30 protein-coding genes and 1 pseudogene are annotated in these 41,779 nt (G+C 46.4%); 16 read left to right on the top strand and 15 right to left on the bottom strand.

Features of this window, described 5'->3' with window-relative positions:
• Positions 1–108: 108 nt before the first annotated feature.
• A pseudogene (locus tag EDC63_RS19130) lies at positions 109–432 on the top strand (YecA family protein); the annotation flags it as partial.
• Between the two features lie 3 nt (positions 433–435).
• The gene (locus EDC63_RS16660) at positions 436–1,923 is read left to right on the top strand and encodes a hypothetical protein (protein ID WP_223272296.1); all 1,488 of its coding nucleotides are present in this window, start codon (positions 436–438) and stop codon (positions 1,921–1,923) included.
• Between the two features lie 322 nt (positions 1,924–2,245).
• Here the strand turns inward: EDC63_RS16660 and EDC63_RS16655 are convergent, their stop codons facing one another.
• Positions 2,246–2,557 carry a DUF3301 domain-containing protein gene (locus EDC63_RS16655; protein ID WP_124946955.1) on the bottom strand — a complete coding sequence of 104 codons (312 nt, stop codon included), beginning with the start codon at positions 2,555–2,557 and terminating at the stop codon, positions 2,246–2,248.
• 15 nt (positions 2,558–2,572) lie between these two features.
• Positions 2,573–3,580: a lytic murein transglycosylase B gene (gene mltB / locus EDC63_RS16650; protein ID WP_124946960.1), complete on the bottom strand. Its 1,008-nt coding sequence runs from the start codon at positions 3,578–3,580 to the stop codon at positions 2,573–2,575.
• Positions 3,581–3,824: 244 nt separating this feature from the next.
• On the opposite strand from mltB, the gene EDC63_RS16645 reads away from it, so the two are divergent.
• Positions 3,825–4,622: an MlaA family lipoprotein gene (locus EDC63_RS16645; protein ID WP_223272295.1), complete on the top strand. Its 798-nt coding sequence runs from the start codon at positions 3,825–3,827 to the stop codon at positions 4,620–4,622.
• A 116-nt stretch (positions 4,623–4,738) separates the two neighbouring features.
• Here the strand turns inward: EDC63_RS16645 and EDC63_RS16640 are convergent, their stop codons facing one another.
• From EDC63_RS16640 to typA, 7 genes are all read right to left on the bottom strand, one after another.
• Complete coding sequence (locus EDC63_RS16640) at positions 4,739–6,166, bottom strand: DEAD/DEAH box helicase (protein ID WP_124946954.1); 1,428 nt, start codon at positions 6,164–6,166, stop codon at positions 4,739–4,741.
• A gap of 230 nt (positions 6,167–6,396) precedes the next feature.
• A complete protein-coding gene (locus EDC63_RS16635; protein WP_124946953.1) occupies positions 6,397–6,882 on the bottom strand; it encodes a YchJ family protein in 486 nt (161 codons plus the stop codon).
• Positions 6,883–6,919: 37 nt separating this feature from the next.
• Positions 6,920–8,101: a pyridoxal phosphate-dependent aminotransferase gene (locus EDC63_RS16630; protein ID WP_124946952.1), complete on the bottom strand. Its 1,182-nt coding sequence runs from the start codon at positions 8,099–8,101 to the stop codon at positions 6,920–6,922.
• Complete coding sequence (locus tag EDC63_RS16625) at positions 8,082–8,435, bottom strand: thioredoxin family protein (RefSeq protein ID WP_124946951.1); 354 nt, start codon at positions 8,433–8,435, stop codon at positions 8,082–8,084. Before EDC63_RS16625 ends, EDC63_RS16630 begins: the two co-directional genes overlap by 20 nt.
• Before the next feature lie 97 nt (positions 8,436–8,532).
• On the bottom strand, positions 8,533–10,194 hold the full coding sequence (locus EDC63_RS16620; protein WP_124946950.1) for a putative bifunctional diguanylate cyclase/phosphodiesterase: 1,662 nt from the start codon (positions 10,192–10,194) through the stop codon (positions 8,533–8,535).
• A 202-nt stretch (positions 10,195–10,396) separates the two neighbouring features.
• Positions 10,397–11,806 (bottom strand): DNA recombination protein RmuC, encoded by a 1,410-nt coding sequence (locus EDC63_RS16615; RefSeq protein WP_124946949.1) that lies wholly within the window; start codon positions 11,804–11,806, stop codon positions 10,397–10,399.
• Between the two features lie 133 nt (positions 11,807–11,939).
• Positions 11,940–13,745, bottom strand: a complete 1,806-nt coding sequence (gene typA / locus EDC63_RS16610; RefSeq protein WP_124946948.1) for a translational GTPase TypA — start codon at positions 13,743–13,745, stop codon at positions 11,940–11,942.
• Positions 13,746–14,091: 346 nt separating this feature from the next.
• Here typA and EDC63_RS16605 point away from each other — a divergent pair, with 346 nt between their 5' ends.
• Positions 14,092–15,738, top strand: coding sequence for a DEAD/DEAH box helicase (locus tag EDC63_RS16605; RefSeq protein WP_124946947.1), 1,647 nt, complete (start codon positions 14,092–14,094; stop codon positions 15,736–15,738).
• Positions 15,739–15,958: 220 nt separating this feature from the next.
• On the opposite strand, the gene EDC63_RS16600 is transcribed toward EDC63_RS16605, so the two are convergent.
• The 5 genes from EDC63_RS16600 to EDC63_RS16580 form a co-directional block, all read right to left on the bottom strand.
• Positions 15,959–17,602: a T6SS phospholipase effector Tle1-like catalytic domain-containing protein gene (locus EDC63_RS16600; RefSeq protein WP_124946946.1), complete on the bottom strand. Its 1,644-nt coding sequence runs from the start codon at positions 17,600–17,602 to the stop codon at positions 15,959–15,961.
• A gap of 2 nt (positions 17,603–17,604) precedes the next feature.
• Positions 17,605–18,171 (bottom strand): DUF3304 domain-containing protein, encoded by a 567-nt coding sequence (locus EDC63_RS16595; protein WP_124946945.1) that lies wholly within the window; start codon positions 18,169–18,171, stop codon positions 17,605–17,607.
• Positions 18,164–19,030, bottom strand: a complete 867-nt coding sequence (locus EDC63_RS16590; RefSeq protein WP_124946944.1) for a DUF4123 domain-containing protein — start codon at positions 19,028–19,030, stop codon at positions 18,164–18,166. Before EDC63_RS16590 ends, EDC63_RS16595 begins: the two co-directional genes overlap by 8 nt.
• A 13-nt stretch (positions 19,031–19,043) precedes the next feature.
• Positions 19,044–22,109: a type VI secretion system Vgr family protein gene (locus EDC63_RS16585; protein WP_124946943.1), complete on the bottom strand. Its 3,066-nt coding sequence runs from the start codon at positions 22,107–22,109 to the stop codon at positions 19,044–19,046.
• A gap of 67 nt (positions 22,110–22,176) precedes the next feature.
• Entirely contained in the window at positions 22,177–23,151 is a 975-nt protein-coding gene (locus tag EDC63_RS16580) for a hypothetical protein (protein WP_124946942.1), read from the bottom strand.
• A 202-nt stretch (positions 23,152–23,353) separates the two neighbouring features.
• On the opposite strand from EDC63_RS16580, the gene EDC63_RS16575 reads away from it, so the two are divergent.
• The 6 genes from EDC63_RS16575 to EDC63_RS16550 are packed head-to-tail and all read left to right on the top strand — an operon-like array spanning position 23,354 to position 31,649.
• A complete protein-coding gene (locus EDC63_RS16575; protein WP_124946941.1) occupies positions 23,354–24,193 on the top strand; it encodes a M15 family metallopeptidase in 840 nt (279 codons plus the stop codon).
• 37 nt (positions 24,194–24,230) lie between these two features.
• The gene (locus EDC63_RS16570) at positions 24,231–24,494 is read left to right on the top strand and encodes a PAAR domain-containing protein (RefSeq protein ID WP_124946940.1); all 264 of its coding nucleotides are present in this window, start codon (positions 24,231–24,233) and stop codon (positions 24,492–24,494) included.
• A gap of 45 nt (positions 24,495–24,539) precedes the next feature.
• Positions 24,540–25,997, top strand: a complete 1,458-nt coding sequence (locus EDC63_RS16565; RefSeq protein ID WP_124946939.1) for a hypothetical protein — start codon at positions 24,540–24,542, stop codon at positions 25,995–25,997.
• A gap of 30 nt (positions 25,998–26,027) precedes the next feature.
• The gene (gene tssM, locus EDC63_RS16560; RefSeq protein WP_223248320.1) at positions 26,028–29,879 is read left to right on the top strand and encodes a type VI secretion system membrane subunit TssM; all 3,852 of its coding nucleotides are present in this window, start codon (positions 26,028–26,030) and stop codon (positions 29,877–29,879) included.
• The gene (gene tagF / locus EDC63_RS16555) at positions 29,876–30,862 is read left to right on the top strand and encodes a type VI secretion system-associated protein TagF (protein ID WP_223248319.1); all 987 of its coding nucleotides are present in this window, start codon (positions 29,876–29,878) and stop codon (positions 30,860–30,862) included. The genes tssM and tagF overlap by 4 nt, the downstream gene beginning before the upstream one ends.
• A gap of 4 nt (positions 30,863–30,866) precedes the next feature.
• Positions 30,867–31,649, top strand: a complete 783-nt coding sequence (locus EDC63_RS16550) for an OmpA family protein (protein WP_124946938.1) — start codon at positions 30,867–30,869, stop codon at positions 31,647–31,649.
• A 97-nt stretch (positions 31,650–31,746) separates the two neighbouring features.
• On the opposite strand, the gene tssA is transcribed toward EDC63_RS16550, so the two are convergent.
• Complete coding sequence (gene tssA, locus EDC63_RS16545) at positions 31,747–32,808, bottom strand: type VI secretion system protein TssA (RefSeq protein ID WP_124946937.1); 1,062 nt, start codon at positions 32,806–32,808, stop codon at positions 31,747–31,749.
• 351 nt (positions 32,809–33,159) lie between these two features.
• Between tssA and EDC63_RS16540 the strand changes: the two genes are divergently transcribed.
• From EDC63_RS16540 to EDC63_RS16515, 6 genes are all read left to right on the top strand, one after another.
• Positions 33,160–36,315, top strand: a complete 3,156-nt coding sequence (locus EDC63_RS16540; protein WP_132920963.1) for a type VI secretion system Vgr family protein — start codon at positions 33,160–33,162, stop codon at positions 36,313–36,315.
• A complete protein-coding gene (locus EDC63_RS16535) occupies positions 36,312–38,360 on the top strand; it encodes a peptidoglycan DD-metalloendopeptidase family protein (protein WP_124946936.1) in 2,049 nt (682 codons plus the stop codon). The genes EDC63_RS16540 and EDC63_RS16535 overlap by 4 nt, the downstream gene beginning before the upstream one ends.
• A gap of 19 nt (positions 38,361–38,379) precedes the next feature.
• A complete protein-coding gene (locus tag EDC63_RS16530) occupies positions 38,380–39,141 on the top strand; it encodes a hypothetical protein (RefSeq protein WP_124946935.1) in 762 nt (253 codons plus the stop codon).
• A gap of 145 nt (positions 39,142–39,286) precedes the next feature.
• A complete protein-coding gene (locus EDC63_RS16525) occupies positions 39,287–40,135 on the top strand; it encodes a DUF2345 domain-containing protein (protein WP_223248316.1) in 849 nt (282 codons plus the stop codon).
• Positions 40,136–40,434: 299 nt separating this feature from the next.
• A complete protein-coding gene (locus tag EDC63_RS16520; protein ID WP_124946933.1) occupies positions 40,435–40,785 on the top strand; it encodes a hypothetical protein in 351 nt (116 codons plus the stop codon).
• Positions 40,786–40,874: 89 nt separating this feature from the next.
• Positions 40,875–41,732 (top strand): lysozyme family protein, encoded by an 858-nt coding sequence (locus EDC63_RS16515; RefSeq protein WP_124946932.1) that lies wholly within the window; start codon positions 40,875–40,877, stop codon positions 41,730–41,732.
• Positions 41,733–41,779: the final 47 nt, after the last annotated feature.

The raw sequence follows: 41,779 nt of genomic DNA, 5'->3' as shown, positions 1-41,779 counted from the left end.
CTACTACAAGCCTTCGCAGGCAGTAGCTACGTCTCAGAACAGACCGATTTCGATAACCAATTAAATTTGTTCGATTTTTAACCGGACACTAGTGACGATAGAAATGAAATGACTTTCCAACATGATAATATCGCAAGTAACGACCTAGAATTATTGGTTAGCCGCTCGGTTTCAGTAATTCTAAAGTCTGAGGATGCCACGGATTTTATGCGTTGGTTTGATCAATATTCGGAAGATGTAGCGCCTATCTTTTTCAAACAGTTTCAATCGAGTCCTGATGGATTGCGCAGCTTCAAATCTTTCTTCGCTCGCTTCATTTGGAATCGTACCGCATTACCCAGCAATAACTTCCGGCCGCGTACACTGCCTAAACCAGAGCGTAATTCTACGTGCCCGTGCGGTTCCGGAAAAAAATATAAACACTGTTGTTTAGCGATGGAACCCAGCCAAGATGAATTCCCGAATATAAGTATGTTACCGTTTGTGCTGGATACACTGTCGGCCAAACAGCTTACCGCATTGCCTTTTGAATATTTGTCGGCAGAAGAGTTGGAGCACGTTGCAAGGCAGTGGATGCTGCAATCCCGTGTTCAAGATGCGGTAAAGTTACTGGAAGGTTTGTTTGCCAATTTTAATAAACTTGATGAGCGTGCCGAACCGGCTTTTGATTGTTTGCTTGATTGCTATGATATTTTGGGCAATCCGCTGAAAAAGAAAAAATTGCTGAAACGAGGTTCTTCGGCAAACAACAAGTATATTCGCGCAGCTGCTTTGCAGCGCCGTTGCTGTATTTTAGCTGACCGTAATGAGTATGCGGAAGCATGGTCGCTGTTCCAGGAATTACAACGTCTGATACCAAACGACCCATCACTTTCGCACCTAGAGATTACCTTGTTGGTTAATCAAGGCGAGAAACAGCGCGCTACGGAGCGAGCGCGTTTTTGGGTTGCCCGTTTGTCAAAGGTTAAAGATTTTGACCAAGGGCCTTTGATCGAATATCTACGGACAGTTTCGCAAGGCGACATTTCTAGCGCCATGACGGGCATCGCAAAAAATTTAAGCCCCGAAATCAATCTTCTGGTTTCACTCATTGAGCAATTACCTGAGCCAGCTTGTCACTACATGCTCAAACCCAAGAATGGCAGTGCTGGTCCGATGGAACCTGACAAAAAATTACTTAGTTTGGCCGCACAATGGGAGACTCAAGGTGAGTACTCGGAAACAATGGCTGATGATATTGAATGGTTAGGGCACAACCCACTGGCTTGGCAATGCTTCGATATTCTCGACGATTGGCTTGCCACGGTAGAGGGCGAGAGAGTTTCTCATGGCTTTGAGGAGGTGTTATTGTTGCCTGTGCTACGCCATGCCGAAGCATTGCTGCGCTTGACGCTCAAATGCTATCAAGCCGATGGGATGAAACTGGAATGGGCTTGGCATGAAAACCGTCCGGCAATGCGCTTGCTGGAAAGATTAGTTGGCATGTTGCGATTGACCAAGAACTTTCCTGAGGCTGTGCGCGTCGCTGAATGGATGGTGTTAACGCTGAATCCTAATGACAATCAAGGGTTGCGCTCTAATCTTATTCACGACTACTTGCGTTTGGGAAAAATCAACGAGGCGCTGGTCTTGTCTAGAATCTATCAAGATGATATTGCGGACATGAGTTACGGTACTGCTTTGGCTTTATTTATGGATAATCAGCTTCAGGCTGCGCAACGCTCTCTTGCCATTGCTCGAAAACGTTATCCTGAGGTATCTAAAATGTTGTTAGCCGTCAAACCTAAGCAACCGCGTTTGCGGAACGGCATGGTACAGGTGGGAGGGCGAGATGAGGCATGGTATTACTTTAAAGATAATTTCGATATTTGGAAGCAGAGCGGTGCGCTGGAATGGTTGAAGCAATCCTTTGCAAAAAAATAATAGTCGCGTTTCTGGCTAAGAGTGCTGCAAAATTCTTTACTGATTAAATATTTCCTCACTCTTGCAGGAGTATCACTTTTAATTACTGCAGTGGTAGCACGCGCGCAATTGCAATGACAATTTTCTGATTCGACACTCCGACAAAATCCAGAATTTTCCTCTTAAAACTGATTCCGATGATTTTGGTAAATGATGATCAGCCTGGTCCGTAAAGCGGAATCTCAATATTAAAAAACAGCGGCTACAAACCTGTCGGTCTTGAATGAGGGTAACGGGTTGGAGGCAGATGAAACAACACTGCTTAATTTACCAGAAACCGCTTTTACATCCTGTGCGGATCCATATAAAGCGAATCAACCCTTCTTCCCAGCAGTTCAACCCTGCCTTCCAGCCGATTATCGCCAGTATCACTAAATTCGAAATGATAAGTCCTGCGGGTAGTTAGCCTGCCTAACCTGTCGCGGGCAAATTTTATCGATGCGAAAGAAACCGTTTCATCAAGAAACTGCACATCGTCGTTTTTACACCCGCCTCTTGCTGCCAGGCTAGCTATTTCTCTTGCGCGCATTCCTTCCAGCCAAAGAAGGCCCACACACACCATAATGACAAAGAACAGCAACTCCCCCATACTCATACATTCACCTTGCTATTATTTGGTTGGCATTGAAGTAGCTTGCCCGCTCATATTAATTGATTGAGCATTCATTACAGCCTGAATTTCACGACTTAACAGGTAAACAGTCATGGCGTAAAATTTGCTACGATTATATTCGGTAATAGCCTTGAAATTATTCAACCCTATCCAATACTCAGGCTCTCCTTTTGTTTCCAGTCTGATCAGCATTGCCTGCTGACTGTCATCTACCAATTCAGAAGGCGTTACACCAAATTCGCGCATTTCATCAACCGTGTGTGTCAGATTAAAGCCCATGTTTACCAATTCAAGATAACGTTCCCCTGTCACATGAGCACGTAAGGCCACAGGTTGACCAGGTAACCAGCCATGGCCAATAAAATAGTTGGCTACACTGCCAATGGCATCTGCCATGCTGTGATTAATATCACGGTGCCCGTTCCCATCAAAATCCAGGGCATAGCTCAGGCAACTGCCGGGCATGAATTGACCTATGCCCATTGCCCCCGCATAAGAACCTTTAAGACTGAACGGCTCTATACCTTCATCCCGGGTGAGTATCAAGAATTTTTCCAGCTCACCCCTAAAAAATTCAGCCCGCCTGGGATAATCAAAAGCCAGCGTAGACAGAGCATCTATCACCCGATAGGAACCGGTATTTTTTCCATACTGGGTTTCCACGCCAATAATTGCGACGATAATCGACTCAGGCACACCATAAGTTTTGCTGGCAAGCGCCAGAATGCCAGCATTTGCACGCCAAAACTCAACACCACCATTAATTCTCAACGGATTAACAAACATGGCACGGTATTCCGTCCAGGGTTTTGACTCTGCAGGACGGACCATTGCTTTGATAATATTTGGTTTTAATTGAACATGACTGAAAACATCTATCAACTGGCTCTTGTCAAAACCATGTTTTTCCACCATTTCATCGATAAAGCTATTTAATTCAGGGCGTGATAAAAACGATTCATTTCCAGCGTTTGCAGCATGACAAATTGAAAAAGTAAAAAACATGCTCAATGGGAGAGCAAACATAACGATATTCTTACGAATATTCACAAATAACACATGATTTATCAAACTTAATATCCTGAATACAATCGAATTGCCATCAAAAATAAATAGCGCGCTTTGGCTCATTTTCCCGTTAATCTTGCGCTCATGCAATATATATACAAGCGTTTACTTAAACAATTGGCTACTCATGCTAAATTGATATTTCTTTTCCGCTTTCCGGAATGATTGATATAATCAAAAAATGAACAAAAGAATAAGTGAACAATCAACTATGCAATACTCCTACCCAAAACTAGTCATGTCATTACTGGCAGGTACCTTTCTACTCAGTGGGTGTGCTACAAATGGTGAGCGATATGATCCGCTTGAACCCATGAACAGGGGCATCTATCATTTTAACGATGCAGTTGATAAGGCGGTTTTGAAACCCGTTGCACATGGATACAAAGCCGTTGTTCCAGACCCGGTTCGTACAAGCGTAGGCAATTTTTTCTCCAATCTGGATGATGTAATTGTTATTGCAAACGACTTACTGCAGTTTAAATTCCACCAAGCTGCATCGGATACAACGCGTTTGGTATTCAACTCCACTTTTGGCGTATTGGGTCTATTTGATGTAGCAACCGGCTGGGATCTGCCTAAACACGATGAGGATTTCGGTCAGACCTTAGGATATTGGGGAATCGGTAACGGTCCTTACCTGGTGCTGCCAATACTGGGACCTAGCACTTTACGCGATACTATCGGACGTTCAGCTGATAGCCATGTTGACCCTATTTGGCAACATAATGATGTGCCACAGCGCAACTCTGCAGCGGGTATCAATCTTGTGGACACACGGGCCCGCCTGTTAAAAGTAGAAAAAGTGGTTGATGATGCTGCCTTGGACAAATACATTTTTATTCGCGAGGGTTATTTGCAGAAACGCCGCAGTTTAGTTTATGACGGCAATCCACCCCGCGAAAAACTGGAAGATTATGATGATGAACCAGTGAAATCTGAAAAGGCAATACCTGCAGATAAAGCAACCACGCCTTAGTTTAAATGGCAGCAGGCGATTAAATCAGTTTCGCTTCACCTCAATCATCAACATTCATAATAAAAAATGCCCATCCGGTAACCAGATGGGCATTTTTTTACAACTAGAATAAAGCGTTATTCTTGAGGTACTTTTGGAGGCAAAAACAGTGCAGCAATTTGTTTCTGCTTTGTATTGCGTTGTGGCGCAGTATAATCAGGAGCCGGCTGAGAAACAGGTCGTGCAACATATTGAGCCATCGGATCAATTGTGCGATCACCACTCAATGTTGAACGAGTTGATCGCTGTTCGCGAGGCTTACTCTCCACCTTATTTTCTCGAGGTGTGCGACTACGTCCATCTCGGCTGCGATTATCCCTACTACGACTGTCTTCAGCAACTACTGCTACTGCACCAGCCACACCCTTTTCGAATCCTGCAATAACTTCAGAATCGATTGAACGATTCAGCACACGTTCAATATCCGCCAAAAACTTATGCTCTTCCTCACAAACCAGGGAAATCGCATCACCGCTGCTTCCTCCACGGCCAGTACGTCCGATACGATGAACGTAATCTTCAGGCACATGGGGTAACTCATAATTGACAACATGGGGAAGCTGATCAATATCGAGGCCACGGGCTGCGATATCTGTTGCCACCATGACTTTGACTGTCCCTTGCTTGAAATCTTCAAGTGCCTTGGTACGCTGGCTCTGCGCTTTGTCCCCATGAATTGCAACTGCAGCAATACCATCTTTTTCCAATTGCGTGGTCAAGCGATCTGCACCGTGTTTAGTACGGGTAAAGACTAAAACCTGTTGCAAATCATGCGTTTTAATAAGATGGGAAAGTAATTCTCTCTTACGATCTTTTTCAACATGGTAAACAACCTGTTTAACCATTTCCGATGCCGTGTTACGTCGCGCGACTTCCACCATTGCCGGGTTTTGCAACAACTGTTCTGCCAGTTTTTTTATTTCATCTGAATAGGTCGCGGAAAACATCAGGTTTTGGCGTTGAGGCGACATTAATGTGATCACACGTTTAATATCCGGCATAAATCCCATGTCCAGCATGCGATCTGCTTCATCCAGCACAAACATCTCTACGCGGGATAAATTGACTGTACGTTGCTCAACATGGTCCAGCAAGCGGCCAGGTGTTGCTACCAGCACATCAACACCGCCCTGCAGTTCCTTGATCTGTGCGTTCATATTGACGCCACCAAACACCACAGCAGACTTCAAAGGTAGATATTTACCATAGTTTTGCACGCTCTCTGCTACTTGCGCTGCCAACTCACGTGTAGGCGTTAAAATCAGCGCGCGAATCGGATGCATGGCGGGAGAAGTACTGCTGCTTGCACGAGCGCTTAGCCGTTGCAGCAAAGGCAATGTAAAACTGGCTGTTTTGCCCGTTCCAGTTTGAGCTCCTGCGCGGATATCCCGCCCTTCAAGCACCAAAGGAATAGCTTGAGCCTGTACGGGCGTAGGTTCTGTATAACCCTGTTCTGCAATAGCGCGCAATAATTCGGCCGAAAGACCAAGCGTTTCAAATGACATGTATAGCTCCAGACCAGCCTGCCAAAATAATGTATTTGGACCGGTCCAGGCGGAATAATTTAGTTGAACAATTCGGGATCATGACCTGACCTGATGTCACACATCAGGGGAAATAAATACCACGACATGATTTGCGTGCAAAGACCGGATGCGTAGGAACAAATCATGTAAAGGGATTATACGGGATAACCGAATGATTTCAAAATAGTACAGAATAAATATAATTCAGGCTATTTTCCGCAACATTTTTTATATTTTTTCCTGCTGCCACAAGGACATAAGTCGTTACGGCCAACCTTGTCCAGGTGTGGCTGAATTGTTGATTGGTCAACACAATCACCATCCACATAGAACCAAAGGCCATTTTCTTTGATAAACCGGCTTTTTTCCTGCATGTGGCCTTCAATACCATTCGCGCAGTAATGAGCCACAAACTCCACGGTTCCCTCTGTGTCGTCCTTACCTCCTGCACTTGTTGCCTTCACCTCCAGCTTTAACCATTCCAGCTGCTCTGAAGGTTCATCTTCTTTTCCAGGCCGTGTATCAGGATGCCAGGTACGGGAGATATAATCCAGATCATTCAGAGTGAATGCTGTATAGCGTGAGCGCATGAGTGCTTCAGCCGTAGGGGCAGCCTCAGCCAATTTAATGTAGCGGCCACAACATTTTAGAAATGCATTATTAGAGCCACAGGAACACAATTCCAACTTTCTCACCTATTAGTAAAAACAATCAAAAATATAAACCTCAAGTCTATCTTCCAAGATTTAACTGCTTCAATCTGTTTACCCCGATTTTCAAATTATCTAATGAGGTAGTATAGGCAAACCGGACATGGCGACTTGGTAAATGGCTGCCAAAATCAAGGCCTGGTGTTATAGCAACGCCTGCATTTTCAAGCAGATCACGTGCAAAAGTGAAACTGTCATCTGTAAATTTGTTGCACCCTGCATATAGATAAAATGCGCCTTGAGGCGTAACTGGAATATCAAAACCCAATTCCCTTAGCGCTGGTAACAAATAATCACGACGGGCCTTAAATTGCTGCCGTCGGTCTTCCAGAATTTCTCTGGTTTCAGGGGTAAATGCTGCCAACGCTGCATATTGTGCCGGCGTGGATGGCGCTAGAAAAATATTCTGAGCCAGCTTATCAATTACCGGTTCATAATCATCTGGTGCTACCAGCCACCCCAGACGCCATCCGGTCATCCCAAAGTATTTGGAAAAACTGTTGATGACAAACAGCTCATCTGAAATAGCAAGGGCCGTTGCAGCCTCGCCTTCATAGACCAATCCATGATAAATCTCATCCACTATCAACTTGCCACCACGGCTTTTGACCAACTCGGCAATAGCACGCAATGTTTCAGGAGGAATCAGGGTGCCTGTGGGATTAGATGGGGAAGCCAGCATCACCGCAACTGTCTGTGGCGTCCAGTGTTGGTCAATGAGCTCCGGGGTCAACTGATAGCCCGTCGAAGCATCCACTGGCACACCTACTGCCTGACCTTCCGTAAAACGTACAAAATGGCGGTTACAGGGGTAACCTGGATCTGCCATTAACACCTGATCACCCGGATTAAGCAGCACTCCCATCGTGAGCAAAAGCGCACCTGACGAACCTGGCGTGATAATAATCCGCGAAGGGGATAAATCGAGGTTATATCGATCACGATAAAATCCGGCAATGGCTGATCGCAAGGCAGGCAAACCCAATGCGGGAGTGTAAAACATACTGCCTGTTGCAATCGCCTTTACACCCGCATTAATAATCGGCTGCGGTGTTAGAAAATCCGGCTCACCGATTTCCATGTGAACAATGGATTTTCCTTGCGCTTCAAGCTCCCTGGCTCGCGCCAGAATATCCATCACGTAAAACGGTTGAATATCGCCCATGCGGTGGGCAACACGTGAATTATTCAGGGCTATGCTCATCCACAAATTCCCGCACCCAGTGCTCGGGTTTTGCGCTACTGAAGCGCCCCACTATCTCGCCATTTACAAAATACAGCACGGTAGGAAACCCTCTTAAACCATATCGACCAGCCAGTTTCATATTGTCGCCTTCATCAACTTCTACAGTAGCTAACAAAAACTTGCCTTCATAGGCTTTTACAACCCTTTCCAATACTGGCGTCAATGCACGGCAAGGAGGGCACCAGTCCGCCCAGAAATCCACCATGACAGGTCGGACTTTAGAAGCTTCAATGACATCTTTTTCAAAATCATGCAAATGGGTTTCAATTATATGGGAATCATGTAGTTTCATAGAAAATCGCGTTCAATAAGTTGAATAAAAGATATAACAATCAGTAATTTTTTAGACGGAATATAACAGATGCCAAGCTATAATTTCTTCGCAATGGCTATTTCGTTGTTTGCCCACCATCAGTTTTAATCAGACCGGAATTTATAGACTTCGACAACCATTCCGAAAATTGCGCTTCAGCAAGCGGTTTAGTAAAGTGAAAGCCTTGCACCACATCACAACCCAGCCCCTTCAATTTGGCCATGATTTCCTTGCTCTCCACGCCCTCACCAATCACTTCCAGTCCCAGATTATGTCCCAGATCAATTGTGGCGTGCACAATCATGGCATTACTGCTATTTTTCTCCATATCCATCACAAAAGATTTATCAATTTTTATTTCTTTCACGGGCATTTTACTAAGATAAGCGAGTGAGGAATAACCTGTTCCAAAGTCATCAATTGAAAGTCGAATACCCATTCCAGCCAAACTTGTCAAAACCTGCATTGCGCGATCTTTATCTAGCATAATGGCACTTTCAGTAATTTCCAGAACCAGCCTTTCTGGTGCAACTTCATGAGAAGCCAAAAGCCCGGCAACAGTATCGGGCAAATCCAGATCCATCAATCCGTTAGCTGACACATTGACTGAAATATCCAGTTTCAATCCTTGCTCCTGCCATACAGCACACTGCTGTAAAGCATGGTTCAGCACCCACAATGTAAGCGGTTTGATTAGTCCTGTACGCTCAGCCAAAGGAATAAAATCATCAGGAGGCATTAATCCATGAACGCCATGGTTCCAGCGAACCAGAGCTTCTACACCACTCACCATTGCAGTTTTGACATTAATTTTTGGCTGGTAATGTAAAACCAGTTCATCCCTGTCAATTGCCTGACGCAGCTCGCCCATGAGCGTTAAACGATGTGGACTGTGCTGATCCAGTTTTTGGGAATAGACAACAAAACCACTGTGATTTTTCTTGGCAACATACATGGCTACATCTGCCCGTTGCAACAGGGTATCTGCATCCATTCCATGCTCGGGGAAAAAAGCCACGCCCACACTTGCCTGAATATCAAGCTTCAAACCTTCAATCATAAAAGGCGCATGCAATGCCTTTTCAATTTTACTTACCACCAGCGTTGCATCCTTTATATCCGCAATTTTTGGCAGCAAAACAGCAAATTCATCCCCACCTAAACGTGCTACTGAGTTTGGTTCCTGAATCACACCCTGCAATCGCTTTGCAACCTGTTTAAGGATACGGTCACCTATGTAGTGGCCCAGTGTGTCGTTCACATCTTTAAACCGATCCAGATCCATAATCAGAATTGCCAGATGGGTTTTATCTCTGGATGCAACATTGAGAGCCTGCTCCAGCCTGTCTCTCAATAACACTCTATTAGGCAAATCAGTCAAGGCATCATAGGTAGAGCTGCGCATGGCCTGATTAGCAAGTATGGTGGTTTGCGTCCGCAATTCATGGGTCTGATCAACCACCATGGCACTTGCCTCAAATGCCATGATAGAACTCACATATTGCCCCCAGAATGCAAACAAAAAGGGCATGGCATCAAGCATCCAGAGGGAAGGATTGGTTTGCTGCGCTGACATCATGCTGTCAATGGTCACACTGCCTACTTGAAGGAAACTCATAATCGCTGTTGCAACCAAAATGGCGGCAATAGAGATAACGGTACCAACAACAGCATATTTACTAACTTTGGATTTTAATAATCGAGCATTGCCAGACAATATTTGGCTTGTTCTTGCCATAACATTCCACCCTTAATTGGTACGCAAATTATTTTTTTAATCAAGCAGCGAGCCAAATTGCAATTTTATGAAATATACCTGCTTATTTCACTGATGAACAGACAGTAGACTCTTATTAAAAGCAAAAAGCTGATCAGAAAAGTTATTCAGATTGGTATTTGCTAGAATTTAACAATGAATAGAAAAAATCTTAAGCGCAAATCTAGCTCAATTCATCAGACCCTAAACTCTTTGCTCCAGATTCAGTCAGAACGGGCTGATCCAGTTCCACCGCCTCAATCTGGGCAAAACGCTTACTGATTTTTTGACTGGTAATCTGCACTCGCTCGGCATCTTCGTGTGCTTGTCGTATATGGGTTGCAAGCTTCAACATGCGCTCATCAAACAAATGAAAATCCTTCGACAATTTTGACAACGAATCTTTAATGATATGCACTTGCTTACGAGTTTCCACATCCTTCATGACTGCACGAGCTGTATTCAGCACGGCCATCATGGTTGTAGGAGAAACAATCCATACCCTCTTCTGCATGGCATAATCAACCACATCGGAATGGTAGGCATGGATTTCAGCAAATACAGCCTCAGCAGGAATAAACATCACCGCGCCATCCGACGTTTCATTTGGAATGATATATTTTTTACTGATATCATCCACATGCTTTTTTATATCCAGTTTGAACTGTTTTTGCGCCTCTTTTCGTTCAAGATCATTCAAACCGGAATCGAACATGCGATGGTAGTTTTCCAATGGAAATTTTGAGTCAACGGCAACCGTACCCGTTGGTTCAGGCAAAAACATGGCGCAATCCACCCTGCTGCCATTGCTGAATGTATATTGCATTGCATACGCATTAGCCGGGAGCACATTTCGCACCAGCGCTTCCAACTGCACTTCACCAAATGCACCACGCGAACGCTTATCGCCTAACAATTCTTGCAGACTGACAACGTTCGTCGTCAAGCCATCAATTTTCTTCTGGGCCTCATCAATGGTCGCCAAACGCTCCATCACACTCACAAATGTTTCGTTGGTTTTTTTGAATCCTTCATCCAGACGTTCAGACACCTTACCGCTGATTTGCTCCAGCCGTGTATCAATTATTTTTGTCAGGTTTTCAATGGTTGAAGTGAGTTGCTGCGTTGCAATACGCATAGTGCTCTGAATCAGTTCCTGATCAGCTCGCCCCTGCTCTGCCAAGGTTTGTAACGTTTTAGACAAAATATCCGAACGCAGCATATCCTGCTTGCCTTGCAAAGCAGCAGCCATTTCTGACAACTGCAATAGCACAGCTTCTCTAGTTTCAGCCAGACTCTCGGCTTGGGATAAGCGCAATATCTGCATTGCATCACGCGTTTGTTTTAGCTCATCTGACACTACACCACGTAAACGCTCAGAGTTATCTATCAGCGCATCAGCCATCCGATCACCCTGCCGACTCAACCCATCGTGCAAATTGGAAAGCATGGCGCGGTGCTTTTCTTCAAGAATTTGTGCAACTACATCAGGCATTTCATTTTGCAAACGGATCAGGTAAGCAAGTTTAAAACCAAGCCACAACAGGGCTAAAAGTATAAGAAGCGCAAGTATATATATCAGAATATCGAGCATAAATCCCCATGAATGACGAAAGCATTATAACGCCGGGGAGGAAGAACGTCAGCTAAAGTATCGAGAAGTAAAGCAGGGAAAGAAAGGACCGCGAAGTATTTCAACACACTTCGCGGCTGATGTTACATTAGGTTTAACGATTACGCTTACGTTCGTTTTCAGTTAAATAGCGCTTACGCAGACGAATGGAAATAGGTGTAATTTCAACCAGTTCATCATCATCAATAAATTCAACTGCAGATTCCAGTGTCAGCTTGACTGGCGTGGTCAGACGCACAGCTTCATCAGTCCCGGAGGAGCGTACGTTGGTCAGCTGCTTACCTTTAATCGGATTCACTACCAGATCATTATCACGCGTATGAATACCAATGATCATACCTTCATACAACTTATCACCTGGTGTCACAAACATCTTGCCACGATCTTCCAGTTTCCACAGCGCGTAAGCAACCGCTTCACCGTTATCCTGACTAATCAATACGCCATTGTGACGACCTGGGATATCAGCCTTAACAGGGCCATATTCATCGAAAACGTGCGCCATCACACCAGAGCCGCGTGTCATCGTCAGAAATTCACCTTGAAAACCAATCAAACCACGCGCAGGAATCTTGTATTCCAGACGTACACGGCCATTGCCATCGGGTTGCATGTCCTGCAAGTCACCACGACGGCGACCCAGTTCTTCCATCACAGCACCCTGATTCGCTTCTTCTACGTCAATCGTCAGATTTTCATAGGGTTCACATTTCACACCATCAATATCTCTCATCACAACGCGTGGCTTGCTTACAGCCAATTCAAAACCTTCACGACGCATGTTTTCAACAAGAATGGTCAGGTGCAATTCACCACGGCCTGATACCAAAAACACATCATTATCACCCGAATCTTCTACGCGCAACGCAACGTTGGTCAGCAATTCTTTTTGTAAACGGTCACGAATCTGACGACTGGTTACAAACTTGCCTTCAGTACCCGCTAAAGGTGAAGTATTCACCTGGAAATTCATGGTCAGAGTAGGTTCATCTACTGCAGGCATTGGCAATGCTTTCGGATTAGCCATGTCGGCAAGAGTCACACCGATACCGATATCTTCAATACCGTTGATCAATACGATGTCGCCTGCTATAGCCTCTTCCAACAACACGCGATCCAGGCCTCGAAAACCCAGTACCTGATTAACGCGACCCTTTTTACCTTTATCATCTAAACCATGCATCACCATTACATCTTGACCCGGACGTAAACAACCATGTGCGATTTTCGCCACACCGATACGGCCAACAAAGCTGGAATAATCCAACGCACTGATCTGCATTTGCAAAGGCTCGTCGGCACTGCCAGATGGTGCAGGTACATGTTTGAGTACGGTTTCAAACAATGGGCGCATGGTATCGCTTTCTTCAGCCATGTCGAGCTTTGCAAAACCATTCAATGCAGAAGCATATATAACGGGGAAATCCAGTTGCTCTTCAGTTGCACCCAACTTATCAAACAATTCAAATGTCTGGTTCACAACCCAGTCAGGCCGTGAGCCTGGACGATCAACCTTATTAATAACAACAATCGGCTTCAAGCCTAACGCCAGAGCTTTCTTGGTAACGAAACGAGTTTGAGGCATTGGACCTTCAACAGCATCCACAAGCAACAAAACACCATCAACCATAGAAAGAACTCGTTCTACTTCACCACCAAAGTCAGCGTGACCCGGTGTGTCTACGATATTAATATGAGTGCCTTCGAAGTTGACCGAAGTATTTTTGGCCAGAATGGTAATGCCGCGCTCTTTTTCAAGATCGTTGCTATCCATTACACGTTCGGAAATCAGTTGGTGTGATGCAAATGCACCAGACTGCTGCAATAATTTATCCACCATGGTTGTTTTACCGTGGTCAACGTGGGCAATAATGGCTATATTTCTTAAGGCGCGGGACATGTATTTAGCTCTGGCGATATATTTAAAGAGGGCACATTGTAGCATAAAGATTGCATTTTTTTAGCAAATCAGTATAATCTTATAAATTGATTAACGGGAAAAGCAATTCATTCCCCTTTTTCAACTAGAAAATCCTTCTCTATTATATAGATAAAGTTCAGGATTTTCAGTTTCATCGATCTCTGACCTTCTTCTATTTCAGTAGTTTTAATTTCTGAAATGACTGTATCACTGCCGGTTAGCGACGATGCTTTTGCGCTAGCAGTGCTATTGTTCACCTAGACAGGTTTTGAACCTGCCGTTCCCTGCTTGCGCGTTTTTTTATCCCTAATTATTAGGAAAAAACGTGTCTACATTTGAAGATCTAAATTTAAATCCAAATATTCTTAAAGCTATTGCAGAAGCTGGTTACACAACACCTACACCAATCCAGGAACAAGCGATTCCTGAAGCAATGGCCGGCCATGACTTACTGGCTTCCGCTCAAACCGGAACAGGTAAAACCGCTGCATTTATCATTCCCGCACTACAGTGCCTGACCGTTCCGTCAAAAATCCAGAGCCGTGGTCCGCGTATCCTGGTTCTGACGCCTACACGTGAACTGGCAACCCAGGTGACTGAAGCAGCTGCTAAATACAGCAAACACCTTAATCGCACCAAGGTAGTCAGCATTTTGGGCGGCATGCCTTACCCATTACAAAACAAATTACTGTCACAGCCAATCGACATTCTAGTCGCCACCCCTGGCCGCCTGATTGATCATATTGAACGTGGCCGTGTTGATTTCTCACGTCTTGAAATGTTGATTCTGGATGAAGCTGACCGCATGCTGGATATGGGCTTTCTAGAAGATGTAGAAAGAATCTCTGCAGCTACACCACCTACCCGTCAGACATTGATGTTCTCAGCGACATTTGAAGGTACTATCGCCAGACTAGCCAAGCAACTTCTGAAAGATCCAAAGCAGATTCAAGTGGCGAGTCAGCAAGCAAAACATGAAAATATCGAGCAACGTTTACACTACGCTGATGACATGTCTCACAAAAACCGCTTGCTACAACACATTTTGAATGATGTTGAACTTAAACAAGCGATTATTTTCACTGCCACAAAACGAGATGCAGACACACTGGCTGATGATTTATTCTCACAAGGCCACGAATCTGCAGCATTACATGGCGACATGAACCAAGGCGCTCGTAACCGCACCATCACACGTATGCGCCAAGGCCGCATACGTGTTTTGGTAGCTACCGATGTTGCAGCTCGCGGCCTGGACGTACCTGGAATTTCCCACGTAATCAACTTCGACCTGCCTAAATTTGCTGAAGACTATGTACACCGTATTGGTCGTACCGGTCGTGCTGGTGCAACAGGTATTGCTGTCTCTTTCGCTTCGCCAAGAGACGGTATCCAGTTGAAGAAAATCGAACGATTCACTGGCCAGCCTATTGAAGCGCATGTCATTCCAGGGCTTGAGCCTAAAGTACAGGCTCGCCGTAGCGGTGCGCCTAATGTCAGCCAAAAACGTGGTGGCAGAAGCTTTGGCAATAACTCCAATTCCGGTGGATGGAACAATTCCAGCCCAAGTCGCAGTGGCAGTGGTGGCGGTGGCCGTTCAAAGCCAACAGGTGAGCGCACTTTCAGCCAGGGCCAGGATCGCCGTCCAGATCGCCCAGGGTTTGACCGCACCGCCTCAGCTAACCCTAATGGCAACACCAATGGCAATACTTTTGGTAGCAGCTACAATAATGACAAACGTTCTGAGCGCGATGGCTATGCTTCACGCAACTCAGAGCCACGTCGCAGTAGCGGCAACAGCGCTAACGCTAGCACCGCTAATGGAAACCGCAGCTATCCAAATTCCAATGGAAACGGCAACCGCAGTAACAGCAGCAGCCGTAGCAATGGCCCATCCAACGATAATCGCGGCAACAGCGCATCAAGCGACAATCGTGGCAACAAGAAAAGCTCTCCTTTCCTGTTAGGCTAATATTGTAGCAACCTAATAAAAGCGTTGCTAAAACGCTTTTGAAGTTAAAAAAGCCCCCAGAATTTGGGGGCTTTTTACTTTTACAGGTCAAAGATAAACTGCATCTTAAATTCAAAGAAGACGCATTAATTGTTTGCATTAAAATCAGTAAATATTTCGATCCGCCATTAAATTAACGCTCAGCTAAATAATAGCAACCACCTCACAATCCACCATACATTCAGTCATCACCTTTGAAGACCGATCGGAATTTCATGATGCCCATGCCATTTGCACGGTATTCGTTCACCACGCCGCCAAAGTAAGGGATTTCTTTCATACCAATAAACCCGGCCATCGAGTCATGGATGTAATTTTCGCACAAATACTCTATCGCTGGGGTCAGTTTGTTAATGTTTATGGACTTGGCGACCTTGTAGAGTTGTTGCGTCTTGATGTCGTCAGAAGCGAGCGTTTGCTTGCCAGCCTTGGACAATTTTTCTGCAATCTCCGCCTTTTGGCGCGGATCAAAGTCAGGGGCATTAGGATCACCAAGTCCCAGGCTTTTGAGCCGTTCATAAATAGTCTTCTGAGTCGTTTCCAGATACCCTCGGTCCTTGCTGTTGGCACGCCTGTAAAATATTCGTTCCTTGAGCGCGTGGCGATACTTGAAGCGATAGCTCAAATAAAGCGCCATATGCCTTTCATGCAATTCTTCTACCGGCCCTGCGCCGGTGTTTGCATCTTTGAGGTAGGCGTTAAATGCTTTGATGGTTTGTTCGGAGGCGGTTAAATCCCTTTGGTAAATATCTAATAATTTTTTCCAGGCAATCAAAGGTACACCCGCTTTTTGGGCTTCGTTGTACATGGCCATTCCAGGAATAATGCTCAGCGAGTCATTTGGCTTGGGTATCAGTCCCAGTGCATTGGGTGCGTAACCGCCGCCCAGGTCGGAATGGGAACCCGGATACATCACTTCCTTGGCATTGCCAGGATAGATGTTTTTCACCCGAACCGAATCCAGTGGAAAAGTCGCTCTTACCTCGTGCCCTGCCACAAAATGTGCACATTTCTCAATCGCGGGATGAATTTGCAAGGCATTGTCTGCCCAGGATTGATGACCTACAACGAGGCCTCCGCCCCACAAGTTTGCTGTGCCAACCGAGGCCACTGTGTCGAATATGCCCAGAAACGCGATGCGGATCGGGATACCGGCAAAGGACCACCCCCCGCCCTCTTCCTTGCATACTTCCATCAGCCAGTTACAAAACACCCTGGCTTCTGCCGCACCGCGCGAGAAGCCAAATACCGAGAGATTGATCTGTTCGACAAGAGGTTTTTTATCTGCCAATTTCAGTTTCAGTTCGGTTTGCCAGTCATTCAATTGTTTGCGTCGCGTGAAATCGTAGCCATATGAATTTGACAGTCTGGGAAAATCAGCCTCGAAAAACAAGGGATAACCCGTTACGTAACGATATGGCGCATTTAATAGTTGCATCAGGCCCCACAGAATTCGACCCGCCCCACCCTCAGCAGCAGGGGACCCCAAGCTTGCAGCACTCTTTTCCCCAATCTCCGGAAAAGGGGTGCCAACGCCGGGAATGTAATAGGAGATATGACCTTGCTTAGGCGCATTCGGATAAGCGTGGAAAAGTTTGACAACATTGCTGTGTTTGCGCTGTTTGGGCGGCAAATCTTCATAATCTGCTTTCTTGTTGTTGCCCGTACCATCAAAAAAAATACCAACATGCACCTGCCCCGAGCACGTTGGTTTGTTATCGACTGGTAGCATGCAATTCAGCGCCTTGGCACGTTCTATGGTTTCCTTGGCAGAGAGTTTTCGATAGCCATCGGCCGGGAAAGGTTTAGGTGAAATGGTTGCCATGCTTATTTTCCTTTACACGTATTGACAACGCCATCCCAGCAGCGATTGGGATCAGGGTCGGGGTATGGATAGCCTGGATACCCAGCACTTGCATTGGTCACCAGCACTTTCACCTCATCATTGGGAAAGAAATTGATCATGAAGCCCCCCACCTCCTTGTACTCCGGGATGTCGACTACTTTTTGTTTCCAGATCCCCTCAACAAAATCTTGGCTTCCATCTTTTACAACAATTTTACCTTGGCTGTCACGTACCCAATGCCCGTCCATCTGCCACTTGATCGTGGCTTTGAGACCGGGTTTCCAGTGCCGTGGGATCACCACGCAACACATATTTGGAGCGCCTCCGGCATGAGGATAAACCCCAAGAATTCCACCCTCGCCATTGACCACAATGGACGCGATAGCTTCATCGATATAGCTCACCGCCCCATACGAAACTGCCGCAGTGGGTTCCTTAAAACAGCCTGACAATGGCAGGCACAGAGCTAGCGCCAGAGACAAATAAATACGTCGATACGTTTCAAAGTGTTTCATATTTTTGGCCAGCATTTCCTTAGTCCTACTCAACGAAAACTTCCAGTTTTATAATCAACTTACCCGATTCCCAAGCACCCTGCTCCAGCATTTGTTTCAGTTCCGGATCAGCCAGTGCCTTGCCATCCGTGACACAGCTTAATATAGCCAGTGCCACATAATCAGGAAACGCCGTGACACTAAAATCCTTAGCAAAGGCACACATTTCAACAATCCGTTGAAAAAATTCTGCACGATTAGTAACGGGAAGCAGATCCGGCATCTGCTCCGCCAGAACATCAATAATTGCATCAGGCTGCCCTTGATCAATCAAACTAGACAACTCTTCTGCACTTAATGTAATTTTATCCAGCAATTCACTTTCATGAGAGACAAAGGGGAGTTGTTCCAATTCACCAACTCGATTAATCACAACCCAAGCATCAAGTCTATGAGTGAGACCACTCCATGATTTAGGGCGCAACGATTTTGCAAGCGCTGGTAAAACTCGTGTGTCCGCAAAACGCAAAACAAATGATTGCTCATCCTCGGTTTTGACTTTGAGAAAATGGCGCCACGCTTCACTAACTTCATGCGCTGTAGATGGAGTGGCGATAAAACTCAGCATAGGACGCCCTTTACAATGTAAATAAAGCGCCGAAATTTCTTTTCTCAATTGTGCTAAATTATTACTCGAAAGTGGCAATAAAACAGGACTAACTTCCAGAAACTGGCCCATTTCATCGCAATCATACAACTTGACTGATTCTGAGAGCCAACGAAGTTGCTTACCCTCATAGTCAAATGCCATATCGACGAGAGCCATCCATTGAGAAGACGGCCGTTCTGCAATCTTAATGAGCAACGTTTCAATGAGCACATTAGCGGTCTTGAAATCATTAGCAAAATACATATAATTCCATAAATTATACGCTCGCCAAAGCAGAGCCAGACTTAAGTGACTTGATCAAACATGGAATACAAATGGCATTAGGGAACTGTGGCATAACTGGCAAAGCAAATCCAATACTCGTCGCCCCCGTAAAACTCTTCTGAGAAGCATGCACTGTCAGATTACCCGGACACTGGGTAGTAATGTTACCCCCCTCTATCGTGATATTCGCCCCGCCTGCTGTAGACAAGCTGATGCTTTTGGCTGCTGCCCAGTCAATATGCGCATTGGCGCTCATGATGTTGATCATGTCTTTGGCCTGGATTTTGATTTCATCGCTTTGTGCCTGGATGTCGATGGCTTGTTGCGCGGCGATGAGTTGCAGGCCCAGGTTGCTGTCACCCGGTTTGACGGCACCTGCCAGTAGCCCGATGGCCTGACCGGTTTGTACGCGCAGCTGATTGCCGGTGATGAACTGGCTGTCTTGCCCACTCATGAGGCTGACGGTTTCGCCATTGGCCAGTTGCAGGTTTTGTCCGGCGACAGCACCTAAGCCTGCTTTGGCGGAGAGGGCGATGATGGGGTCGGTGGTATGGGGTAGTTTGTCATTGGTGGTGCGGGTGTTTTTGCTTTGGGCATCGCTGCCGGCCTGGTCCAGGGTTTCTTGATTCAGCATGCCGGATGCGGCGGTGAACAGGGCGCTGATGGGGGCGGCTTTGTCATCCAGACTGCTGGTGTTGCCTTTGCTGCTGCCTTGATGGCTGGCGTAGGCAACCGTTTGATGGGTGGTGGCGATGTTGTTGAAGCTTTGGCCCAGCTGGGTGGCTTGTTTCAAATGGGCCATGCCCGGGGCGTTGTCGCCTGCGGGGGTGCGGTTGCCGGCATTGTGGCTGATGCTGTAGCTGGTGAGCAGAATGCCTGATCCGGCACGGAGGGCACCATAGGCGTCAGTGCGCAGTTCAGCGCCCTGCCCCCGGAAGCTGCCGCGATGATTGTCAGCGGTATGGATCAGGTGACCGAGGTTAAGTTCACTGGCGGCCTGGGTAGTTTTGAGCTGGATGCGGCCCTGGTTGTCGGTGTCGTCAAACACTAACTGGTTGTAGCCGGTGCCGCCATATTCCTTGCTGCGGATACCCCACTGGGCTGCTGCATTGCGGTGGCCGGCGCTATCGCTGGAGGCGCCGTGCCATACCGGGCTATTGCCCCCGGCCAGGTTGCCTTGTGCTGAGGCGCTGTGGTCGTGAGCGGGGTCGAAAACGGTGAGGATGGCTTGCCGGTCGGCTTGGCCACCCGGGGTGGGAATGGTGCCGCCTTCACCCTGGCCGTTATACAGGGCACCAATGAGGATGGGCCGGTCGATGTCGCCTTCAATGAACTGGATCAGGACTTCCTGGCCGATGCGGGGCAGGAACTGGCTGCCCATGCCGCCGCCTGCACTGCGCTGGGCGACCCGCACCCAGCAGCCTGCGTTGGCGTGACTTTCGTCATGGCCGTGCTGGTCTTGCCAATGGAAGCGGATGCGCACCCGGCCCAGTTTGTCGCAATAGATTTCATCGGCCCCTTTGGGGGTAGTTTCGCCGTTGGGGCCGACGACGATGGCACTTTGGCTGCCGGGCGCTGTGGCGCGGGGATTGTGATAATAGCCGGTACCGTCTTCTAATACCGGACGCCAGGGAATGTCGGCGCGGATGGCTTCGAAGCGGTTGGCGTAGCCGAGGGTTTTAGCCTGGGTGATGACTTCGGCCAGGTTATGTTTGTCAGCTTGTACCTGCAAGCGCTGGCTGGCGGCTTCTCTGGCTGCGGTGGCAGGGTTGTAAGCGGATTTTGGCTCGGTAGCGTGTCGGGCATAAGACGTCTGGGCAAGACTGTGCAGGCAATCTTCCAGCATTTCAGGCAGCGGGCCGAACAATTCTGCCAGGCCTTCCTGCACTGGTTTGGGCAGGTTGTTGATGCCGACGCTGGTGACGCTCAAGACGGCATATTTAGGCGCAATGTCACCCAGTTCTTGAAGCGGGCCTTGTGTCAGTTCGAAAATAGTACCGGGGCGCAGCGTGCGTACAGTGGAACGGGCATACCAAAGCTTGTTGCGGACTTCGTGGGCTTGCATGTGCAACTGGCTATAGCGTTGGGCTTCTGCGCTATTGGCATAAGTATACAGACCGGGGCTATCGTAACTTTCCAGCACCGGGGCATGCTTGCCACCGTATTGGTGGTTAGTGGGGGCACTGGCGGCAATGGCTTGTTTGGCTTTGTAGTCGTAAGTGAGTACGGTAGTCAGGCTGGCATGCAGGGTGCGCTTGGCACCGAATGCCTGAATGGTGTCCTGGGCTTCACGGGCATGAGCGCCGTGAAAGCGGATGCCTTGACCACCTAGTGCATGGCTATGGGTGTAGTCTGCCGGGAAAGCGGTGGCCTGAGTGGTGTCAGCGAAGAAGACCATGCGGTGACCAGATGGGGCTTTAGCATGCTCTTCCAGACGCCAGCTTAGACCTTCTTCAGCCAGTATACGGCTGATGAAGGCCAGATCGGTTTCCCGGTATTGTACGCAGTAACTTCGGGGTCTGACATCACTCATGAAAGGCGTAACATCATCGCTCCAGGTCCAGCTGGCGTGAGCGCTGTATTGGGCGAAGACAGTTTCAATGATGTCAATGACGGTTTTATCTTGCCAGACTCGGCTGGTGCGGGTCTGGCTGAGAAGCCATAGCCAAGGCACAAGACGAATGCGATAACGGGCCAGCCCGCCTTCGCTACCCAGCATGGCCGCCTGGTTAATTAAACCGGTAAACGGGGTGCGGGTGCCGTCGCTCAGGCTGACCTGAAGACTGGCTTGCTGGCCAATCAGGCTTTTGAGCGGGATATGGGCGTTGGTGGAGAGGACGATAATGTCGCGAGTGGCGATGGTGTGCAAACCTTCTATTGCGCTAAAGGCTTCTACCAGCAAGCCGCCGGAGCCTAGCTCTAGTGTAACGGCCTGATCATCTTTAAAGGAAATATCATAAAGCCTTGTTTCACTTGAAAACTTAGACAGCATGGCAAGCAGTTGCTGAGGTAACTGAGTGCTTAAATTGGCATTTGTAATAGCAGAATAATCGGACATCTTCGAAGGCGCGTTTATTTAAATTCAATAGGTAAAATCATGGGGAATCAATTTTTTTGTCCGCAAGCTATGGCTGGGTTTTGCAAGCTGACTCTACACTCCACAAGCCCGAACAGATACGCCAGCGACATAACTCCCCTTCAATAAAGCCAAGCTGCCTGCAGCGTTGCAGCAAAGCTTCAGTACTATCGCCGGGCTTGCGTTCCACGATATCGGTGTTACGGGATGCTGTTTTGGTATTTTCCTTAGGTGACACCTGAGATTTCTTTGAACTGGTCTTTTGCTTACCAGATAATTTTTTATCTGTGGCAAGATCGGCCCCCGTTGAGTGCGCTACGATCGCTTCAAGTAAATTAACGTCACTATCAGAGCTTGCGGCAGTTTCGCCATTTTTCTGCTTTTCTTTACTATTGCTTTGCTTGGATGCCTGCTTAGATTCACGTTTAGTGCTTGCTTTAGCTAACTCTACGGAGTTTGCAGGTTTCAATTTGTGGGTTGTGTCACTGGATTTTATTAGTGATTTTTTAGCCGAATATGAATGCGGTGTCGCATCTGCTTCTAATGCGTCAGAAAGCACCCCCTTGGAAATGGGCCTGGATTCGGGATCCGTATGATCACGCAACACCTTATCCTCTGCAGGCTTGAGATTTTCAGTGTTCACAACTTCATTTATGATAGCGGCGGCTTCTGATTTTTTACCCAGATCATTATTTACTTTTTCAACAGGTTGCATTGCTGCTGAAGCAAGAACGATAGTAGCCGGCTTTGATGCCTGTTCAGCCTTAACAACGCCAGCTTGTTCATGAATAGGCCCTTTGCCATCTTGATAGATCAGCCATGCACCCACTCCGCCGATACCCAGGAACCCGATAAGCAATATTCCTCTCAGCAATGAATTACGGGAACCATTAGGCTCCACCTGTCCATTTGCACTAGCATCAAGGGTAGACAATATTCTACCGTTAGTTGCTTCTGCAGCACCGGCAGTTGATAGAAGACTGGGGTGCGAGGAGCTACGCTTTACTTCTTCAGACGAAACCAAACGACAAACTCCTAAAACAGTAGTGTTATGACATAAAATAAGGCATTTTAATTGATGACATTAAAATTGACTTTTTAGTTTCTAAGCTTTCAAGTTATAATGTGCATTGTATCTGGCCGTAAACATTTTAACATTTATGTCGATTAACTAACAATATATGTCGATAAATTAATTTAGTATTATTTTGTCCTAAGGTTTTTTTGTGTTTTTTTTAGCTGTTGCACTTTATTTTTTTCTGGCTTGTTTCATTACTTGGCAAGTGCTCTTCCCTTCTGGGCGAGAATTAATTCTACGCACCCTTTCCGGCATTGCACCCCGAGTACATAATCAATTAAACAAGTTGGGTAATGCCCAGTCGCAAACTGTCAAATCTCTGGCATTCAACACCACCATTTCTTCTAATAAGGCACGTGAATTTACAAAACAACATCGCCAGCTTTTATTAACGGGCATCATAATGATCAGCCTGCCCCCCATACTTGCATGGGTATTTAGCGGCAAAACCATGCTGGGCGGGTTTGAGGATTCAAACCGTTACGAAAACACACAAATTGCTGAACTCCTTAAGGGTGAACAACTTGTTCCTCCCCAGGCCCTGCCTCCTGAAATATTCACTACAGCTGAGGTTACCCAAATCCGGCCTTTATTAATTGGAGCCAGTCGTAATTGGCAATTACTCAACAATAACTTTGCCCAGCAACTCTTGCTTGTTTTTAAAATCATGAAAGAGAAACATGGTTACGACATGGCTATTCTGGAAGGTTATCGAAGCCCTGAAAGGCAAAACATGCTTGCCAGTCAAGGGCCAAGTGTCACAAACGCCAAGGCATTTCAAAGCTATCACCAGTTTGGTCTGGCAGCAGATTGCGCATTTTTACGTGATGGCAAACTGGTTATCTCAGAAAAAGACCCATGGGCAATGAAAGGTTACAGACTCTATGGTGAAGTTGCTGAATCGTTGGGATTGCACTGGGGTGGTCGCTGGAAAATGATGGATTTTGGCCATACGGAGTTTCGTATAGCTGGTGTCATACAGAAATAATTTTTTTAGCTGAATTAAAGCGTATTAGGGGAAATTTATGGGCAGAGCGTTAATTGTATTAGGGGATAAAACATCCCATGGCGGCACTGTCATTGAAGCATCAGGCCAGTCCGACAGTGGCAATATTCGTATCGCCCGCGTGGGTGACAAAGTGACTTGCCCTAAAAAAGGGCACGGCACATGCCCCATAGTGAGTGGAGACCCAACACTAATTATTGATGGCCAACCTGCAGCGCGTCACGGTGACACGACCGCCTGTGGCGCCACCCTTATTGCCAGTCAGTCTTTCACGACATCCTGAAATGCGTCAAATTATATTAATTAACTTTAGGACGGCGTACATCTGATGCAGCAATGGGTCAGACAGTCACTGTTTGTAAGCATCGTATTTGTCACTGTCTGGGTGATGATGGTGATTTACTGGCAGACAAGCAACAGTTTACCCAGTACATCCGAAATAGTGCTTTATCTTTTCGGCGTGCCTTTTGGTTTATTGCTTTCCGTATGGCTGATCCGCCAAGGCATGAGTTTTTTTTCTGCCAAACCCGCTGTGAATAATTCTGACGCACAGATTTCTCAAACTAATGTCGTATCGGAACAGGAAAAATTCGCCAAACAAGAGCGGGAATGGACATTACATATCATTAGCAGTGCAATCGCTTCACCTCATGGTCAGTCAACCGACGAATTAGCTGCCAATCTCACTTCCGATGATGCCAAAATCAATCTGGATGAAGAGCTAATAGACAGTAACGGGTTCCCAATATTTTCCGGACGCATCCAGGATCTGGACGAAGATCTTTATCGTACCGCGCTGGACAGCTGGTTGATTTCACGCAATCTGCCTGAAGTGGCTTGGAGCACTGAACAATTACGCGCCGTGACTTTAGGCAGCAATATAACCATTGAACTGGCCCAACAGGCTGTTACGTACCCCGCTCTCCAAGAATACATTTCCACGCCGCCAGAAAAGCGCAAGCTTGTTTTGTTACCCCCACTTCATTTGCTCACTGCTTTGCCTACGCACTGGGAAGCAGAAAAGCACAAAATTGCGACTGAATGGTTCACCCATTTAATTGAAGAACAAGGCTGGCCATTAGAAAAAATCGTGAGCACTCCCACAAATACAATCAATAACCGTGACCCGCTGAGTATTATTGACAGGTTCAGTGTCCAGATTCACCGCCAGGATATTCCATGCCTGGCGATGCTCGTTACCTGCGAGTCCTATTTGGGCGAAGCTATTATTTCAACGTGGGAAAATACCGGAAATTTACTCACAGGAAACAACCATAATGGACAGACACCCGGGGAAGGTGCCGCAGGCTTACTCATTAGCGATGCGGAACAGGCAAAAAATTTCGACCTGGAAAGTCAGGCTATTATTCATCGTGTATCTAGCGGTAAACGCGAGAAATCAGCTGACAGCAGTGGTCGAATCAGCTCAGACTTTTTAACTAAATTGGTCAATGATGCACTGACCGTTGCCAAAATTGACGCAGAAAAAGTGACGTTTATCGCATCGGATACCGATCATCGTGCCAGCAGAAACGCTGAATTACTGGAAATGGCGTATGTAACTTTCCCTGAGCTGGATTTATTAACACAATGCCTCAAGGGCCCTGCAAAATGTGGATCAGCCGGTAACGCATCGAGCGTGACAGCTCTCGCCTTGGCCCATCATGCCGCTTCATATGATTCAACGCATGCCCTATATGTCAGCAATCAGGACCCTTTCACGCGAACAGCTGTGATTCTGAGCCCGATTGAAGTTGTACCCGAACAAGAAATAACCACTACTTAACTCATTCACTATTTAACTTGAAGCAATATTATGATGCGACAAATTTGGCAATTCCTCACTGATTCACGATCCCTTGCTGTAATTGGCTTTGCGGCGCTGGCTGCCTTTTTATTTTTAGGCGCAGATGCTCTTCAAATTGCCGGCATCTGGGCTGGTGCATTAATCGCATTGGTATTCCTAATTTGGCTGTCAGCCTGGCTGATACGTAAGTGGCGAGCCCGACAGGCCTCGAATCAGATTGGCAGCATGCTTGAGCAACAGGCTGAAAAAGCCTCTGCTAGTGCTGCAACCGTTAAACGTGACGAAGTAAACGCCATTCAAAAGCGTATGCTGGAAGCCATTTCCACTATTAAAACCTCAAAACTGGGGCAGTTGTCAGGGTCAGCCGCACTTTATGAATTACCCTGGTACATGATCATTGGAAACCCAGCCGCAGGGAAAAGTACTGCTATTGCTAATTCTGGACTGCAGTTCCCATTTGCTGATAAGAACGGCAAAATTGTCCAGGGCATTGGCGGAACAAGGAACTGTGATTGGTTTTTCACCACTGACGGTATTTTGCTTGATACTGCCGGACGGTATTCAGTTCACGAAGAAGATCGCGATGAATGGTTCAATTTTCTGGATTTATTGAAAAAGTACCGAAAGCGCGCGCCTATCAACGGTATCATTATTACAGTCAGCATTGCCGAGATAACTGGGAACCGTCCGGAATTCGGTATTAATCTGGCTAAAAATTTGCGCCAGCGTGTTCAAGAACTAACAGAACGGCTGGAAGTATTTGCCCCGGTTTATGTCATGTTCACCAAAGCAGATCTGATCACCGGTTTTAGCGAATTCTTTTTTGATAGTGACTTGGGAGAACGCGACCGGGTCTGGGGTGCAACACTCCCTTACAGCCTGAAAAACACCAATCAGGATGTTTTGTCATTTTTTGATGAGCGTTTTGATGAATTGTATGACGGATTAAAGGAAATGAGCCTGGCCAACATGTCCATGAATCGGGGCGACACAATGCCACCGGGCATATTGACTTTCCCGCTGGAGTTTTCTTCTATCAAAGGACCGCTACGTTCATTCATCGCGACACTCTTTGAAGAAAATCCATTCCAGTTCAAACCTGTTTTCCGTGGATTTTATTTCACCAGCGCCTTGCAGGAAGGCACTCCAATCAGTACATCGTCAGAACGTATCGCTGAGCGATTCAGCCTTAATTTCAGGCAACAGAAACACCCGGAAATTCACTCCAAACATGGTTTCTTCTTGCTTAACCTGTTTCGGAAAGTGATTTTTGCCGATAAGGAACTAGTGACGCAATATGCCAGCCGCAATAAAACGCGTGCCAGATATGTCACATTTTTTGCAGCAATGGCTTTACTTGGTTTATCGCTTGGAGGATGGAGCTGGTCCTACATGGGTAACCGCCAATTAACTGCAAATATCCAGGCTGATCTGGACAAAATTGTCAAAATTCAAGATAAAAATACCAGCTTAAAATCCAGATTCGAAGCACTTGAAATTCTTCAGGATAGAATTGAGCAACTCGATAAATATAGCGAAAGCAGGCCAATGTCTGTGGGATTAGGGCTATATCAAGGTGATTTGCTTTCGCGCAAACTGCGTGAGGAATACTTTGCAGGCATTAGAGAAATCATGCTTAAGCCTGTAGCCGGGAACCTCGAAGCATTTTTAGCTGAAATGAACAACAATGCAGGCAAACTTGAACAAGCAACTCATGCGCCACAAGCATCCGGCTCCACAACCAGCAATATGAGTGCCGATGCAGCTCAGGGTAACAATCCATTATCTGCAATTGCCAATAATACGCCCCAGCCATACAAGGATGCTTCACCAGCCAATGTAGAAGACGCCTATAACGCATTAAAAACTTATTTGATGCTAAGTGATAAATCTCATGCTGAACCCAGCCATCTCAATGACCAGCTCACACGATTCTGGCGCGGATGGCTTGAGAGCAATCGTGGTGCAATGCCACGTGAGCAAATGATTCGTAGCGCAGAACGCATGATCAGTTTTTATCTATCGCAACTAAGCGACCCTTCATGGCCCACAATCGAAGAAAAGCTGTCGCTGGTTGATCAGTCTCGTGACAACTTGCGACATGTTGTACGCGGTATGGCTGCACGAGACCGTGTTTACGCAGATATTAAAGCACGCGCCTCGACTCGATTCCCAGCTTTGACAGTAGCACGTATCGTCGGCGACCAGGACAAAGCACTGGTTGTTGGCAGCTATGCTGTCCCAGGCACATTTACAAAAGATGCATGGGGAAAATTCGTTGAAAATGCATTTAAAGAAGCTGCAAACAAAGAATTGCAAAGTGCTGACTGGGTATTGAAAACCGCTTCAAAAGACGACCTAACACTAGAAGGCAGCCCTGAACAGATCCAGAAGGCGCTGATTAATCAATACAAAACCGAATATGCCAACGAATGGCAAAAGTTTATCAAAGGCATCACCATTTCCGACCTGAATGGATTTGATCAGGCCGTTACTGCAATGAACCGCATGGGCGACCCGCAAACATCCCCTATCAGCAAATTGGTCAATACGGTTTATCAGGAAACATCCTGGGATAATCCATCATTACTCAATGAAGGGTTACAGCGCACTCAGCGAGGCGTAATTGGCTGGTTCAAAGAAAAAATTCTTCGCCAGACACCGTCCCAGCTAAACGTCAATATCAATTCAGACAACATACCAACCTCCGGTATCCCAATGGGGCCAATCGGCAGAGAGTTTTCAGGTGTTGCAAAACTGATTGTTACAAAAGACAAAGACGCCTCATTAATGAAAGGTTACATGGCAACATTATCTAAGCTACGTACCCGCTTCAATCAGATAAAAAATCAGGGAGATACTGGACCAGGAGCCAAGCAATTAATGCAACAAACTCTGGATGGCGGCAGTTCCGAACTTGCCGAAGCCCTGAAATACGTGGATGAGCAGATGCTTACAGGTATGACCGATTCACAAAAACAGGCAATCAGACCTATTTTGGTGCGGCCGCTGATTCAAGCATTCGCGGTCATTATCAAACCAACTGAAACAGAAATGAACAAAATATGGGTAGCTCAGGTTTACGAACCTTTTCAGAATACACTGGCAAATAAATACCCCTTCGCTCCAGATTCCAAAATTGAAGCTACCAATGCTGAAATCGGTCAGATTTTCGGTTCTGAAGGCTCGATAGCGAAGTTTGTTAATACATCGATGGGACCGCTAGTAGTAAGGCGAGGCGATGTACTGACACCAAAAACATGGGCTAACATGGGTATAACGCTTTCGCCTGCCGTAATGAGTAATTTTTCCAATTGGGTTGCACCTTTAAGTGCAGGGGGAATAGCCACCTCATCTACCGGGGGCGCTGCCGAAGCGCAAACCATATTTCAGATTCATCCATTGGCATCACCTGGGATATTGGAATACACCATAGAAATTGATGGGCAGCAATTGCGTTACCGCAACACGCAAGCACAATGGAGCAACTTCGTGTGGCCCAACCCTCAAGGTACGCCAGGAGCACGCATCACGGCAGTTACTTTTGATGGCCGCACAGTCGAAATTGCAAATCAGCCTGGCCACTTTGGGCTGGAAAAACTGATCAGCTCTGCTGCACGCAAACGAAAAGACAATGGCGTCTTTGAAATGAGCTGGGCCAATGGCAACGTTTCTGTTTCAATTGATCTGAAAATCATCAGCAGCCCACAGGTTTCAGGCGCTGCCAACAATAGCTCTACTCCACACAATCAGGGGTTCCGAAATATGAAGTTACCTGAAACCATTACGGGTGGCGCCCCTGTTTCTGCTGAAAATACCGGGACAGCAGATTCTCAAAAGTTGGCAGGAGCAGCGCAATGAGTAACATGTCAACTCAAACAAGAATCGGCTATTTTGGCAAAATACCTGCCCGCGGTGACTTCATCAAGGCAACGGACAATATGCCGTTGATTCACGTGCTGGATGACTGGCTTGCTCAAGCAATGGAACTGCTTTCTCACGACCCACGCTGGAAAATCACTTATGATGCCGTCCAGCCATTTCATTTCGCTTTTATCGGCCCGCGCAGTAACCGTGCCATTGCAGGACATCTGGTTGCAAGCAATGATCAGGCCAATCGACGTTTCCCGTTTCTTACCATGAGCACGATGGAAATCGAAGATTCATCCAGATTCGTCGCCAGTAGCCCCATGATGTTATCCCGTCTGTGGAATCGGCTCGAAACACAGACTGTAAATGTCTTGTCAGCAGATGACCCCACTCCAATGCTCCAAAACCTGTCGACAACTCCTGTCAATCTTGAATTAGATGCTACGGCCTATGAAGCAGCCTTTACCGATTTTCTGGAATTTCAGACCATGGGTGTATTAGGTGAAATGCTTGCTCACTCGGGTTTTAAAGGCTCGCCACGTCAATTAATGTTAGCACTTGGACTCTTATTACAACCAGTCATGGCCAGCAGTTCAAGCAGGCTGGATAAAAGCCTTATTTTGCCTTTGCCCGTAGATCCGATGTATCGCTATCTGGTAGCCGCATTCTGGATGCATTTAATCACGCCCTTTTTAATGCGTGCAGACTTTGAACTATCCCTGTTTTTCGCTCAAATTGAAGCAAAACCTTCCATGATAATGGGTTTCAGCGGCGCTTCCGCCCGCACTTTGCATGCCATCATGGACCCTCTATTTGGACTGGAGCACCATATTTCATTTGACAATACGGAGTGGGTAGAAGAACAAATAAACACAGATTACGGCATGAAAAAATTATCTGCCTATCTGGCTCAACCTAACCTTTCCTTGAAATCGGCTCACGATTCATTCCATGAAACATTTATCGGAACTTAATATCATGCGTTACATATGGATTGCCCTGCTACCCCTGCTTGCCACCAATCAGGTCGGGGCACAGAACTATACTCCCGAAACCGCATCGCCCAATCCCGGTCAAGTTGTAGTCAATGGTACTGTGCCTGATGAAGCAAGCAAAATTGGCGTACTGACACGCTTACGAGAACTGTATGGAGCAGATAAGGTAGTTGATCAAATTGCTGTTGGCTCAGTAGTCGCGCCAGCAAACTGGAACGCATACGTGCAAAAACTGATCAACCCAAACTTGAAACTGATCAGCCGGGGACAATTCAAGATAGACGGTAACGTTGTCAGCGTACGTGGTGAAGTTGCAAATGAATCACAACGTCAGCAAATAGCCAGTGAAATTGCCACCAGCCTTAACTCAACCTATACCGTTAACAATGGCCTGCGCGTTTCATCTTCTCAGCAAGGTATTCTGGATCAAGCACTTTCTAATCGCACTATTGAATTTGATTCCGGCAAAGCCACCCTCACCTCATCGGGAAAAAGCATTCTGGATGAAATGTTGACTGCCTTACTTAAATTAAAAGGACAAAAATTTGAAATTATTGGCCACACTGACAATCAGGGACTTCGATCCAGCAATTTAGCACTCAGCAAAGCGCGTGCTGATGAAGTTAAATCCTACTTTTCAGATAAGGGAATAAATTCAGAGTTGATGACCACATTTGGCCAGGGTTCAGAGAGACCAATTGCCAGCAATGATACTGTAGATGGGCGGGCACGCAATCGCCGCATCGAATTTAGAATTGCTCAGTAAGACCAATACTCATCAACCACCCACAGCCTAAAGTTGGTGAGTTAGTGGCGAGCTATCTGTTCGGATTTTACTATCCTGCCCCACCTACGCTTCTGCATTACTCTTCTGGGTCAGCCGCCTTCTGTTCCATACCCAATAGCTCCTCCACATGAGCTAATGATACGGCATCTTTAATCACTGTTTTCAACCATGTATGCAAAGGAATATCTCCCCAGTTAGCGGCTTTATCAGCCAGATAACCTACCGGACTGTGAGGTTCAGTACGTCTGAAAAACTCTGCCACCTGTCTTAATTGGTTTAGCGCCTGAGCGCGAGTCTGAATTTCTCCACTCACAGCTGAGATCGATGGCGCTACACTTGCAGCATCAACCTGAGTGGGTGCTGCAACTGATACACGTTGCGTAACAACACCTGCATCCTGAGCAAACCGAGTCACTGTGTGAATCACTGCGCTCAATGCATCTTTTACCGCAGAAAATCCAGGGCCATCAATCCCCAATCTGGCATCAACCGACTTTTCAAGCTGAACTACTGCATCCAGACAGTATTGTGAATCAACCAATATTTTTTCGTAAAATCCTCGGGTGCTTTTGCGACGGGCCGATTCTATATCAACCAGCTTAAGCCCGGTATCAGAACCACCCACTTCAGAAGCCGATTTATCAGTATTTGCTGCGCGTATTCTTGCAGCTTCAAAATCAATTGTTGAATATGCTGTCTTCTTACCTTCAGTGAGTGGCATTTCACGAACCAGCTGGGCAGCACGGACAAGCAACCAGCTCAAATTCCCTATGCGCTGTTCTTGATCATTACCCTCTGCCAATGGATAGAGCCCATTCCAGTATTGATCGCAAAGTCCTGCAATGAGTAAACAACCATCCCCCAAACCACGAAAATGCATAATTTTGGCGCTAGCTTCAGTCAGCCACACCGCCAAGCGCAGATCTTTGCTTTTTAATTCAATCAGTGAAGTGCACTGTTGAACGACAAATGGCCAGTCTGCTTCTTTCAGCTTGGTTACCCACTCCCCTTGATCCAGCGAAGGGTCATCAAATCGGCGGGCTTCAGAAATGGCATCTATCTCACTTGAAAATGACAAATCCTCACCACAAGGTTTGGAAACACTTATCGGGTTAAGCAATTGACTCACACTAAACATAATATCTCACAAAATACCTGATCCAACTGGCTGAAAATTAACAAGAGGGTAATACTAAGCAGTCATCAAATAAATGCGTTCATATCAGTTTTTCTACAAAAAATTAATCAACCTGATATCAAACCAACTCTTGAGCACCCGCAATTTTAGCCCTATTTACTGAAAAATTAGATTATACCCAAAAAATGCCAAGCAAATTATTATAAATGCCATTAAAATATATGCCATTATTTTAAATAAGTAACTAGTAACATTTTTTTCAAATAAACGTTCATATGCAAAAAATATATTTTCACTCAGCAGAACTGACACGTATGTTGATCACGATCGCATTATTATTGAAGAACCTCCATGACTGACGCATTACAAGCGGCTGCAAATTTACTCTCCACCTTGCTTTCCCGCTGGACTCAAACAGATCGACTGCTGCACTTGCATACTGTATTGGATACGACCCACGGCCCGAACGTACTGCTTGCCGAACAACTTCGCTGTGTTGAAGGCATCGGCATTCTGGATGATGATGTGACCAATCTGGAAGAAGCTTCAACTTCACATGGCTTCAAATTTGAACTGACAGCACTTAGTCAGGATTCCCACCTTGAATTAAAAGCGCTCATCGGACAACCTGTGCTGCTAGAAATGCTCACCTCAGCCAGCAGAACCAACCTGCGTCCGTTTCATGGCTATATTACCCGGGTTGAGTGTGTTGGTTCAAATGGCGGTGTTGCGCGTTACAAACTGATCATCGAACCATGGATTGCATTCCTCAGCTTCAGGCGCGACAGCACCACCTATCAGGATATGACTGTTTTCGACATTATCGAATCCGTCTTTAAAGATTACGAAGGCCAAGGTAAACTGATACCTGCGTGGCGTCTGGACATAGCTGATCGCACGCTGTATCCCAAACGTTCACTGACCACCCAGTATCAGGAATCCGATCTGGCTTTCATAGAACGATTAATGAACGAAGAAGGCTTGTTTTACTGGTTTGAACACGAAGGCAACGCGCAAAGTACCAGCCTGGGTGCACACACCATGGTCATTGCTGACCATAACGAAGCATTCAAGCCTAATGCACAATCTGTTATCAACTTCACCCAGCCCGGTGCAGTCATGAAAAGTGACAGCATTGACCGCTGGCGTAGCGAGCGGCGCTGGCAGACCAATGCAATTGAACTGGTGAGCTGGGATTACCGCAGCGTTGACACCCGCCCTGTCGCAGCTCACAGCAGTACTGAGAACAGTACCGACAGCATGCCACTGGTCAGCCAGGATGCCCCAGGCGTATACAGTTACGAAAACCGCGAACAAGGCCAGCGCATTGCTAACAACCAATTGCAAGCTCTGGAAGCCCACAACAAGCTATTTACAGGCGCAGGTACCGTCCGCACCCTTTCTCCCGGCACTACCTTCTCCCTGCAGGGTCATGCAGAACTTGATCAGGAAATTGATAGCGCAGCACGAACCTTTGTCATCTTGCGCATCGTTCACCTGGCCCACAATAACCTCAGCGCAGAACTCCAATCCCAGATCGAACTGGCATTGGGTCTGAGCGAGCTAAACAAAGTTAATCAAGATGTTACAGCGCTTGATAACTTACACGCAACCGGCAATGCCATGGGCGAACGCCCCCTGTACCGCAACCGCATGGATGTGATCCACAGCAGCATTCCTTATCGCAGCCTGTATAGCGATGACCAAGGCCGCATGCTGCATCCCAAGCCTACTGTCTTCGGCCAGCAAACTGCCATAGTTGTAGGCAGCGGCGGTCCAATCCACACTGATCGCGATCATCGCATTAAAGTGCAGTTTCACTGGCAGCGCGGTCAGAACAGCCACAGTCGCTTAAGCCATCCTAGCACTGACGGCCATACTGGTGCACCAGCCAATGAGCAGGCAGGTACCTGGGTACGTGTTGCCACTCCTTTAGCGCCTATAGCAGGAACAAATTGGGGCAGCCATGCCCTTCCCCGCGTGGGGCAGGAAGTATTGGTGGATTTCGTGGAAGGCGATATCGACCGCCCAGTCGTCATCGGCAGTCTTTACAATGGCAAGGGGCAAGCAGACGCCCAATCTAATCAATTCAGCCAGGGCACAGGCGTGGCTACCGGCAATGCTTCTGCCTGGTTCCCCGGTGAACAGGCAGGCCATGCCCACCCTGCTGCCCTTTCCGGCATTAAAACCCAATCCATGAACGCCAGTCAGTCTGGTGGAGGGGCTTATAACCAGCTGGTATTCGATGACAGCCCAGGCCAAAGCAGAACCGTACTGCAAAATCATGCCAGCCCGCATCAGGGCACCGCAGAATTGAACCTGGGTCATTTGCGCCACCAGTCGGATAACCAGCGGCTGAATCCTGCGGGTTTTGGTGCAGAACTCAAAACCCGGCACAGTGCCGCTCTGCGTGCTGGACAAGGCTTATTGCTAAGTACCCATGCCCGCCCTAACGCCAGCAGTACCCAACTGGATTCCAGAGAAGCTCTGGCGCAGATCGAACAAAGCCAGCAGTTGCAAGCTAACTTGGCTGACACAGCGCAAAAGCACAACGCCAAGCTACTGGGTGAACCTGCGCCGGACAAACTACCCGCTATTGCGCAAATGCTCAACAGCATAGAAGTCGTCACTAGCACCACCGCTGGTGCTAGTGACGGCACCAGCGGTGGTGCCGGGCAGGTGACCGCTTACAGCGAACCTCATATGCAATTCTCCAGCCCTTCAGGCATTGCTGCCAGCACACCTGCCAATGCAATATTTGCAGCAGGTAACACCAGCAGTATTACAGCGGGGCAGGATATTAACTTTGCCGCCCAGGGCAATACCCACCACGCGGTGAAAGGCGGCATCAGCCTGTTTACTTATGGCAAAGCGACCAACACCAGCAAGCCGAATCAGGAAACCGGCATCAAGTTACATGCCGCCAGCGGTAAAGTAACCAGCCAGAGCCAGTCAGATGAAACCAGACTGACGGCGGATAAAAGCATTACCGTAGCCAGTATGACCCAGAGTGTGACTGTGGCTGCCCCTAAACATGTGTTGCTGACGGCGGGTGGGGCTTATATCAAGATTGAAGGCGGGAATATTGAGATTCATGGGCCAGGGACGATAGCGTTTAATGCAGGAATGAAGACGTTGACGGGGGGAAAGAGTAGCAGCCCTTCTTTGCCTGAATTGCCTAAAGGTCAAAATTTCCAGTACGCTAAGCAACTCATGATTACTTCTTTGGAGGGTATCACATTGGAAGGCGCTTCTATTAGACTGTTCAAACCCGAAGATAAATCCGTGATGCTGAATGGAACTGTCGGCCCTGATGCAGCATCACCTGTTGTTGAGCGAACTGGGGCACAACAATATACTGCCATAGCTGGGTATACCGAATGGAGTTTTTCCTTTACCGATTTGGATCTATCTGACGAGTACAGCCAGAATATGAATGGGTTTCCAGGTGAAAGTGCAGAAGATGGCCGCGACGAAGAACAGGATCTTGGGGGAGCATTAATATGATTCAACAGCCTATTTACACTGTAAAATCTGGCGATACCCTTTGGGGAATAAGTCATAAAACGGGTGTGGATATCAATCATTTGGCCAAGATAAACAACTTGCATGGAAAGGCGCTGCACACATTGCGCATCGGGCAGACTATCACCCTACCAGCCACCACTGCGCTGCACGATACAACCTTGGACATTAACATCCTAGATCTTACTTTCAAACCCATCAAGAACGCACACCTAAAGCTTGAATATGATGGAGACCTCCATGAAGTTACTGCCAACTCTAATGGTGTTGTGTCCAACATCCACATCAACGATCATGCCCAAGGGTTAAAAGTCCAATTTCGAGGTATTGATGGCAAGTACATTTTGATTGCCGAACACAAAACGCTTCCACTGGGGCGCAAACTGTTGACACTAACTTCGCGCGAGGTAGTGCTTAAGGGGGCTTATTACGCAAAACCAGGCGCACAGAGACAAACTAAAACATCGATCAAACACGAAATAGTGCGCGCCAATAACGGCGTACATATCAAACCCAAAGGTGCTACACCCAAGCCCGATGCTGCGCTTGGTGCAGCACCCACCAGTGTAAACAAAGAAACCCGCGTGGAAGGCGGCATCCCAGTGCAGGTTGCGGCTACGATATTCACCGAAGGCAATCTATTACTCTCACCTGGTAACGAAAAGTATCGCAAACTTATCCTTGCCAGTGCGCAACGATATGGTTTTACGCCACATACGCTAGCAGCGCTGATCGATGCGGAAGCCAGCAAATCGAAAGACACATGGGAAGCAGACTCTTTTAACAAAAGCACGAACGCAGCCGGACTAACCCAGTTTCTGAGGAGCACATGGCTGGAGATGATGGCAGAACCGCGTTCACTGATGAACCAACGGCTCAAGCAGGAACAAAAATTTGACAAAATCATAGGTGAACTGGATTCGTCTGGTGAGTATTGCCTCTATTCCGTAAAGGGAAGTGGCAAGAACCAGATCAAGGAGGAATTAAGCAGCACTCTAATTGCCAATCTACTTAAATGGCGATTCACACCGGAATACGCCATTGATACAGCGGCACTCTATGGCAAAATCAACCTTGAAAAACTCGCCAAGCGTGGCTTGAATGTCGCCTCACTCGCCCCTGAAGATTTGGCCAAGGTCATGTATCTGGCCCACCATGAAGGGGCTGGTGGGGCGGTGGCTGTGATTAAAGGGACACTTGACGATAAAAGAGCTAAAAAAAATCTACCAAAACAAGTTGGTAATATACAAGCAGCTTCACTGTTTGCGCGTTTTAAAGATAACCACGTAGAGGCTTATTCTTATTGGCTTTACACCTACACTGATTCCAAGATTAACGTCGCACATTTCATGGTCAAATCTGCAGGAGTGGCTCCCAAAAACGCTGCCAAGATCGCTGAAACGCTCGGTGCCCCTATCATTCCAAAACCCGCAGAAAAAGTTGCAGCAAAAGCACCTGCACTTCTAACCAAAGCCGGGGCCTCAGAAGGGTGGCACGATCCTCTTGACAGTTGCACCCTTCGGACTGCAAAACTCGCCAGTGTTAAGAGCGCGACATTTGGCATGGTGCGTAACGGTGGTAAAAAGGCACATCAAGGTATCGATCTGAAAGCCGACCCCGGAACTCCAATATATGCTGTTGCAAATGGAAAAGTGGTGGCATTTAGTCATGATGTATCGCCAGGTAAAGGATATGGCAGGACAATCACTCTGGCTGTAGACATTCAGGACCTACAAAAAAAACAACGTGATTTGGTTTTAGCAAAAAAGGCCGATGCTGAAGTTGTATATTTTTTCTATGCGCACCTTAAAAACATTGATGCAAATATAAACGTGAATAAAAACGCAGAAATTGCAATTGCCAAGGGAACAATAATAGGGACAACTGGCGACACAGGTAATGCAAACGGTATGGATACCATTAGCAACGGTGCTCATCTGCATTTTGAAGTTAGACTAGAAGAACACCCCAGAACTAAACTTCTTGACCGGCTTGATCCAAAACCATTCATTAACCAGTGTAATTAAATAGATAACCAAAATAAAAATGTTAAAAAAATATTCGTTTTTGATATTAAGCGCTTTTCTTTGCTTCATTTTTATTGCAAACGCAAAGGATGTGACCTCAAACACCAAAAAGAAACTTCCAATTGAGTGCACCGATCATGATAATTTCGATATGACTGATTGCGAAAAAGCACGTCAACTCGAACAATGGGTAAGAGATCAAGAAAAAGTACCTGATGATAAGCGTTTTTTATCCGCAATGATGGGTGAAGACTTACTAATTGAGAAATTTTCAGGATTTCGTATAGGCCTTCATAAAATCCAAATTGCGGTAATTAAAGATATGGTAACTAGTGTAAAAATTGGTGTTCCAAATGTTACGGGTATGTATGCAATGGGCGCTGCCAACGGGTGCGATATCATTAGCTCAATCGATATTTTGAACAACACAGAATATTTCACTTTTTTTAGATGGGAATGTCAATCAACCAAAAAGAATGGTGCTAGAGAAAAAAGATATGATTACTATAATTACGATAAACATTACCGACGGTTGGACAATGTAATATCTTCAAGTTACCAAAAAATATACCCCTCACTAACTTATACTAAAGGTACATATAAATTCCAATGGCTTAACTATAAGCAAAGTGATGGAACGCCAAACCCAATTTTTTATAATTTCAAAATATCAGGTAACCGCCCGGCTGATTTAAAATGTGGCCGCACATGGAATGACGAGTGCGACATAACTATGATTGCCCCAATACCTCAAAATCAGTACAAGATACTTGATGAGTGATTAACAACAACTAGATTCCCGTGAAGCTCTGGCGCAGATTGAACAAAGCCAGCAGTTACAAGCGAATCTGGCTGAGACAGCGCAAAAGCACAACGCCAAGCTACTGGGTGAAACTGCACCGGATAAACTACCCGCTATTGCGCAAATGCTCAACAGCATAGAGGTCGTTAAAAGCACGGCAACCGTTGCCAGTGAAGGCACCAGCGGTGGTGCCGGGCAGGTGACCGCTTACAGCGAACCTCATATGCAAATCTCCAGCCCGGCAGGCGTAGCTGCCAGCACACCTGCCAATGCAATCTTTGCCGCAGGCAACACCAGCAGTTTTACAGCGGGGCAGGATATTAACTTTGCTGCCCAAGGCAATACCCACCATGCGGTGAAAGGCGGCATCAGCCTGTTTACTTACGGCAAAGCAACCAACGCCAGCAAGCCGAATCAGGAAACCGGTATCAAGCTACATGCCGCCAGTGGTAAAGTAACCAGCCAGAGCCAGTCAGATGAAACCAGATTGACGGCGGATAAAAGCATTACCGTAGCCAGCATTACCCAGAGTGTGACTGTAGCCGCCCCTAAGCATGTGTTGCTGACGGCGGGTGGGGCTTATATCAAGATTGAAGGCGGGAATATTGAGATTCATGGGCCAGGGACGATGGCGTTTAATGCAGGAATGAAGACGTTGACGGGGGGGAAGAGTGAATCACTTACACTACCCACGTTTACAAACAGCACCCTTAGCTTGAACACCTTTGAAAGGCATACCTATGCTGCTCAGTATCAGGTTTTTGAAGGTGAAAATCTAGTTCCCAATCAGCCTTATGTCTTAACGCTTCCAAATGGTACCAAACACTATTCAACGACTAATACTGAAGGTAAAACACTTAAGGTCGGAACGTCAGAATCTAAAGATTTAAAACTGACATTATTGGAAAAAGACGATTGGATACAAGAAAATATTAATGTATGGCATCAAGAAATGGACAAACATTGGGGCTAATGTGATCAAATTCCTGTCGGTTAATGATGCCATTTCCGGTTGTTAGTCAGCGCCAGCCATTGAATTCAAAAAGCCATATGCAAAAGTTCGCTGGTGGCTTTACTCAGAATTTTTTACAACATTATTTTTACTACACTATGAAAATCAAAAAACATTCATTCTCAACTTTAGGACTCATTGTTATATCGCTGGTTAATGTCGCTTGTTCTGCTCGAGATTTCGAACCCTAGACCGAACAAATGACTTGCGGGGAAGCACAGTACAAACTGGTGTCAATGTGCAAAAAATCTAACGACTCCATGACGTTGAACGAATGCAGATCTCAAACCTTGGAGATCACACACAACAATATAGTGCGTAAAGTAAAATTACCTGAACTAAGTAAGTTTAGTGCACGACTCTACCAAAAAGTCGGCGGGAATATAAATGAATTATATGTTACTCAATGGGGGTGCGGTCACAGCGACAAGATCAATGTAGCTATACTTTATTACTCAATTGGGGGAGGGTCAGCTCCTTATGCAGATTCTTCTGCGATGTATGCTGCTACGGGCGTACTTATCGAAGATGAAAAATTTGAAAAATACCGTAATGCAACTAGGGACGGCCTCGGCCACTTGAAATCTGTACGTTCAATTATGCCTGATTGAAGGGTAAATATATGCCAACTATTTACGAATTTTTGTGAGCCAAAAAAGGTCGCGCTTATAGGGAAGAGCAAATTAAAAGTTTCTCTTTTTTGAATCTTAAACCCATTATAGAAAAACCAGCTGGCGCTTTGGCAGGCCTCTCACGAATTCATGGGGATGCCGCGCCCTTGGTACAAGATAAAATTATCGATATATTGGTTGAAATTGGCGCACGCTACAAACTATCATATCGCGATATTGCCCACCTGCTACTTATTTGCAAAATTGAGTCAGGATTCAATCCCGATGCTGCCGCAGGTACATCCTCAGCAGGTGGATTGGGACAATATACAAAAGTTACAGTCAAAGAAGCAGCCAAATCCAATGTTTCAAAACTACGCTTAGGCTTTAATCTGGATTTATCAGGCGACTATATTTTTGATGCTGAGCATGGAGCATATGGTGTAGTTCTATCATTCATGATCGCCAAAGAGCATGCCATTGAATTCTTTGCTAAAGATTATGAAAAACATCTCTACCTTTTTCATCATGAGGGTTGGTATTTCAAGCCAACTAAAGAACATATGGAAAAAACTCGTCCTCAAGATGTACTGAAAATTATAGATAAAAACATAATTCCACACCTTGATGCATTAGAAAACCTTCTATCCAAGAAAACGGAAGTATCGTTCAAGCTTCTTACCAAAGACGAAAAACCTTACCCAGATCAACCTTATGTAGCCATTTTTCCATCGTCAAGCCCGTCAAAGCACAAACCTGGAATTGTGCAAGGAAATACAAAAAAAGATGCCGAATTCATTTTTGGAAAAACGGATAGTGAGGGAAAAACACAAGTTCTCAAAACGAATGGACTGGCGGAAATACTGTTTATTATTTTAAACAAAGATTATAAAAAGTTACCTGATTATAAAGCATCCTCAGCCAGTCTTATTCGACACAGGGGATGAGGCCGTGTAACGGCCGAGGCCCTAAGCAATCTGGTGAGGATAGTGGA

This window comes from Sulfurirhabdus autotrophica, assembly GCF_004346685.1.
GTDB lineage: Bacteria > Pseudomonadota > Gammaproteobacteria > Burkholderiales > SMCO01 > Sulfurirhabdus > Sulfurirhabdus autotrophica.
Note: the sequence above shows the minus strand (reverse complement) of the source record. Positions and strands in the feature narration are given on the sequence as shown.

Bases quoted from the DNA above. Each gene is read 5' to 3' on its own strand.
- EDC63_RS16535 (WP_124946936.1), top strand. From the start codon at position 36,312: ATGATTCAACAGCCTATTTACACTGTAAAATCTGGCGATACCCTTTGG.
- tagF (WP_223248319.1), top strand. From the start codon at position 29,876: ATGAGTAACATGTCAACTCAAACAAGAATCGGCTATTTTGGCAAAATA.
- EDC63_RS16645 (WP_223272295.1), top strand. From the start codon at position 3,825: ATGAACAAAAGAATAAGTGAACAATCAACTATGCAATACTCCTACCCA.
- EDC63_RS16525 (WP_223248316.1), top strand. From the start codon at position 39,287: ATGCTCAACAGCATAGAGGTCGTTAAAAGCACGGCAACCGTTGCCAGT.
- EDC63_RS16625 (WP_124946951.1), bottom strand. From the start codon at position 8,435: ATGAAACTACATGATTCCCATATAATTGAAACCCATTTGCATGATTTT.
- EDC63_RS16600 (WP_124946946.1), bottom strand. From the start codon at position 17,602: ATGGCAACCATTTCACCTAAACCTTTCCCGGCCGATGGCTATCGAAAA.
- EDC63_RS16550 (WP_124946938.1), top strand. From the start codon at position 30,867: ATGCGTTACATATGGATTGCCCTGCTACCCCTGCTTGCCACCAATCAG.
- EDC63_RS16615 (WP_124946949.1), bottom strand. From the start codon at position 11,806: ATGCTCGATATTCTGATATATATACTTGCGCTTCTTATACTTTTAGCC.
- tssM (WP_223248320.1), top strand. From the start codon at position 26,028: ATGATGCGACAAATTTGGCAATTCCTCACTGATTCACGATCCCTTGCT.
- EDC63_RS16570 (WP_124946940.1), top strand. From the start codon at position 24,231: ATGGGCAGAGCGTTAATTGTATTAGGGGATAAAACATCCCATGGCGGC.
- EDC63_RS16620 (WP_124946950.1), bottom strand. From the start codon at position 10,194: ATGGCAAGAACAAGCCAAATATTGTCTGGCAATGCTCGATTATTAAAA.
- EDC63_RS16590 (WP_124946944.1), bottom strand. From the start codon at position 19,030: ATGTATTTTGCTAATGATTTCAAGACCGCTAATGTGCTCATTGAAACG.
- EDC63_RS16540 (WP_132920963.1), top strand. From the start codon at position 33,160: ATGACTGACGCATTACAAGCGGCTGCAAATTTACTCTCCACCTTGCTT.
- EDC63_RS16660 (WP_223272296.1), top strand. From the start codon at position 436: ATGGAACCCAGCCAAGATGAATTCCCGAATATAAGTATGTTACCGTTT.
- mltB (WP_124946960.1), bottom strand. From the start codon at position 3,580: ATGTTTTTTACTTTTTCAATTTGTCATGCTGCAAACGCTGGAAATGAA.
- EDC63_RS16640 (WP_124946954.1), bottom strand. From the start codon at position 6,166: ATGTCATTTGAAACGCTTGGTCTTTCGGCCGAATTATTGCGCGCTATT.
- tssA (WP_124946937.1), bottom strand. From the start codon at position 32,808: ATGTTTAGTGTGAGTCAATTGCTTAACCCGATAAGTGTTTCCAAACCT.
- EDC63_RS16565 (WP_124946939.1), top strand. From the start codon at position 24,540: ATGCAGCAATGGGTCAGACAGTCACTGTTTGTAAGCATCGTATTTGTC.
- EDC63_RS16520 (WP_124946933.1), top strand. From the start codon at position 40,435: ATGACGTTGAACGAATGCAGATCTCAAACCTTGGAGATCACACACAAC.
- EDC63_RS16530 (WP_124946935.1), top strand. From the start codon at position 38,380: ATGTTAAAAAAATATTCGTTTTTGATATTAAGCGCTTTTCTTTGCTTC.
- EDC63_RS16655 (WP_124946955.1), bottom strand. From the start codon at position 2,557: ATGAGTATGGGGGAGTTGCTGTTCTTTGTCATTATGGTGTGTGTGGGC.
- EDC63_RS16585 (WP_124946943.1), bottom strand. From the start codon at position 22,109: ATGTCCGATTATTCTGCTATTACAAATGCCAATTTAAGCACTCAGTTA.
- EDC63_RS16630 (WP_124946952.1), bottom strand. From the start codon at position 8,101: ATGAGCATAGCCCTGAATAATTCACGTGTTGCCCACCGCATGGGCGAT.
- typA (WP_124946948.1), bottom strand. From the start codon at position 13,745: ATGTCCCGCGCCTTAAGAAATATAGCCATTATTGCCCACGTTGACCAC.